46 protein-coding genes (1 of these 46 running past the window's edge) are annotated in these 57,671 nt (G+C 49.5%); 8 read left to right on the top strand and 38 right to left on the bottom strand.

Annotated features, from left to right (window positions below; translation table 11 throughout):
* A protein-coding gene (locus M0R47_RS06655) for a hypothetical protein (RefSeq protein ID WP_292552128.1) crosses the window boundary here: on the top strand, positions 1 to 1,154 show its 3' portion. Its footprint begins 112 nt before the window's first position; only the last 1,154 of its 1,266 coding nucleotides appear in the window; the start codon falls outside the window, past its left edge; its stop codon occupies positions 1,152 to 1,154.
* A gap of 216 nt (positions 1,155 to 1,370) precedes the next feature.
* On the opposite strand, the gene M0R47_RS06650 is transcribed toward M0R47_RS06655, so the two are convergent.
* From M0R47_RS06650 to M0R47_RS06630, 5 genes are all read right to left on the bottom strand, one after another.
* Positions 1,371 to 2,585: a glycosyltransferase family 4 protein gene (locus M0R47_RS06650; protein ID WP_292552125.1), complete on the bottom strand. Its 1,215-nt coding sequence runs from the start codon at positions 2,583 to 2,585 to the stop codon at positions 1,371 to 1,373.
* Positions 2,586 to 3,038: 453 nt separating this feature from the next.
* Entirely contained in the window at positions 3,039 to 3,839 is an 801-nt protein-coding gene (locus M0R47_RS06645; RefSeq protein ID WP_292552122.1) for a glycosyltransferase, read from the bottom strand.
* A gap of 313 nt (positions 3,840 to 4,152) precedes the next feature.
* Positions 4,153 to 5,079, bottom strand: a complete 927-nt coding sequence (locus tag M0R47_RS06640; RefSeq protein ID WP_292552118.1) for a glycosyltransferase — start codon at positions 5,077 to 5,079, stop codon at positions 4,153 to 4,155.
* Between the two features lie 390 nt (positions 5,080 to 5,469).
* Positions 5,470 to 7,032, bottom strand: a complete 1,563-nt coding sequence (locus M0R47_RS06635) for a glycosyltransferase (RefSeq protein ID WP_292552114.1) — start codon at positions 7,030 to 7,032, stop codon at positions 5,470 to 5,472.
* A 147-nt stretch (positions 7,033 to 7,179) separates the two neighbouring features.
* Entirely contained in the window at positions 7,180 to 8,388 is a 1,209-nt protein-coding gene (locus M0R47_RS06630; protein WP_292552111.1) for a glycosyltransferase family 4 protein, read from the bottom strand.
* 664 nt (positions 8,389 to 9,052) lie between these two features.
* Here M0R47_RS06630 and M0R47_RS06625 point away from each other — a divergent pair.
* The 3 genes from M0R47_RS06625 to M0R47_RS06615 are packed head-to-tail and all read left to right on the top strand — an operon-like array spanning position 9,053 to position 11,693.
* On the top strand, positions 9,053 to 9,496 hold the full coding sequence (locus M0R47_RS06625) for a transposase (protein WP_292552110.1): 444 nt from the start codon (positions 9,053 to 9,055) through the stop codon (positions 9,494 to 9,496).
* The gene (locus M0R47_RS06620) at positions 9,493 to 10,512 is read left to right on the top strand and encodes a WecB/TagA/CpsF family glycosyltransferase (RefSeq protein WP_292552107.1); all 1,020 of its coding nucleotides are present in this window, start codon (positions 9,493 to 9,495) and stop codon (positions 10,510 to 10,512) included. Before M0R47_RS06625 ends, M0R47_RS06620 begins: the two co-directional genes overlap by 4 nt.
* The gene (locus M0R47_RS06615; protein ID WP_292552104.1) at positions 10,509 to 11,693 is read left to right on the top strand and encodes a glycosyltransferase; all 1,185 of its coding nucleotides are present in this window, start codon (positions 10,509 to 10,511) and stop codon (positions 11,691 to 11,693) included. The genes M0R47_RS06620 and M0R47_RS06615 overlap by 4 nt, the downstream gene beginning before the upstream one ends.
* A 744-nt stretch (positions 11,694 to 12,437) precedes the next feature.
* Here M0R47_RS06615 and M0R47_RS06610 read toward each other — a convergent pair.
* From M0R47_RS06610 to M0R47_RS06535, 17 genes are all read right to left on the bottom strand, one after another.
* Positions 12,438 to 13,805, bottom strand: a complete 1,368-nt coding sequence (locus M0R47_RS06610) for an FAD-dependent oxidoreductase (RefSeq protein WP_292552101.1) — start codon at positions 13,803 to 13,805, stop codon at positions 12,438 to 12,440.
* Positions 13,806 to 13,977: 172 nt separating this feature from the next.
* A complete protein-coding gene (locus M0R47_RS06605; RefSeq protein ID WP_292552098.1) occupies positions 13,978 to 15,039 on the bottom strand; it encodes a pyridoxal-phosphate dependent enzyme in 1,062 nt (353 codons plus the stop codon).
* A gap of 13 nt (positions 15,040 to 15,052) precedes the next feature.
* Positions 15,053 to 16,420, bottom strand: coding sequence for an adenylosuccinate lyase family protein (locus M0R47_RS06600; protein ID WP_292552096.1), 1,368 nt, complete (start codon positions 16,418 to 16,420; stop codon positions 15,053 to 15,055).
* Entirely contained in the window at positions 16,417 to 17,922 is a 1,506-nt protein-coding gene (locus M0R47_RS06595) for a lyase family protein (protein ID WP_292552094.1), read from the bottom strand. The genes M0R47_RS06600 and M0R47_RS06595 overlap by 4 nt, the downstream gene beginning before the upstream one ends.
* Positions 17,922 to 18,809 carry a phosphosulfolactate synthase gene (locus M0R47_RS06590; protein ID WP_292552092.1) on the bottom strand — a complete coding sequence of 296 codons (888 nt, stop codon included), beginning with the start codon at positions 18,807 to 18,809 and terminating at the stop codon, positions 17,922 to 17,924. Before M0R47_RS06590 ends, M0R47_RS06595 begins: the two co-directional genes overlap by 1 nt.
* On the bottom strand, positions 18,802 to 19,716 hold the full coding sequence (locus M0R47_RS06585; protein ID WP_292552089.1) for a hypothetical protein: 915 nt from the start codon (positions 19,714 to 19,716) through the stop codon (positions 18,802 to 18,804). The genes M0R47_RS06590 and M0R47_RS06585 overlap by 8 nt, the downstream gene beginning before the upstream one ends.
* Positions 19,717 to 19,719: 3 nt before the next feature.
* The gene (locus tag M0R47_RS06580) at positions 19,720 to 20,583 is read right to left on the bottom strand and encodes a CoA transferase (protein WP_292552087.1); all 864 of its coding nucleotides are present in this window, start codon (positions 20,581 to 20,583) and stop codon (positions 19,720 to 19,722) included.
* Complete coding sequence (locus M0R47_RS06575; RefSeq protein WP_292552084.1) at positions 20,576 to 21,496, bottom strand: CoA-transferase; 921 nt, start codon at positions 21,494 to 21,496, stop codon at positions 20,576 to 20,578. Before M0R47_RS06575 ends, M0R47_RS06580 begins: the two co-directional genes overlap by 8 nt.
* 11 nt (positions 21,497 to 21,507) lie before the next feature.
* On the bottom strand, positions 21,508 to 22,275 hold the full coding sequence (locus tag M0R47_RS06570; protein WP_292552081.1) for an SDR family oxidoreductase: 768 nt from the start codon (positions 22,273 to 22,275) through the stop codon (positions 21,508 to 21,510).
* Between the two features lie 10 nt (positions 22,276 to 22,285).
* Entirely contained in the window at positions 22,286 to 22,930 is a 645-nt protein-coding gene (locus tag M0R47_RS06565; RefSeq protein WP_292552217.1) for an FAD-dependent oxidoreductase, read from the bottom strand.
* A complete protein-coding gene (locus M0R47_RS06560; protein ID WP_292552078.1) occupies positions 22,857 to 23,849 on the bottom strand; it encodes an FAD-dependent oxidoreductase in 993 nt (330 codons plus the stop codon). Before M0R47_RS06560 ends, M0R47_RS06565 begins: the two co-directional genes overlap by 74 nt.
* A 28-nt stretch (positions 23,850 to 23,877) precedes the next feature.
* A complete protein-coding gene (locus M0R47_RS06555; protein ID WP_292552075.1) occupies positions 23,878 to 24,645 on the bottom strand; it encodes an SDR family NAD(P)-dependent oxidoreductase in 768 nt (255 codons plus the stop codon).
* Positions 24,646 to 24,773: 128 nt separating this feature from the next.
* Complete coding sequence (locus tag M0R47_RS06550) at positions 24,774 to 25,877, bottom strand: cobalamin-independent methionine synthase II family protein (RefSeq protein ID WP_292552073.1); 1,104 nt, start codon at positions 25,875 to 25,877, stop codon at positions 24,774 to 24,776.
* 153 nt (positions 25,878 to 26,030) lie between these two features.
* Positions 26,031 to 26,252 (bottom strand): zinc ribbon domain-containing protein, encoded by a 222-nt coding sequence (locus tag M0R47_RS21890; RefSeq protein ID WP_366513173.1) that lies wholly within the window; start codon positions 26,250 to 26,252, stop codon positions 26,031 to 26,033.
* 192 nt (positions 26,253 to 26,444) lie between these two features.
* Positions 26,445 to 27,857: an aldehyde dehydrogenase family protein gene (locus tag M0R47_RS06545; protein WP_292552070.1), complete on the bottom strand. Its 1,413-nt coding sequence runs from the start codon at positions 27,855 to 27,857 to the stop codon at positions 26,445 to 26,447.
* Positions 27,858 to 27,936: 79 nt separating this feature from the next.
* The gene (locus M0R47_RS06540; protein WP_292552067.1) at positions 27,937 to 29,847 is read right to left on the bottom strand and encodes a sigma-54-dependent Fis family transcriptional regulator; all 1,911 of its coding nucleotides are present in this window, start codon (positions 29,845 to 29,847) and stop codon (positions 27,937 to 27,939) included.
* An 831-nt stretch (positions 29,848 to 30,678) separates the two neighbouring features.
* Complete coding sequence (locus M0R47_RS06535) at positions 30,679 to 31,479, bottom strand: L,D-transpeptidase family protein (protein WP_292552064.1); 801 nt, start codon at positions 31,477 to 31,479, stop codon at positions 30,679 to 30,681.
* Positions 31,480 to 31,893: 414 nt separating this feature from the next.
* Between M0R47_RS06535 and M0R47_RS06530 the strand changes: the two genes are divergently transcribed.
* Positions 31,894 to 33,207 carry an amino acid permease gene (locus M0R47_RS06530; RefSeq protein ID WP_292552060.1) on the top strand — a complete coding sequence of 438 codons (1,314 nt, stop codon included), beginning with the start codon at positions 31,894 to 31,896 and terminating at the stop codon, positions 33,205 to 33,207.
* Between the two features lie 374 nt (positions 33,208 to 33,581).
* Positions 33,582 to 34,040, top strand: a complete 459-nt coding sequence (locus tag M0R47_RS06525) for a hypothetical protein (protein ID WP_292552057.1) — start codon at positions 33,582 to 33,584, stop codon at positions 34,038 to 34,040.
* Positions 34,041 to 34,193: 153 nt separating this feature from the next.
* Here M0R47_RS06525 and M0R47_RS06520 read toward each other — a convergent pair whose 3' ends face one another.
* On the bottom strand, positions 34,194 to 34,886 hold the full coding sequence (locus M0R47_RS06520; protein WP_292552054.1) for a TSUP family transporter: 693 nt from the start codon (positions 34,884 to 34,886) through the stop codon (positions 34,194 to 34,196).
* A gap of 340 nt (positions 34,887 to 35,226) precedes the next feature.
* Here M0R47_RS06520 and M0R47_RS06515 point away from each other — a divergent pair, with 340 nt between their 5' ends.
* A complete protein-coding gene (locus M0R47_RS06515; RefSeq protein ID WP_292552051.1) occupies positions 35,227 to 35,760 on the top strand; it encodes a DUF924 family protein in 534 nt (177 codons plus the stop codon).
* Between the two features lie 771 nt (positions 35,761 to 36,531).
* Positions 36,532 to 38,778, top strand: coding sequence for a hypothetical protein (locus tag M0R47_RS06510; RefSeq protein WP_292552048.1), 2,247 nt, complete (start codon positions 36,532 to 36,534; stop codon positions 38,776 to 38,778).
* 417 nt (positions 38,779 to 39,195) lie between these two features.
* Here M0R47_RS06510 and M0R47_RS06505 read toward each other — a convergent pair whose 3' ends face one another.
* The 15 genes from M0R47_RS06505 to M0R47_RS06435 form a co-directional block, all read right to left on the bottom strand.
* On the bottom strand, positions 39,196 to 40,137 hold the full coding sequence (locus M0R47_RS06505) for a glycosyltransferase family 2 protein (RefSeq protein ID WP_292552044.1): 942 nt from the start codon (positions 40,135 to 40,137) through the stop codon (positions 39,196 to 39,198).
* Between the two features lie 140 nt (positions 40,138 to 40,277).
* On the bottom strand, positions 40,278 to 41,654 hold the full coding sequence (locus M0R47_RS06500; protein ID WP_292552042.1) for a hypothetical protein: 1,377 nt from the start codon (positions 41,652 to 41,654) through the stop codon (positions 40,278 to 40,280).
* A 9-nt stretch (positions 41,655 to 41,663) separates the two neighbouring features.
* Positions 41,664 to 43,562, bottom strand: coding sequence for an asparagine synthase (glutamine-hydrolyzing) (gene asnB, locus M0R47_RS06495; RefSeq protein WP_292552039.1), 1,899 nt, complete (start codon positions 43,560 to 43,562; stop codon positions 41,664 to 41,666).
* Positions 43,562 to 43,855 (bottom strand): hypothetical protein, encoded by a 294-nt coding sequence (locus M0R47_RS06490; RefSeq protein WP_292552035.1) that lies wholly within the window; start codon positions 43,853 to 43,855, stop codon positions 43,562 to 43,564. Before M0R47_RS06490 ends, asnB begins: the two co-directional genes overlap by 1 nt.
* Positions 43,856 to 43,857: 2 nt before the next feature.
* The gene (locus M0R47_RS06485; RefSeq protein WP_292552032.1) at positions 43,858 to 44,742 is read right to left on the bottom strand and encodes a glycosyltransferase family A protein; all 885 of its coding nucleotides are present in this window, start codon (positions 44,740 to 44,742) and stop codon (positions 43,858 to 43,860) included.
* A gap of 242 nt (positions 44,743 to 44,984) precedes the next feature.
* On the bottom strand, positions 44,985 to 45,740 hold the full coding sequence (locus M0R47_RS06480; protein WP_292552029.1) for a CpsD/CapB family tyrosine-protein kinase: 756 nt from the start codon (positions 45,738 to 45,740) through the stop codon (positions 44,985 to 44,987).
* 23 nt (positions 45,741 to 45,763) lie between these two features.
* Positions 45,764 to 47,479, bottom strand: a complete 1,716-nt coding sequence (locus M0R47_RS06475) for a lipopolysaccharide biosynthesis protein (RefSeq protein WP_292552026.1) — start codon at positions 47,477 to 47,479, stop codon at positions 45,764 to 45,766.
* A gap of 22 nt (positions 47,480 to 47,501) precedes the next feature.
* Positions 47,502 to 48,716, bottom strand: a complete 1,215-nt coding sequence (locus M0R47_RS06470; RefSeq protein ID WP_292552024.1) for a DegT/DnrJ/EryC1/StrS family aminotransferase — start codon at positions 48,714 to 48,716, stop codon at positions 47,502 to 47,504.
* Positions 48,713 to 49,714, bottom strand: a complete 1,002-nt coding sequence (locus M0R47_RS06465) for an NAD-dependent epimerase/dehydratase family protein (protein WP_292552021.1) — start codon at positions 49,712 to 49,714, stop codon at positions 48,713 to 48,715. The genes M0R47_RS06470 and M0R47_RS06465 overlap by 4 nt, the downstream gene beginning before the upstream one ends.
* Before the next feature lie 255 nt (positions 49,715 to 49,969).
* Positions 49,970 to 51,088 (bottom strand): DegT/DnrJ/EryC1/StrS family aminotransferase, encoded by a 1,119-nt coding sequence (locus M0R47_RS06460; protein WP_292552018.1) that lies wholly within the window; start codon positions 51,086 to 51,088, stop codon positions 49,970 to 49,972.
* A complete protein-coding gene (locus M0R47_RS06455) occupies positions 51,085 to 52,128 on the bottom strand; it encodes a Gfo/Idh/MocA family oxidoreductase (protein WP_292552015.1) in 1,044 nt (347 codons plus the stop codon). Before M0R47_RS06455 ends, M0R47_RS06460 begins: the two co-directional genes overlap by 4 nt.
* 174 nt (positions 52,129 to 52,302) lie before the next feature.
* A complete protein-coding gene (locus tag M0R47_RS06450; protein ID WP_292552011.1) occupies positions 52,303 to 52,809 on the bottom strand; it encodes an acyltransferase in 507 nt (168 codons plus the stop codon).
* 92 nt (positions 52,810 to 52,901) lie between these two features.
* On the bottom strand, positions 52,902 to 55,559 hold the full coding sequence (locus M0R47_RS06445) for a galactose oxidase-like domain-containing protein (RefSeq protein WP_292552008.1): 2,658 nt from the start codon (positions 55,557 to 55,559) through the stop codon (positions 52,902 to 52,904).
* Positions 55,560 to 55,693: 134 nt separating this feature from the next.
* Positions 55,694 to 56,707, bottom strand: coding sequence for a methionyl-tRNA formyltransferase (locus M0R47_RS06440; protein WP_292552005.1), 1,014 nt, complete (start codon positions 56,705 to 56,707; stop codon positions 55,694 to 55,696).
* Positions 56,708 to 56,736: 29 nt separating this feature from the next.
* Positions 56,737 to 57,671: Ig domain-containing protein (locus M0R47_RS06435; protein WP_292552003.1), on the bottom strand; the 935-nt coding region annotated here is incomplete at its 5' end.

Below are 57,671 nucleotides of genomic sequence, written 5' to 3'. Positions count from 1 at the left end.
CGGCCGTCTCAAGCGCCGCTAATGGCTCAACCATATGCCTTAATTCCGGCAATTACGGAAGCGTAAATTTTTATGACATGGCTCGAACGGGCTACGTAACGGTTACGTCAACTACCGGTACCGGCGCAATCATGTCGCCTAAAGTAGGGAATTCGGATTATATCCGGTTTGACCGCATGAGTTTATCAAGCATGCAGATCAACAACGGCTCTACAAACATCCAAATCGCCAATTCTACTTTTCTGCCAAATAAAACAGGTCTTGCTGTTATAGCTTCAAGCAAGATACTGGTTGACAACGTTGATTTTACCAGCGTCAATCAGGCAACGTGGTCAGGCAGAGTCAGTCTCAATAACGCCTCGTACACAACCATCACCAACAGTAAATTCGTTGGTGTTGGAAAAGATAGTTCGAACGTTAAAGTAGGCGCTGCTGACGGCATCATGATCATAGGTCAGGCATCGAATAACACGATAGGCCCAAACAACTTATTCGCCGATATCTTACAGTCCGTGTGCGATGTAGCTAACCCGGGTAGTCATTGTGATTCAATACAATTTTATGGAGCTGGGCCAGGCAATGTAATTACCGGAAACCACTTTGTAAACGACAATATCTTTATAATGGCTCCCGATGGAGTAGACAAAGTCACAGTAACAAACAATGTCTTCAATGGCGATGCCTTTCCTACCTATGATTGGAAAATACAATTTGGCAGTGCCAATGGTATTGTGTTTGAGCACAATACGCTAACAAACACTGGCGTTACTTTTGATAGTAAACCTGGAAATTCGGCATCTACCAACATTTCAGCTAAAAACAATATAATCAAAGATAAGTCGATCAAGACAACTGGCGGTAGTGGTTGTACGCCTAATTGTGTATTCAATTACAACACATTTGGATCCAGTGGAAGCGCCATAGGTAGCAGTAATCTTATCGGTATACCAACATTTACTGGCGGCACAAAACCCACCGCATTTTCAGGTTATAAATTAACATCAAGCTCTATTGGCTACCTTAAGGCTACGGATGGAAAGGACATGGGTACCAGTTATTACGGCTCCGGTGCCATAACGACGCCTTCCGATACTACCACGACGCCTTCAGGGACTACTACACTCGCTGCACCTACGAACTTACGATTGAACTAAGGTGCGCTGGAGTTATGGCACTTGTTCATATTGTTGTTAAATATGAATATCCTCTCGTGACCAAGAGTTGTCGAGAGGGTGTCATGATTCTCTCAGAGAATTTTCGGATACATAAGTAAAGAATCGACTAGAAGGGAATACCCATTCCGGTCTCTTGGAAGATATAAAGTGCAAACCTTTATATTGACCATGGCGGCAATGACAGGACGTTATCTTCTAGTCAACCACATCAGAACTCCGTTTTACAGGCTCATACGTGGCAATAGTTTCACGATAAGCTTCCAGCAATCTCGCTCCGGCCGCATTCCAGGTAATTTCAGGCACGCGACGGAGACTGTCCGCCCGCAACCTCTGCAAGAGTTTGCGGTCCTCTTGCAAGAGGTTAATGTGTTGGGTAAGCGTAGAGACATCGCCGACGCGATGCACCAGTGCATTTTCCATATGCTCACAAATCGCACCGGCCGCCTCCGACACCAACAAGACACATCCGCTACCTCGCGCTTCTGAAGTCACAAGAGCGCTTCCCTCTTCAAGGCTTGACAGAACTAATATGTCGCTCTGCCGCATAAGCTCGGGCACGTCAGTTCGATGCCCTAAAACATGGACACTCGGATGAGATAGCATCGAAGCAAGCTTTTCAGCATATCCCGGCACAAATCCGCCGGCGATCATGAACTTTCCCTCGTGACATGCTGTGGATTTCAACCATGCTTCCAACGCGTAGTGAACACCCTTTCTTGGCGCGCAGCCACCGACGAATAACATCGTCAAACCGGCTTTATCCTCACGCGGCTCTGGATCGGGGTAATAAACCTGCTCGTCGAAACCATACTGATGCCGCGCGAGCTTCTCACGAGCGAATCCGTTCTCCAGAAAGCTGCGGGCTACGAAGTCAGACGGACATAGCAACCGAGTCGCTAACTCGTATTCAGCCTCTTCCTTGTTGAGCACGTCCTGTTTATACGAATGCTCATGATCTGGCGGCAAGACTATTCCCAACCGTTCGCATTCCTTCTGCACGACTTCATAGGCAAGCCGGGTGTGCGCATTAGGTCTTTCAAGGACGGTGGGAATGCCAAGGCGGGCTGCTGTTTTTAATGTCCTTAATGCGCCTAACGGCCAAACGTGCACTATGTCTATTTGCCCGGCCAGCTTTTCCAGCCGTTGAGAGACGATATAGTCGTGCAGCGAAAAAGCTCGCATGCTGCCAAGAATTTTGTATGGGATACGTAATTTTCCCCAAGCAAGCGTTGGCTTAATCGTTACGCCTTCTGGCAAAGGTCTGCTTAGCGCACCGGGGCAAACTAGAACTTCCGCTCCTTCTTGCACTAGACCATTCACTTGATACCAGGCGGTCGTGCAGATTCTATCTGCTCCTAACTTATGCGGAAAACTGTATAAAACGCGTATGCTTTGAGATTGTCGACTCATTAGTTCTTCCTGTTACATTTAAAAGGAATCAAGATTTTACTAAAACGTTTTTAACTCGAAGGTTATGAACTTTACAGTAGAGAACACATCGCCAAATGCAGAGGTCTTCTGCGGTTGACAGCTAGTTAGCATTTTCCACAAATTTGTTCGCCCTTATGCCATCCTAGCTCAAAATATTTTTTAGCAATGGACAACTCTCGTTACAGCCACTCTTAAAGCGTCTTACGTCAAATAATCCATGATTGCGGATTTCATCGAGTATCAGCCCTTCGATCAAATAGCCGGATAGTGCTAAGAACAGAGAGACGCCGACAGCCCCATTGTCATGCCAGACATGGCCAGCCAATCCAACACACAGCATCATTATCAATAGGCTGGTGTGCGCCTATCACCAGCAGAATGGCGATGCCGCGAAGAACATCGAGTTGGAGGTTACGCTTCATAGCCCGCTACTCAGTTCGAACCTGGAATTTGTAGAAATGCCTTTTCTCCAAGAACCGTCCTAGGGTCATCAACCCTCAGCAAGGGCATGCCCTCTTTTCCTGCTATTTTCTTAAAAAGTTCACGAGCCCTCTTTCGGTATAGGGCTTTGTCAAGGTATGAGATCCTGAGGCAAGATGTGTATATGGGTAGGAATTTTGCCCATTTTCTTTTTACATAGCGGTAGCAGGCATAGAACTCTCCAGGCAAACTCAACAACTGGTTAGTGTTATGAATGCAAAAGCCTTGAAACGCAAAATTAGTCATTCCTTTATTTTTTGCCGACAGGCATAAATCGGTTCCATAAAGGTGGAAATGCGGGAGAAGCGGGTCGAATCTTAGCCCTGATGACTTTCTAATTATTAGAATAATTTCATCCAAGGTTTCGACCGGTTCCGGTTCATTTATTTCTGTGCCATGCAAACCCAGTCCCGTGGTGTACACTCTTCCCAATCCCCCGTCAGCATCTCTCCTCGACCCGAAACATCCCAGGACACCCCAGTTAACTTGCCTTTCCTCTAAATAGGATAGGCATCGGTTTATATCTGAAAACCAGGTTTCCGGCAGATAAACGTCTTGATGAATAAATATTACAATTTCGTTTTCCGCTTCATCGATGGCGCTGTTATAGGCTAAAGAAGCAGATAAGTAATTTTGTTTGATTATCACCTGGTGCTTGTGATCCTTTAAAAACTCAGGTGACCGATAGAGATTTTTTTGAAGAGTCTCTAGGTTATTTACTGCAACGGCAAAGGTAAAATTTTTGTCACTCACAATTTTCTCCTTTCTGATAAGTTTTTAGTTAGGGAATGAGTGCCACGACGCTACCGTGTTCACGAAATTCTTTTTCTTGTTATGTTTCATTCGCTAAATTTATATTCTGTAAGCCGCCGGATCAGCGGGCGAAGAATCAAATGTTATACGTTGTTATCTGCATATCGACTGCGAGCCAATGTAGCGGCAGTAGTTCTGTCAATTCCAACGTTTGTATCTTGCTGAGCAAACAGCAGGGTTTTACTGTCTACGACCTAAAAACAGCCGCCTAAGTGTTGCAACTTAATTTCTGTAATTAAATAGAACGAACAATTTAGGTCAGAGCCTTCAACCGTAAAGCCTTCAAAAATACAAACGGATATTTAAGTTTTTCCCAAATCCGGATTAGACCATGGGCTGCCCGGTCAACTCGCAAGATAATCGGATTAACGTTCATCATATACCCTACCCCAAGCTTACCTTCGGCCAGTTCTTTTCGAAGAAATTCATTGCGTAAGTAAGTTTTATAAAAACTGTGTTTTTCCATGTTGTTAACAGAATTACTATAAGCCTCTCCAGACTTGTCATTACTAATGCGTATGTAGTAAAAAGCAAGATGCTCTTTAAGCAAACCTATTTCATATTGCTGCATAAAACGCAAGTTAAACTCCCAATCCCCTTGTACCGGAATATCTTCACGATACAGTCCGCCAATCTTGTCATAAACTTCCCGCTTATAAAGGAATGAAATTGGCGCAAAGTAATTATCTGCGCACATGCGCCAAAGACTAATATCCTTAATCCACGAAGCAATCGACCGGCGAGCCACTTCCTTGATTTGGTCATCAGTAATTTGTTCGCTGATCTCGGTGGTATAACAAACCACACCACCCAGATTTCTGATTACATCATTGCTTTCAAGGTAGCTTGTCATTTTTCCAAGAAAATTCGGATGCCAGCTATCATCATCATCATGAATGACCACATACATGCTATCTGAGGATCTGATTCCAACATTAGATGCAGCCTCCATTCCCAACGATTTTTCGTTATGAATTAATAACAGCCGGTTTTCATAACGGTCTTTAAAACCTTCCAGCAACGAATCCACCGGCTCCCTATCCCCGCCATCATTCACAATCACATGCACAAAGTCTCTCTCCGCCTGCGAGAGAACACTTTCAATGGCCCGTTTCAGGAATATAGGTCGATTTTTAGTGCGAGTAATGACCGCGGTTTTGGCATAGATTATTGGATTCATTTACTTACCTAATTAAAAAACTATTGCGTCAATTAGCATTGACTGAAAATCGCCATATGAAAAGCAACCGGCAGGAGCATATTTCGACAATACACGAAGATAAGACTCAACAACGGTCGTTACAGATAGATTTCAACTCATCGCAAGGGCCGTATTTATTAACTAACTTCAAATTCCCTATGTACTTGAGTTTCTTTCTGCCTAAAACAAAATCTCTAGCGGAATTAATAATGCGTTTTCGACCCATTGCAAGAGGGCATAATCCGCTCGCGGAACCGGTCTAAAATCCTGCCCCATCCAAAAGCCAGACTCCTGCTATAACAAACCGGATTAATCAAAATATTCTACCCATGTTCCATGAGTGCACGCTGTTACGGCAAATTCTCCCGCCTAGGCATGACTAAGCAATTGCCGAAAAAACAGCCCCATTTTGCCCACCATTGCGACCCCGAGAAGACGCCATGATGCCCATACAAAGGTGTCACGCTGCACGGCATTCCAAGCATGCCGTCGTGCTGTTGCGTAATCACCCACTATCTTTGCTACAAACGCCGCATGGTATAACCCGGCCCTAATGACATCATCTGGGCTAACCGACGAATGCGGCCTACCGGTCATCACATGCCATTGGCTCAAATTGATATCCATGTTCGTCATCTTGCACGACGACGCAGGAATTATCCGGGGATTGTGCGTTAGGGATTCCGCTTTCTCATATAAGGCGGCCAAACGCTCCAACCAGCCTTTACCTTCATGTTCCGCCAACAGCCGCTTCCGCAGCGCGTCCCCGAGCGCCAGCCTTTGCTCGGGCTCACAAATCAACAATTCCACACGTTTTATGAACTCCTGCTCGTTTTTTGGATTCTGGAGAATATCCGTCAACGCATCATCGTTGGCTACCAACAAGGGAAACAACGGCGCGTATGCGGGTACTACCGGAAGACCACTCAACGCTGCTTCCAGCAGTGCCGTCTGCGATCCAAACGGAAAGCTCTCCAAATATATATCTGCGGCCGTACGATATATCGAAGGGTCCTCGATACTTCCCATGAAATGCAGACGGTCATGTATCTTGCAATGCAGGAAGGGAGCAATCGCAGCTGCCGATTCGCCTACCACGTAAAGATGGGTATTCGGGTGAAGATCAAGGATCTTGTTAGCGGTCGACACGAAATCATAGGAACCGTATGGACGATACTTTTCCGCCCGACCGACACTTAACAGCATAACCTGATCTTCTGCTATTCCCAGAGCTCGCCTGGCCTCAATCCGCGATATCCCGGCCTTAGGATCCAGCAGCGGAATAGGCATAACTGTGGTGCAAGAAGCAAATCTCCGCTCTGCTGCAAGTTCGGCTCCTGCCGTTCGCAAGTTGACCACTAAATCTGCCACTGAACTGCCAAGCCAGAATAAGTGGTCGCCATGGTCTATCAATACTACCGGCGGCCCTTCATGCGTCGCGAATGCGGCGACAGGAGCCACATCGGATCCAATCAGGTGCCAGACTACCAAGTCTGCGTTATTCCTTGCCATTTCTCTCAGTGAACGCGCTTTTTGGCAAAGATGCGCTTTCGGCGGCAATGTTACCAAGCTGCCGCCACTGTCTCGAACTGCGTCATTAAATCTTTGGGGCACATCCCCCACGTGGTCTAGTAGCATTAATGAGTGACACGAGGTCCGGTCATTGCATATCCAGTGGTATAAAAGCTGCCTGTGTCCACCCATCGCAAGCATTGGCGCCACATGCAAAACCCGGCGGCGGCCATCCTTGCGATCGATCGATAGCGGTTCCCCCTTTAATTCGACAGCATGCGCATCCAGATCTTTCCCAATATTAAATGCCAAGTTCTCAACTGCTCCGTCACTGAATCGTCCCGAGTGAAAATTTCCTGCGAACCACGCAGCTCTTTCTACCGCTCGAAGAACAAGATCCGCTTCTTTCTGCTGGTCCATTGCCTGAATCTTCCTCACGAACCATTCATAAGCATTATTATTGGATTGCAGGGTCACAGAAGGATCACACTGCGGTATTGCGATCGATAAAACTCTCATTAAAGACCCTCATTAAAAAATGACGTAAACAATCATGTCTCGTCTCAGTCAAGCAAGCACCATTGAGCGAAATCCTAAACCGTCTTCATACGCACGAAGCAGTTCGGGCACCGAGTATTCCCATGCCAGTGCGCCGGCTACCCGATGACGGCCAATCTCGCCCATTTTTTTGCGTTCGTCCGGATTGTCCAATAACCAGCTAACTCGTTCCGCAAACTCTGCTTCGTCATTTGGCTTTACGTAAACGGCTGCATCCTGAGCGGAAAAGCGGGTTTCGACCAAGTCGAACGCTACCGTCGGTTTTGCTAAGGCCATATATTCCATAAGCTTATTCATTGTGGATTTGTCATTCAACGGACTTAACGGGTCCGGTTGCACGCATACATCAACCGCTGAAAGGTACTTGCGTGATTCGAGCTCGGAAAGCCGGCCGGTAAACAGCACGTAATCCTCGATTTCCAACTCCTTGGCTAAGGCTTGCACGCCAGCCAAGGCATCTCCACTTCCGATGATGACGGCCAGAAAATCGCGCCGTCCCAAGGTAAATACCATCTCGCGTATAGCCCGCAGCCAGTAATCCACTCCGTCCTGCGGCCCGATAGTGCCAATATATCCAATCAGATAATTTGCGCGCCCAACCAAATCAGGAACAGGCTCCAGCGGTTGATAGGAAAGAGGCGGTCCATTCCGGACGATAAACACCTTGTCAGGATCCTTGCTCCCCCGTTTGATGGCTACTTGCTTGTAGGATTCATTGGTAACGATAACTGCGTCAGCCGCTGCGTACGAAAAGCGCTCCATAACGCATAAAATTTTATAAATGAGGTTTTCGCGCGGTTGCTCAAAGCGAGAAAGATACGTTTCTGGCGCAAGGTCGTGTTGGTCAAACACAAAGCGCTTCCCAAACAACTTGAATATTGCGCCGATGACACTAAGTGTATCAGGGGGATTCGCCGCATGGATGACGTCAACGCCTTTGCTTACCGCGACCCATGCGGTTAACAGCAACATAGCCGAGGTGGCATAGCCAAACTCAAAAGCATAGCTGAGTACGCCTACGCCTCCAGGAGGTGCTGGAAAGCGATAAACACTGATGCCTTCAATTTCTTCTGTCCACGGTTGAGCCGTGCCTCTGGGTGCAATGACCGACACCTGGTACCCGGCCTCAAGCAATGCCAGCGCCTCCCTGCGTACCCGGAAATCAAAAGGATATGAATTATTTTCGACAAGCAACAACACTCTAACTGGCGAAGACATGGCACTGCTCCTCTGCTGATTCATCCCGATTCGCATCATAGTTTTTTATATACATTTTCTTATCCCGAAATAGATTGCCAATAAGCTCTTTTTTCTTGCTATTAATACTTATCACAGCATGACCTTCCGCTTTTTAATCAGGGTTATCATTCTGCTATGCGTTCAAACTGAGTATTTCATTCGACACGTTGCGTGCCGGTAAGGTTTTGCGTTTGGCATGACCCTATTTTTCAACAATTTTTAATCATCTTAAGATTGCTTTAAAACCTTTTCAGTTAGCCACTTTACGCTGTTGTTACATTCTCCGGTGACGCATTCCTCCACGTTGTCTTTTAGCTAATTGTTCTTGTTCTTGAATTTTTGTTGACTGAAATGACGGCCATTCAAAGTCGATAAGGATTCAGCCTCAGCGTTACCACGCAACACTCTAGTTAGCAGCTTGATTACCCTGTCATGTACTTGTTTAGGGACTATTGTTCCTTATTTATACTCAACATTAAAGATGGTGCAAATACCTAAGCAATACTACCTATTGATGGTAATGCTGTATGTGTCAGGATAGTTGTCGCCTCAAATTTTCAGCATAAATAAGTGTTGGGATGAACATAAAAACCAACAGATAAAGACGACTTCAAATAGCAAGTGCCGGTAAAAGCCTCTTATCATGGCAGCCAGACAGGTTCAGGCCATCACGGACAAATTGAACATCATCATATTTAGCGTAAAGAATTGGATGGAAAAGCTTTTACCCGTAAATGAAAACCGAACGCCGCGAACAGCGAAATGTCCCCCGGATCGAGGGCATGAACAGCGCTCGGATGCGCTTCATACTCATCATGGATTGTTGGGCGAAGCGTCGCAAGCCCGGTGCCGGAAACACAGCCTGTTCTATCATCAATTGGCGCAGCGGCAGGCGGATTTTTGCCGGTCTGGCGGCGCAAGCTTAAGCCGTGAAGAGGCGCAGGCCTTACCTATCCTGAAAGCCGAAAACGAAAACCAACGCCTTGAGCATACGCTGGAACGCAAGGAAAGAGTTCTGGCCGAAGCCGCTGCACTGCCGGTATCGCAAAAAAATTACCGCGCACTTTTAAGGAGCAAGGCCGAATGACCTCATTGGCAGAGCGCCAGCACGCGAATATATTACTAAAGGAGGCGCCCCTAGCCAGCGTCCAGCAAGACCCCGCCTGCGCAGTGCCGGGACTGGGCGAGCATTCCGCGCAAACCCGGACTAAGCCCCGTGCGATCTACGCCACGGTACTGAATCAGCAATACAGCTACTCAGAATCCTGTCACGCTAATTTTCTGGATTTACGAGAGCAAGCAATAGCGACGGTTAACCGCTATGGATGGTCCGGAACGCCGGAAAAATTTCTAGAGCCTTATTGCGAACCTCTGGGAAACGATTATCGGCTGCTGCAGGGAGTCAAATTCGACACGCGTTCCGGCGCTCAGGTCATCAAGCTTTTTGACGAGACTGTAAAACAAGGGCGGTTTTTGCAAGTTGCGATTGCTAATGCCAACACCATAAACCTCGCCCGAGCCAATGATAACTACCATGTGCTGTTACGTAATGTTTTGGTCTTGAACGATGGCATAGGTATCAGCATCGCAAGCCAGTTGAAATATCGCCGGAAGTTTAGCGAAAATTTGAACGGTACAGATTTTATACCTCGCTATCTCGCCGAGTCGCGCGTCAAGCTAAGGGTATTCCTGCTTGGGGCGCCTTCTGATGTTGCCAAAGCCTGCTTTGAACAATGCCGGCAACGGTTTCCGCAGCATGAATGGCTCGGCTTCAATCATGGCTACTTCAGTTCGACACAACATCATTCAATTTGCGAGCGCATCCGTGAAACGCGTCCTGACGTTCTACTGGTAGGAATGGGAAATCCCTTGCAAGAGTTCTGGATACATCAATACGGAGCGAGTACGGGGGCAAAATTGTGTATCGGCGTCGGGGGGCTATTCGACTTTCTGGCGGGAAGAGTCAATCGGGCGCCAAGGTGGGTTCGCCGTTTGCGCTGTGAATGGGTTTATCGTTTGGCAATTGAGCCGAGGCGGATGTGGCGGCGATATCTGATCGGCAACCTGACGTTTCTCTTGGCTGCTTGGAGAGAGTCGGCATGAGCTGCGCTAACCCTGAAACGGGAAAGCCAAGAATACTCCATATCTCTGCCGATTACCCGGATGCGAACTGTGCGGAAACGACACAAGCAATACGAACTTTTGTAACCGCTAACCACGAACTGGATTATTTCGTCGTCTCGCTAAATCGCGTTGCCAATCCGCTCAGATGCAACATTATTAAAGGCGATGGCCAAGGTGATCATCGGGTTCTTTCCATGCGTTATTGGGGATTGCCCTGTGGCGTGTTATTGGCGCTGTCCATGCTGATTGTGGCTTTTCGTGTCCGCAGAGTGTTGACGCAACAACGAATCAAGGTTGATTTGATTCATGCACACAAACTTACTTTTGAAGGCTTGACGGGTCGGTGGCTAGCGCGCTGGTTAAAGATTCCCCTGATCGTGTCAGTGCGCGGTGAGGCCGAGTCAAAAATTTTGCGTTTCAAGCCGCACTACAAGAGATTGATCCAGCAAGTGATTGAGGATGCCGTGCGCGTCTTATATGTATCGGCTTGGTTCCAGCCTATCCTCAGCCGGTATTTTGATATTCCGGTTGACAAGCAGGCATTCTTGCCAAATTTTGTGAGCGAAAACGAAACGGGGTATTCAGACAAATTCGATTATGATCATCTCGTGGCTGTGCTGAATATCAACATCTTTCGGAAGAAAGGCCTGAATCGTTTACTACCCGCTTTCAGTCGTGCTTTAAAGCGCTTTCCGAATGCCAAGCTGGATATTATCGGACGTGGCAGCGTACAGGTCATTGCGGAAGTAACCACGCTAATTGCCAGCTTGGGCTTACAGGGCCATGTCAGACTCATCGGTCCGCTTGGCAACTCCGAGCTGTTACAGAGGCTGCCTCGTTACGCCGGCTTGACGCTACCAAGCCACAACGAAACTTTTGGCATGGTTTACGTGGAAGCATTGCTCTGCGCGATTCCCATTCTTTATTCCAGGGGGACAGGCATAGATGGCTTTGTAGATTGGATGCCGGCCAAGGTTGGAGTTGATCCCAGCTCGGTGGAAAGTATTACACAAGGGTTGGAAGATCTTCTTAAAAACCAACAAAACTACCGACAGTGGTTAAAAGAAAATCAGGGGACTATACGATCAAGTTTTGGTCGTGAGCCCTACCTTGCTGCATACAATCAATTTGTCCGGGAATTGCTGTCAGGTTCAAATTGATCATTTTTACTATAGCTCAAGCCTATTGGCTTTGTTCTACAAGGGCTACGGCTGCCCGGTGCAGATTACCGAAGCGTGATAATGTGGCTACACTAAACTGCATCAGACATTGACTGTCTCAGTTCGACCCAGGCCGGCGTCTCTTGATTGACTGATTAGTGCCGAATAACAGACGCTCGTTAAGATAAGAAGAAACTATATACCATCCGATACCTGGAGATATAGTTAGTATTCTGAGCGAAGTTAATGAGACCATTATTTAAAATGAGGCAATCATCGATGATATGCAGAAATCATTTAATTGCTTGGCTGGCATCGCATGGATGAGAATCTTATCAAGCAGTGGATATACTTTCTGCGGAGCATTGGCAGACGTCGACTCTCTCATGCTGGTTTGCGGATGGATCAACTCACTGCTCCTTGGTACTTGAATCTGGCCATGAATGGAGACGCTTCCAAGACTATTTACGCTCGCAGTTGAGACTGCCACGTTAAGACCGGGCGATATGGTCATCTGTGGAGCCCATAGGCGCGACGATGAAAGCCCTGCGGCCATATAGTTCTGACCTGGATCCGATTGAATAGGGTTGGGCCAAACTAAAAGCCCTGTTACACAAAACCGCAAAACGAACTTATAACCAACTCTAATAGACTATCGGCCAGAGCTTGGATCAGTTCCACCACTTATGAATGCCCGAGTTATGTAAAAACGCAGGCTATTCTTTTGAGTAAAGAGGAAAGAATCTAGCCATTCAAACGTAATTTGCTCAATTTACTGTTTAAAGCGCCGGCTGCCACGATGATCGGCGATAGCACCGGACTGAAAGGTGGCGAGTAAGCAAGATCGGCGTTTTCAAGATCAGAGCAAGTCAGATTACCCAGTAATGCGGTAGCGGCAATATCGATCATTTTATCAACACCCTCAAGACCAATCGCCTGAGCGCCCAACAGCCTGCCATTTTTCAGGTCGGCTATCAATTTTAACGAAAAACCTTGTCTGCCAGGATAGTACCTAGCCCGGTCACTGCCTTCCGTTACAATCGAAATGGGATCAAACCCCGATTCCAGTGCGGATTGCTCGGATAAGCCGGTCATTGCGACTGTCAATTTAAAGGTCTTGAATATTGCGGTTCCAAAAACGCCGGGGAAATGAGCATTTCCACCAGCCACGTTTTCCCCTGCAACACGGCCTTGTAAATTGGCGATGTCGCCCAAAGGCATCCATGCTGTTGCGCCTGTGATTCGGTTGATTGTTTCGCAACAATCGCCGGCGGCATAAACGCCCGGTATGTTGGTTGCCATTTTTGAATCAACCGCAATGGCTCCGGTGTTTCCGAGGTCAATGTTGGCCTCTTTAGCCAGTTCCACATTAGGTTTCACGCCAATGGCGATGACAACGAGGTCGGCAGGCACTGTTTTCCCGCATTCCGTCTCCACGAAAGTTATCCGGCCATTGTTGCCGTCAAGTTTGGCTAGACCGTCGCCCAGTATTATTTCAACCTGGTTTTCCAGCAAATGCTCATGTACGAGTTGAGCCATTTCCGGATCGAATTTCGGCAAAATACGGGGCGCTTTTTCGATGATGGTGGTTTTTATATTGAGCTCATGAAAAGTCTCGGCCAGTTCCAAGCCAATATAACCGGCCCCTATGATGACTGCCTTTTCCGGCAGCACTGTCGGTAACAATGCTTTGAATCGAGCCAAGTCAGTAATATTGCGCAAGGTCAACACACCTTCCAGCGTTATGCCTTCAATACTCGGTACTATCGGACGAGCGCCGGTCGCAATAATCAGTCGATCATAGCTGACGATAAAATCCGTATTATCTTGCAGATTCCTTACGCTGAGCTGTTGTTTGCCGGTATCGATGCCAAGCACGCGGTGCCGTATAAAAACCTGGATACCGTCCTTGGCAAAATCTTCAGGCTGCCTGATGATGACTTTCCGTTCATCGGCAATGACACCGCTGATGACATAAGGCAGTCCGCAAGCGGAGTAGGACACTTCGGATTCATCCTGGTAAAGGATGATTTCATTATTCGGATCGACCCGATGCGCTTTTGCGGCTGATTTTGTGCCTGCTGCGACACCGCCTATGACGATGATTCTCATATATTCCCCTGTTGTTCAATTACTGTTGAAGCTGAAAAAATTAAAGAATTCACCACGAAGACACGAACGACTGTACGGATACAGGAGGTAGAGCAATGCAGGAGCAATTGCCGAGGACACGAAGAAAACATAAAACTTCGTGCTCTTCGTGTCTTCGTGGTGAAAAATGTTTTTAGCTTAATTTCACAGTTTCAGTTGGACTGGAATTCAACCAATCACCATTCCCGGCAAAAAATGCCGGTTCGCCGCCGGTATGCACAAAAATTATTTTTTTGTGTTGTTCAAACTGTTTGTTTTGCAGCCCGTACAGGAATCCGGCCATGGCTTTACCGGTATAGACAGGATCGAGCAAAATACCTTCGCTGCGACCGATTTGTTTGATCGCTTCGGCGGCTTCCAGGCTCGGGATACCGTAACCTTGTCCAATAAACCCGCCAAAGACAGGCGCATCTTCGGCGCAAAACGTCCAATCCAGTTTCAACAAGGCTGCGGCTTGTGTAGCCAAATCGGCAACTTGCAAGCTGACCTGTTCCGGCTCTCGGCTGACGGTGTAACAGAGCATTTTCCAGGGCAGATTCAACAGCCTGATGCCCAGCAGCCAGCCCGCATAGGTTCCGCCGGACCCCACTGCCAGTATGATCGCATCGGGTTCTACACCTTGACTCAGACATTGTTGATAAAGCTCGAAGACAGCCAGCACATGTCCCAAAACGCCCATGGCGCAGGCTCCTCCGCGTGGGATTTCATAAGGCCTATGACCCTGTTCACGCAATTTAGCCGCAACCCTGTGAATATGGGTATCGACCGACGCCCTGTCATCGTCACCGGTAAAATGGAATTGGGCATTCAACATGCTGGTGAGGCGATAATTTCCGTCCATCGCCGCAGGCGGCTTCCCCCAATAAACCGCCGTACAACGCAGTCCTGCATGAGCCGCGGTTGCCGCTGTCGCCCGTACATGATTGGACTGCACGCCCGCGCCGGTTACCAGACAATCGGCGTTCAGCGCCAAGGCCTCGGCCAGCATCACTTCCAAACCGCGTATTTTATTGCCGCCCAAACCGAAGCTGATCAGGTCGTCACGCTTAAACCAGAGTTCAGTATTTCCAAGCGATTCCGTCAATCGATTCGCCCGCATCAGCGGGGTTGGATAATGAGCGAGAGTGTGCCGGGGTATTTGAGCGGCAACACGTTCGATAACGACGCTTCGGTCAAGATGTTGGTGGGTATTCATGACAATCAGCTCTTCAAGGTAAAGATATTCGTGCAATGACTTGCTCAACCATGGCCGCGCAAACGCCAGTGCTTTGTTCGGGATTGAACAGCGCCTCTACCTCGTCATGAGTCAGGATAGCGCCGATTTGCGGGTTATTGATAAGCGCCTGCTTAAGATGCAGTCCTTCGTCCTGGGCTTGCATGGTCAGATCGTAGACAAGCTGATGTGCGCTTTGCTTGCCCAGCGTCTTCGCGAGAACCAGCATCACCGCCTCGGCATGGACAAAGCCTTGGGTCGCCAGGATATTGGCGTGCATCCGCTGCGGATTAACCTGCAAATCCTTGAGCAGCTGCTTGAGCAACGACAGGGATTTGCCGGCCGCTAGCGTCGCGTCGGGAATAATAGCCCATTCGCCTTTCCATGAACGTCCGTCGCGTTCATGGCTGTGGACGAGGTTTTCAGCCATGTGCGCGGCGTGATGCCTGACCACCCGCGACAAGGTGCCGAGATGTTCGGAAATTTCCGGGTTGCGTTTATGCGGCATGGTAATACTGCCGACGGCTCCGGGAATAAAACCTTCACTTAACTCGGCTATTTCAGGGCGCTGCAAATTGAATACTTCTTGCCCTATACGATCACCGGTTGAGGTTATCATTGCCAGAACATTTAACCATTCGGCCAAGCGGTCCCGGCTACTGGTCCAGGAAATCGCCGGCGCTTCCAGCCCCAGCCGTTGCATGAATTCCGCCTGTAATTTCATAGGGTTGGAGCCTAATGACGATAAGCTACCGACTCCTCCGCATAATTGCCCAACGCCCAAGCGGCTCTTTAATTCATCCAGCCTTAACCGGTGACGGTCGAATTCATCCAGCCAACCGGCGACTTTAAATCCAAAGGTAATGGGCAATCCGGGCTGTCCGTGCGTGCGGCCGCACATGGGCGTTAAACGGTGCTCAATAGCCAGCGTTTTAAGTATTTTTTCCAATTCGGTAATTTGCTCGGCAAATAATTGCCTGACTTGCATCAGCACACGAATAAGATGAGTATCGGTAATATCCTGTACGGTCGCGCCGTAGCAAAACCATTCTCCGCCTAACGAGCCGCAACGTTTTTTTACCGAATTAATCAGTCCCAACAGTGAATGGTTGGTCTTGATAAAATCTTCCCCAACTTCGTTTAAAAAAGTCTGATCAACCGAAACATCGTTATAAAAGGTTTCAATTTCGAGGGCGGCCTGTTGCGGGATTAAACCGAAATCGGCCTGTACGCCGGCAAGTACGGTCATGACTTCCAGCCAGCCTTTGACCCGGATTTGCTCGGAAAAAAGACCGCGAAGCTCCGGTGTCGTCCAGGATACGCCGTAAATGTCGGAGTCACTGATATGGACTGAATCACTCATGTTCTTATGTAACTCTCTGCGCGCTGCAATAAACTCTGCCGTTTATATTCAAAAAAAGTTTTATTGGCCTGGGTTTTTTCCCGAAACACATTGAGCTGCTGACGGCAATCGGCCAACATAGCATCCAGGCTTGCACTCGCAGTGCCTCCGGCTTCTTTTCGCTGCTGAATCGCTTCCTCGGGCGTTAATGCCGACTTAAGTTGCGCATCCGTCAAGGTAATCGATTTACCCAGCACCTTTTCGCTCATTCGCATGACCGAGTCGGCATCCATTTTCAAATCACTATGGGCCGGATATTCCCGGACTAAACTCGCTACTAACTGATGCGCACTGCGAAAATCAAGGTCGCAATACTGCACCAAGGCCTCGGCCAAATCCGTCGCTAAAGCCCATCCTGAGCCAATCAGGGCATACGCTCTATCCGATTTGAAACTAAGCCGTTGCAGCGTTTCGGACATCAGCGCCGCCGCCTGCTCAACCAACTGCATACCTTCCGGCAATTCCCCGTAAATCATCAAGCGGTTATCCGGTTGGCCGGAAGGCGTTCTAGCCGACGCGCAAACCGAAGCCGTCAGGCCAATCATCTTATTGGCAATGGCTCGTATGTGCGTTAAAGCAAACGGATTTTTTTTCTGCGGCATGATTTTGCTGGCCCGGGCATGCTGATCGTCCAATTCGAGCAACGCAAACTCTTGGGTGCTGAAAATTTGCAGGTCTTCGGCTAAACGGCTGAGATTAACGATACAAGCCGTCAATAGGGCGCTATTTTCTATGCTTAAGTCGGCCTGCCACATCGCATCCCGCGCATGCGGAATAATATCCGCAAAGCCTAATAATTCAGCTAATTGCTCGCGCCCTTGCGGCAAACGCGAACCGTTTGTGCTGCCGCAGCCCATCGGACTGCGGTTCACTTTTTCCAGCAGGCCATCAAGCCGTGCCAAATCCCGTAATAAAGGATAGGTAAAGCCCAATAAGTAGTGCCCGAATGTCGTCGGCTGCGCGGCTTGCAAGTAAGTATAATCCGGCATCAGCGTATTTTTATCGCTCTCTGCCCGATTAATGAACGTTTCTGCCAGCATTATCAGGGTTTCCGACAGCCTCAGTAGTCTTTGCCTGACATCTAAAACGAAGGCCGAGGTAATGGCTTCACGCCGAGCGCGTCCGGCCCCTAGCCATTTTACGGCAGCGGTTCTTTCGGCCAGCCAGGCTTCACGATTGGTATAGATATCACCGCCTGCCGGTATTGCCTTGAAAGAATCGGGTTTATCTTGCAGAGCCAGTAAGAAACGCAGTAATTCAACGCCTTGTTGCCTCGGAATGGTTCCCAGTTCCATCGTACTGAGGGTATGAGCCAGATCTACTAAGCCAACAGCCTCAAACAAGTGTTGTTGATGGCTCAGCTCCCAAGCGAACGCGGATTCGATCAAACAATCCGAAGGAGCCGATGTTAATCGAGTGCCTATTTCCAGCACTTGTTGCTGAATTGAAGCGGCGTCCGACATTAGATTTTCCTTGCTAACGGGACTGCCGCGTTACCGGCAAGCTCATCATCGCGCTCAGCCTGGTTGGGGTCCCAATCCCCTCTGCGCACCAATTGCGAACTGACTCGATCCAAGGTATCAAAACGCAAGCCATTGCGCAAAGCTTCCACGGCCAACACCTGATCCGGACAAATATTGCCTAACCCGGTGTTTCCTCCAAACTTTTCTATCAGGTAAGCTTGTTGATTTTTTAGCGGCGCTTCCCAAATCAATGCATTAATTTGAGGGCCCATAATGTCAATAATACGGTCAATATAAGATTCTTCGACTTTTCCGGCTTCGTCGAAAATACCGACACCCTGTCCGCTTTCCCGGCCTTCAACGATGACCCATGCCGCGCCCCACTCCAAATCCTGCAAGGCTTCTTCGGCAATTTGTTCGGTGGTAGGCTGCCGTTTCGGGTCTTTTTTGCCCACTTCGGTAATCGGAATCAGCCCGGCATTCAAAGCGCACTCAATGACTTTTTTTCGCCTGAATGCGGGTAGCGGTATGGTGCCGTCAGAAATTTCCACCGCGGTGAAGCCTAAGGATTTCGCATGGGTCATAAAAACGCGGCAATGATGCTGCAATAAAGCCACTTCTAATAAGGTTCCTCCCGGAAAAGTCAGCACATCGTAGCTTTCCAGTAATTTCAGTTTTTCCTGTAATAGGGTTTTTTCCAGAAAAACCGAGGTGCCGAAGCCAAATTTCCACAAATCGATATAGTTTGAGGTCGTTTGCAAAATACTCAGCGTTTCGCTGATGCCTTTGCCGACATCCATAACCATCGTGGTTCCGGTTTTACGCGGTTTGACTTCCCTGGAATTGCGAATGCCGGTGATAATATTTTCCCATGCCAACTCACTCATAAACTTTATCTCTTAATAATTGCTGTAATGCCTTTTCTATCAGTGCCAAGTCGGAACCCCAAGGCACCGTCATTAAATGACCGTTTTGCTCTATATCGAATTCAAGAAGACAGCACTTTAAAAGGGTTGTCTTTCCGTCATCTTTAACGAGTTGGCGGGGACACATTTCTATGCGCGGCGGAATGTCGCCATAGTAATGCCGGTGAAATTGAAGGCTGCGTTCGCAACCGATCAGGGTCCAGTTCTCGCGTTGTTTCGGCCGTTCATCAAGAAAATAAACCGGCGCTGACAGCTTATCCAGCCCTCCTGACCTGCATGGCACCAGAAAAGCTTCAGGCGTTGCCTCCTGAGCAAGATCGCGTAAATCAATAGTGACCGATTCCACAATCACCGGCGGTAAATCAGCGTAACTGAGTACGTGTTCGACCAAATGGAACAGTTTGGGCGGAGAGGGCGGCACGACCTCAACAACACGCAAAACAAAGGGCTTAGGCCGATGGATAATGTTGATGTGGTCAAAGCTACCCTGCACAATCGCGGTTTGTTCGGAGGTCACGCCTCGATCAACCGCTAGTTTAGCCAGTGCAGAGCGATTGGCCGGATCTGTATCGGGATCTTCAATAAAAACACAGTCATCCGGCAACGCCAGCACTTCTACCTTTTCTAAAGGACAAAATAAGGTTTCGGAGCTTGTGCGCTGTACGGCGGCAACGGCATACTCCTGACGGGAATTATGCAAAATGATAATGTCGGTGCGCCGGTAAACTTCCCGGCCCAGCAGATACTGCGTTATCACGGCGGCATCCATTTCGCCTTCATAAGGTTGAAAGCTCACGCAACGGTACGGCAAAGGCACGAAGTTGTCCTGCTGTTTTAAAGCCCCGACCTGTAAAATTTGGCCATTCATTTGTTAGGCTCCGCTCAATTGAAAAAAGCGCCCGCGATCGGCGGGACTGAGTTCCCGCTGATGGATTTTTAGCGGGTCCAGGCGGCGGATAAATTCGATCATGTCGGGTTCAGGCAAAGCGGCTGTCGACAGATCAGCGGCAACAGGTAAATCGAATTCCGTGCTTTCAGCAATCATTTCGACACTGGTATCGGGGTAAAGGGCGCGTAATTGCACATGACCTTCCTGATTAAAACCGAATACCCCTAAGTCGGTCACTATGCAATCCGGCCCGCTTCCGCGATAAGGCATATCGGCACGCGGCAAGCCTTCCGCGGTGCGATGTCCTACGCTGGTGATAAAATCGCAACGATTAGCCAAGCGATAACGACGGCGACCATGTTCGTCGGCATGGGTGCGATGTGCCGCTGTCCAGATAGTTACATGATCGGCATCGGCGGATAAATTACAGCCGCCGCCTCCGCCGGGCAGTTTTAACGAAATCCGCTCATCATTTCCCAGGCGGGTCACATTCATATTGCCCCAGCGGTCAATTTGCAAACCCGACAAGAACATCCGGCCTAATCGTCCGCTCGCAGCAAGATCAAAGAGTTCTTCAATCGTTAGATGACACTCGGCATCGCGGTTCATCGCGAAATCGTTAGTGGTTGGCGTTAAAAATGCCGGGGTCGGATTGATGCCATAGGTCGCGCCTGCGACTAACACCAAATTGGGCGCATGAGTGCGTTTCGCCAAGTGCAAAGCTAACTGCACCAGCGGCGATCCGAAACCGTGAAAAGCTAAAATCCCGTCTTCTATCGACAGTGCGATCTGATAAATCATCAGTTCGCCGAGTGTACATGTCTGAATCTTATTTTGATTATTCATAAAGTTGCATCCATTTTTCCATGCTTTGATCCCACTGTTCCAAACAAGCCAGTCTGGCTTTGCCGCCGGCGGCTAAGAGATAAGCGTCATGATCTTTGCAGTCGTGAACAAAAGGCGTCAGGTAGTTTTGATTAAAACTGTCCGCGCCGTGTTTGGCGGCTTGGTAATAAGAGGCGGTATGTTCCCGGTCATAAGCATAATTCGGATAGCAGGAAGTCGGGTGAGCGCCGTAGGGAACTTCGCAAATGGCGGTGACATAAAAGTAGGGAATCGTGACGCCTTTTTTTGCCAATTCATCATGAGGGATTAAAGCTTCAACCGTAGCGATGACTTTCTTGGAGGCCTTGGCAAACAGAACGTCGGCCACCGGCGGCCCTTCAATATGCAAATTGCCATGCTCGTCGGCATAATGGGCGTGAATAAGCGCGACGTCGGGTTTCAGCGCAGGCACTAAAACCAGTTGCTCGCCGGTAAAAGGACAGGTCATCGTTTTAAATTCAGGATGCAGCTTAAGGAAATCCGTCCCTTGCACCGAGCGGATCGGCATAAAAGGCAAGCCTTGAATAGCGGCCCGAAGTTGCTGGACTAAGGAGTAGCAGCAGTTATCTTCCACTTTTACCGCACCCGTTTCGCAGGCTCGACGGTAGTTGAGCGCCATGCCGAAATCTTGCTCAAAGCCGACATAGGATTCGGCACTGACAGCTACGCTTCCGGCGCCGCACAACAAATCGACATCGATACCATGTGCCGAACCGACCAGTTTAAGGTCTTTAATATTTTGCCGGATCAGTTCCCGCAAAGCCGCCATCGGTTCGCGCCAGGATAAGCCGCCGCCGATTGCCAAACAATCGCCGTTTTGTATGTGTGCAACGAGTTCAGTTAATGAACATCGCTTATCGTTTTGTGTATACATAAGTTTTAACCTTAAATAGCTGTCATCGCGCCGTCTACAGTAAATGCGGAGCCGCAGACAAAACTGGCTTCGTCGGAAGCCAAAAACAACACCGCCGCGACAATTTCTTCGGATCTACCGAATCGCCCGATCGGATATTTACTGAGTCGTAATTTCATCATTTGTTCGGACTCGTCAGTTCCGAGAATTTGCCGCCCCATGTCGGTATCGGCAATCATGCCGGGGCAAATGCAGTTGACGCGTATGCCCAGCTTTGAATAGTCAACCGCCATTTGTTTGGTCAAACCGATGACTGCGGCTTTGGACGTGCAATAAGCGGCCATATTCGGAATACCCACCATCCCGGATATCGAGCCGAAGTTAACGATGGTTCCGCCGTGTGGTTTCATCGCCGGCAATGCGAACTTCGAACATAGATAGGTGCCGTTTAAATTGACTGCCATCACCTTATTCCAGGCGTCAACTTCAGTGCTTTCGACAGTACCGAAATCGGCAACACCGGCATTGTTAATCAAAATATCGAGCGTTCCGGAACAATCTGTAATCAGTTTGGAGAACGTTTCGGAAACTTCGCGAGGGTCAGCGATGTCAACTTGATAAACTTTGACATTGATGCCGTCAGCACGGAGCGCTTGGCTTGCATCCGATAATGCGGCCTTGTTAATGTCCAATATCGCAAGCGAAGCCCCTTCCATGCCGAGACGCTTGGCTATGCCATAGCCTATGCCGGTAGCGCCGCCGGTTATAACGGCCTGTTTGCCTTGAAATCGATTCATCATTATTGGGGCTCTACATATCATTAAAATGAATATCGCCTGCGCGTAAGCGGCACAATTGAATGAAATAACTGGGACTGATAAACAACTCGTCCATATCGGCTAAATCGTCTATCGTCAGCCCATTTTTAACCAGGTAATTGAGATATTGAAAACCGTCTTTAGCGCCATAACCGATATGGATAGCGCCTACTATTTTTCGTGTGTCGCCATCGATAATCAGCTTCTGAAAGCCCGACATACGCGGCTTAGCCATCAAGTACAGCATCACTCGGTCGCCTGCCGGTAAGCCGACATCGAGACCATTGGGACTATCGGGCGGTAATTTCATGATTTTGACATTGGCATAGCGTTGACGCGCTTGTGCTTCGCTTAGCCCCAGCCAACAGACCTCGTAATGCGTATGCATAAAATCGGGGTAATCGGCCGCTTTATATTCGCTCGCTTGGCCCATGATATTTTTAGCGGCGCACACGCCTTCCTTCCGGGCTTTAAACATTTCCATCGGCGGCCCGGTCACGTCGCCGACTGCATAGACATTAGGTATTGAGGTCTGCATGCGCCGATTCACTTTAATAAAGCTTTTATCGTCCAATTCCAGGCCCAATGTTTGGGCAACCGGCTCCGAATTGGCCTGCTCGCCAATCGCGATAAAAATAAAATCGGTATCGATAGTGATGATGCCATCGGAAGTTTTTATGGAAACCCTCTTTACCTTGTCTTGCGTCTCCCTGGATAGCCGATAATTCCGCATTCTCCAGAAACTCCATGCCCTGTTCTTCCATCATAAGGATCGCGTAAGAGCGGGATTCAGTGTCTTTTAGCAGAGACATCGCTTGATGTCTGGCAACGATAATAGTGCGTCGACCCGTGGCATTAAAAAAGCAGCCGTATTCGATGGCCGTTTTGCCGCCGCCGATGACTACAGCGGTGTTGCCCGGCTCATAGTCCAATTTTTCAACCAGACTCTGGGAATTAAATACGCCTTTTAACTGAATGCCCGGAACATCCGGCACTATCGGTTTCGCGCCCAGCGCCAGCACCAGGTTTTTTGCTCGGAATTGACTGTCATTGACTTGTATCGTGTGGGCATTGATGATCTTGGCTTCTGCATTCAATACGAATTCCAGGCCGAGCTGTTCTTTGCTTTGATAATTCATCATCGCATGGGGGCCTGTCCTGCCACTGCGAAACAGTTCAACGATGGGCTTGATAGAAACCGTTTTGTCGTTGAGTTCTTGAAACCAGAGCTTGCCGGAAAAGGTGCGCTCCAGCATCAATTGCGCCGCGCAATCCGAAAACAGATGGTGAGGCACGCAGGCTTGATGGGGACAGGAGCCGCCCAGGAATGGCCAGCGATCGATAATCAGCACACGCCCGCCAAGCGCCCGCAAATAGGCCGCACCAAAGCGCCCGGCTGCACCGCCGCCCAGATAAATGGCGTCGAATTCGCGGTCGTCGTTCGGGTTTATGTTGAAAATAGGAGGACTACTGCCGGATTCCAGCGCCCCGGCCACAAAGTCTTGCCACTTTGAGATAGTAAAATAGTCGCCCCAAATATCCATTGCCGTTGCCATTTAGTGTTATTGCTATTTGGATTGACCTTTAAATCGCCGTCATGCCGCCATCGACGTTGAAAGCCGCGCCGCTGACAAAACTGGCTTGATCGGAAGCTAAAAACAAGACGGCTTGGGCAATCTCGACCGGCTCGCCGAAACGCCCCAGAGGATATTTCGCTAAACGTTTTATCCGGGTTTCTTCAGAGGTATCGCTACCGAGCAGTTGTTGCCCGAGCGCAGTACTGGCTATAGTGCCGGGACAGACACAGTTGGTTCGGATACCTTGCCCGGAATAATCCGCGGCCATTTGTTTAGTCAAGCCGACAATCGCGGCTTTCGCTGCACAATAAGCCGCCATCCCCGGAATGCCGACCACTCCGGCAACCGAACCGAAATTGACAATCGAGCCGCCATGCTCTTTCATGCTCGGTAGCGCAGCCTTGGAACAAAAAAACGTACCGTTTAAATTGACCGCCATGATGCGGTTCCAAACATCCAAAGAGGTATTTTCTACAGTACCGAAATCCGCGATGCCTGCATTATTGACCAAAATATTCAACACGCCTGAATAATTCGCTATCGCTTTTTGGAAGGTTTTTTCAACACTTTCCGCGTTCGTCACATCCAATTGAAAGGCATAGGCTTCAATGCCTTCATCCGATAGTTTTTTTGCGGCTTCAATCGCGCTTTGTTCGTCAATATCCATAATGGTGACTTTTGCGCCTTCTTTTCCGAATAATCGCGCAGTCTCAAAACCTATCCCTCTTGCTGCCCCAGTGATAATAGCTGTTTTATTTTGTAATTTTCCTGACATAACACACCTTAATAGTTTATTTATACCCAAAGGGCATAAGTTTCGTTTGTACCCAGAGGGCATAAGTTTCGTTTGAGCAGACGAGCTGCTCAACTCAACTTTAAGCAGACAAGCTGCTCAACTCAGCTTTATTGACCTAATTCTTTACGGACGATTTTTGCGCCTTCAACCATGGCGTGAAGCTTATCCTGGGCGATATAACGTTGTAACAGTATCAATCCGCAGTCCGTAGTGACACCCAACTGATCGGCGGGAACCACGGTTAATAAACTGCGGATTTTGTCCGCAACTTGCTCTGCCGTTTCGGTGACTGTGCTTTTGACATCGATCACGCCGGCCCAGAACATCATATTTTTTGGTATTGGATGAGTCTTGAGCAATTCAAGTCCCGATTCGTTAAACGACATGCGGCCGATGCCTTCAATGTTAAAAACATCGATTTTTGCCTCATACGATTTAGGCACCACTGATGCTGTCGGATTCGGGCTTTTAGCGTCTTTAGCGCGTTTTGTCAGATCGAAAACCTCACCGCTACTTGCGGTATCATCGGGATAATAAGCCGGCGTACCGCCCCAATTACCCCAACAGATATGGCAGACAATCTTGGCATTTTTAACGCCTGCAACGGCGCGGTTGAACGCTTCGATCGCCCAATCTTCATAAAAATAAGGCCAAGTAAATTCGTCGAATTGGATATACTCGACCCCCAATTCGTCAACCGCCAAAATATCTTCGTTAATAGCGGCGGCAATGGCCATCGCGCGATCGCGGCTGTTAGCATAATGCAGGTCATTGGTGCATTGGGCTAACACCTGAATACCGGTGTACTGAACTTTGACCGGTTTATCGGTCGCACGTTTAAGGGCACGGGCTTGTTCGACCATGATTTGTCCGCGGCGTTTGATTTCCTGCGTAACCGTGGCGGAATGCAATCGGCTGTAGATCGGAAAACCGAGATGGCTGCCGCTTAGGTCATAGCCTAATCGATCAAAATAATAATAAAGTGCGGCGTCGGCATAGTTATCGCCGTGTAACCGGCCATCCGCGATAATGTCCAGGCCGGCATTGACTTGGTCGGTCACGATGGCCGCCGTAGCGTCTTCCAGCGCCTCCCGCCACATGGAATCCGGCGGCTGCCGGTCACCCTTGAAATGTCTTGCAAATTTTGCATCCCACCATCTTGGATTGGGATAATTGCCTACCATACTGGTTGGTATCAGTACATTACTCATGTTGTACCTCCTAATTTATAGTTTTTTGTTTTCGGTTTTTAAGAATGACCAGTTGGTTTAATCAATCCATAAATCAAAGCAATCAATAACACCTCCTTATAATTAATTAACTTGTGTTTTAAATACTTAACTAACCTAGCCAAAGTGATTATTTCACCGTATATCACGTATGCTTCCACTTATCCCGCTGCAACACGGGCAGCCTGCACCATGGTCGTTTTCCAGCGGATGCGGATCGTCATAGACTTGAGCCGGTTTGGCGTCATGACTGCCGCATTGGGAACACACCCATTCTTTGGGTTCTTGAGTATTAGCCAAAACCAGGCTTTTAAATTGATGATCACATTTATCGCATCGGACTAGATAAACCGGCATTTGCTCAAGACCTCTATTTAGATATTTCTATTCCAAGTCACTTAGGAATGAGCATGAAATAATTTGAACAATTCGCGCCGTAAACTTTCAGCGGGAGTGCAAGCTCTGCTTGCGCTTGCAGGCGAAGCCTGCACTCCGGCTATGGGCACATGCTCAAGTTATTTTGTGCGTGTTCCTTAAGTTTTTAACAACTTAACGACTGTGCTTTTGCCAATGCATTTCAAAAAGACTGTTTTCATCAATCGGTCTCGGCTGAATCGGCCTGGAAACCCAGGTGAGATTAATCATGTGCCGGGCATTGACGTTTTCCGTCGTTATATTCCCGCCCCAGGTGCCGCAACTTAGGCTGAGCGTATAAGGCAGGCCGTTCCGCGGGCTGCCCGCGCCTTCATTCAAACTTTGGTTGACCATCACCCTGCCGGTCTTGGTTTGCATTGCCAATGCCAGCGCATGGTCGTCGTTGACCGTATGGATGCCGCAGGTGTGGCCTTGGCCCTGATACTCCGTAATAGCGTTAACTTGGTTTATCGCATTGTTAATGTCGCCGGCGTATTTATATAGCGCCAGCACCGGCGACAGTTTTTCCCCTGAAAAAGGATGCTGAGAGCCCACGTCGTTTTCCTCGACGACTAAACAGCTGCAATCTTCCGGCACACTGAAGCCGGCCAAGTTTGCGATTAGGGCCGCCGATTTTGCGATGACACTAAGATCCGGAATATGGTTTTCAGGCGTCGGCCACATCAGCCGTTGCAATTGGTCTTTTTCATCCGCGCTGCAAAGATAAGCGCCCAGTTTTTGCAGGCGTCCGCTTAAGTCGTCATAAATCGATTCATGCGCTATCACCGAATTATCGGCCAGACAACTGGTCGCATAATCGAATTTCTTGGCAATCACAATGGTATTGGCGGCGTCATCCAGATCGGCCGTTTCATCGACCACATGAACCGAATTACCAACGCCAACGCCATAAGCGGGCGTTCCGGAACTGTAAGCCGCTTTGACCATTGCGGCACCGCCGGTTGCTACAATCAAGTCCGCTTGCTGCATCAATTTTTGGGTTTTCGGAAGCGAAGGCTTTTCAATAACCTGAACCAAATCCGCCGGAGCTCCGACCTGTTCGCAGGCTTCGCGCATGTACTTTACAGTCAGTTCGGTGGTAAGTTGCGTCCGGGGATGAGCGGCTACGATGATGGCATTGCGGCCTTTCAAGGCCAGCAGCGTTTTTAAAGGCGGCGTCGCGTCAGGGCCTGTCGTTGGAATAAGCGCAGCAATCACACCGACCGGTTTGGCTATTTTTATCAAGCCTTTTTCGGGGATTTCTTCAACAATTCCGACCGTTTTCACTGCCTGCATATCGCGCAGGGTGCCCATGCACCGGTTACGGATCTTGCTGACTTTATCGCCATAATTGCCGAAACCGCCTTCATCGACAGCCAGTTTCGCTAATTCTTCCGCGCGATCCTGACGGACAATAGCCCAGCATACGGCTGTTACCAACTCATCAACTTGTTCTTGAGTGTAATCCGCAATTTCTTTTTGGGCGTTACGCGCTTTTTGAACATAAATAGCGATTTCATCGTGTTCGGGTTTTGTATCTGTACTCATAAAATATATTTATCCACGGTAGGTATGATGAATCTCATAAGCCAACCTACATTTTTTGCAGCTGGCGGTTGTATTGGCCCTATTTCACTCTACGATATAGGGTGTTTCTACTAATGCCGAGACGCCGCGCGGCTTCGGACATGTTGCCGCGGCTTGCGGCAATGACACGTGCTACAGCGGCTTCGGACAATTCTTTCAGGTTTTCTTCTGCAATTGCCTCATCAGGAGATTCAATCATAGGCCGGTCCAGCAGCAGTTCTTCGGCGAGGTCGTCGGGAAGATGCTGCCAGCCGATGGTTTTATCTTCGTCGTCGAGCAAAGCGGTAGCGGTTCGCAGCACATTAACCAATTGGCGCAGGTTGCCGGGCCAAGCATAAGTGACGAAAGCCGCGGCGATACTGTCATCGAGCATCACATTCCGGTCCGGCGCCATTTCCTGCAACATGCGCGCTACCAACACATCGAAATCACTGCGCTCGCGCAAGGCCGGCAATTTAAGATTGAAGCCATTGATGCGGTAGTAGAGATCGTCGCGGAAGCGGCCGGCTTCCATTTCGGCCTTTAAGTCGCGGTGCGTGGCGCAGACCAAATCGAAGTCGACCGGCACAGGCTTGATGCCTCCCACCGGCACCACCTCGCGCTCCTGTAATACCCGTAGTAGCCGCGCTTGTTGAGCCAGCGGCATATCGCCAATCTCGTCGAGGAACAGGGTACCGCCGTCCGCCGAACGTATGCGGCCGGGAGAGCCTTCCTTGCGAGCGCCGGTGAAAGTGCCTGGATCGTAGCCGAACAACTCCGTTTCGATCAGGCTTTCCGGTAGCGTTGCGCAATTGACGGCAACGAACGGTTTCCCCCATCGCAGCCCGGCATTGTGGAAAGCATTGGCGAAAAGCTCCTTGCCGACTCCTGACTCTCCCCGCAGCAGCAGCGCTATGGACTTTCCGACTAGCCGGCGTGCCTTATGGATGGCGGTTTTCATCTGTAGGTCGCCGGTATCGAGCGCCGACAGCGCATCGTCCTTGGCTTCGGGTTCACGAGGAATGAAGGTCTGGAAAGTTTTACGACCCAGTTCGACACGGACAAATAAGCATTCGCCAGTGTGCCGCATGACCGGCATCGGTTCTCTGCCGCGTCGTAGTCCCCAATGGACCAGATCCTTTAGGTATACCTGTAGCACATGGGCAACCGGCGTTGTCCCAAGGTCGGAGGGACACAGCCCCAGCAGGGCTAGTGCGGCCTGGTTGGCGCCAACTATCCAGCCGTCTTCCGACAGGGCGACCTTACCCTCGGCAATAGTGCCGATACCTTCGGCAAGCGGATGGAAGCGTAAGCGCAACGTGTCGCCATGAAGCGCGTAGAACAAGCGGTTCTCGATCATCTGCGCTGCCGCGCGCACAAAACCCAAGGTATGGGGATGAGGATGACGGGTTCGGTTATCGCCGGATATGTTAAGCACACCCAGAACGCGGCCACTCGGTGACGCTACAGGCACGGCGGCACAAGAAAGAAAACCGTGCCGTTCGAGAAAGTGTTCGAAACCATGTACGACTACCGGGCTGCTCTCCATCAGAGCCGTACCAATACCATTGGTGCCCCGATGTTGTTCTTGCCACGAAGCACCTTGCCTTAGGGCGACCCGTTCGGCACGATCCAAAAAATCGGAGTTGCCCATAGTCTCGAGCAGCACCCCACAATCATCGGCAAGAATAACCATGCTGCCGGAATCATGTATCTGTGAGTACAAGTACTCCATAACTGGCCGAGCATGTGCGATCAGTAGATGCTGCCGGTCGGCGGCGCGGGCAAACTCGAAGCCTTCAAGGCAAGGCGCGTCGGATGCGCCGCCAACGGGCACAAGACCCGCATTAAGACAGCGGCTCCAAGATTGCAAAACGGTGGCTCCTACCAACTCGGGGGGTGGCAACTCCCCACGCTCAACCAATAGATGACGCGCTTTACGTAAGGTTGTGTCGATAGATTTAGTCAACATGCTGCTTCCTAATTTTTCATTTTGATCGGATAGCGTCATTTTTGCTGCACTTGCTTGCCTTTTTTGCTGGTTTAACAAGTACTTACAATGGCGTTTTTTTTGCTTTCTTAGTGCATTTATCCATCTTACGCTCAAACTTAATCAGGTGAAACATAGCATTTATAGCTATATCAGAGACGCTTCTTTAGGTAAGTCCCAAGAATTAAACACCCAACATCTGGCTTACAAGTAGAGCAATAATCTCAGCCATTAGGTTTAATCCGTCATACCTATAATGCTGCCATTGCCTCAAAGCTGATTGTCAAAGCATAATGCATGGTCTGTGCCAAATGCCTCTTCGCCGCTATAAGCCTCACTATGACGGGATCGACCATTTGATAAGGTAAGAGATTTCTGCGTTTTTTTGATGAATGCGGGATTGTCAAACTGTGCCGTTTCGTTACAGGTGTTCCATAGTGACACAGCTCAGGTTGGGCCTTGGATGATTTTTCTTCAAGTTATACCCGTAACCACATGGATGTGATCTGCTTTTCTATGCCACATTTACAATAACAATAGGTTCCTTTTACCCGAGGTATTGCGGTTGACACACAGATAGCACTTTCTTAATTGACGAAAATGATAATATGACTTGCTTTATAAGCCTAAGCAGCCATTCATTGGAAACTGGCGACTGTTTCTAAATGGCCGATAATGCTCGGTCGAAGTTGAATGAGTTCTTTGGGCTGAGGTACGAAGCCCAACCCTTTTCGGCGGCGTTCCGTTGGGCTTCCTTGCGTCGTTCCAATCTGCGCACTGTGAGGCTGGCTAACAAAATCCCGCCTTTATTAGTCATAACCTGATTTTTGCCGACTTCACCACGGGTGACAGGGCTTTGATTTCGCGGGAAATGAGCGAATAAAGCTCCGGGGTCCATGCCGGAAGTTCTTCGGAGTCAGCCTCCAGAGGGTAGATCCTGGGGTCGTGCGGGGCAATGACGACTTTCACCTTTTCGGCGCCCACGTGTGCGGTGAGGACGAAAAGTTCCTCTATCGCTTTATCGCCCATGGCGAGGCAACCGATGGAGGCGGCTCTGCCATGGATGAAGATATCCGAGCCCGGATCGGCGCGCCCCTCCTGCCAGGCATGGACGAGGTCGAATTCGTTGGGATAATTTAGCTTCATCGACAAGTGGTAATGGCTGTTGGGATTCAACGCCTCAATACGATAAATGCCTTCCGGCACCTGTTTGTCGCCTTGGCGCAATTTGGGGCCGGCCACGCCGCTGGCGGACTGGATGTCATAGTCGCGGATGAAGCGAAACTCGCCGCTGTCCCTGGCCCATAGTTCCAGTTTCTTTTCCTGTTTTAAGGCGATGAAGGTAACTTCCTTGGGAGGGTAAGACACCTTGGCCTTGGTGAAGTAGGGAGTGAGTTCGCTTATCGCGTATTTGCCGTAAACTTGCAGAGTATCCTCTACGGTCCATTGGCCAGGCAGCTTGGGAGGCGGGATATCATAGATTTTCCTCGCGGCTTGAACCTGTGGTTTGACGGCGGGAGTGCTAGTCTTGTTGACGGCGGGCTTGTGCCCGGAGCAGGCGACGAGCACTCCTGTCAAGGCCAAGCTGGCAATGATTTGGGTGGTTGATTTCATAATGCGCTGGAATTGAAGTGGATACCGATATAGTTTAGGTAAAACCGCCCAACCTCTGCAAGTTCGGGGTCTTAAGCCGAGGATGCTCTTCTGCTTGGACATCCTGAACGGAATGCCTTGGGGTGGAAAACGGCGTCGAAATTTTGCCATTCTTATAGCGAAAGAGCGTTAGAATTTTTTCAAAATAGTTTTTTATATCTTACTGATAATAAAAGAATACCTAGTTTTAATGGGTAGCAAAGACACGCTGATCAGTGGAAAAAGTTAAAAGCGGTTTTCCACTTTTGTGCTCATGCAAGTACTTCTCTTTCGTTGAGAATACTCGATTTTTGAAGTGTTCACTATTCGTGTTAGGGATCATCCTTTAAACTGTTTCAACTGGGAATTCAGGTTTACAGTAGGAACCATGAAAAAATGGCAACCCATAAAGCGAGCTTAAAAAAACATATTACTTTGTGGCCGCTCGTTCTTTACGGAGTGGGCGATATTTTGGGGGCGGGCATCTATGGATTGGTCGGGAAAGCCGCTGGTCTCATGGGCAACGCAGTCTGGGCGGCCTTTATGGTGAGTATGATCGCCGCCTCGTTTACCGGACTTTCTTATGCATCGTTAGGCTCGCGCTACCCGCGTGCGGGGGGCGCTTCTTACATTACGCATAAAGCTTTCGGGAGTCCTTTCTTGGCTTATGCCGTGGGCCTTGCGGTACTTGCGTCCGGTCTTACTTCGATGGCTACCGCGTGCCGAGTTTTTGCCGACTATTTTTCGGGACTTTTCCCGCTATTTCCAGAGCCCGTCATTATTATTGGATTAGCGCTCTTTTTAGCCATGATTGTTTTTATAGGCATTCGGGAAACGATTTGGACCAATAGTTTTCTAGCCGCCATTGAAATCGGCGGTCTCCTTTTTATTATTTTAATGGGGTTAAGTTTTGTTGGTAACGTCAATTACCTCGATGCGACTACGGCACAAAATCCAGTCGGCGATCTGACAGTTCCTGTTCTTCTAGGCGGAGCCGTTCTGACCTTTTACTCTTTTGTGGGCTTTGAGGATATGCTGAACGTGAGTGAGGAAGTTGTCGAACCTGAGCGGACATTGCCAAAGGGCCTACTTCTATCGGTGGCAATTTCCTCCCTCATCTACATGTCGATCAGCATTGTCGCGGTCTCGATCATCCCTGCAACGGAGCTGGCGGCATCGAAACAGCCGCTCGTTGACGTGATCGGCAAAGCCGTCCCTGGGTTTCCGCCGGTGATTTTTAGCCTGATTGCGCTCGTCGCAGTATCGAACACCGCACTTTTAAACTACGTGATGGGTTCGCGCCTTCTTTATGGCATGTCATCTCAAGGGCTGCTACCCAAATTTTTGGCGGATATTCATCCGAAACGGTTAACTCCGCATCGAGCCATTCTAATCTTGCTAGTGGTGCTTCTGATTTTAGCCTTGAGCGGAGACATTTCAGATTTAGCGCGGGCGACCAGTGTTTTACTCCTTATTTGTTTTTCGCTCGTGAACCTCGCCCTCATTGTCTTACAGAGAAAAGACAAAGTGAAGAGCCGCTTCGAAGTACCGGCGTTTGTTCCGGCAACTGGTTTAGGGGTGTGTATAGCGATGTTGACGCAAGCCCAATCAGAAGAACTTTTAATCGCGGGCGGAATCATGGCCTTTATCGGCTTGCTTTATTTTTTCGTTAAACCTTCGGCCGAAGCGATTGCAAAGATGGATGTTTAGCTTGTAGAGTGCGCTAAGCATTAGCCGTATGACACCGGATGACGTGTTGCGGGGCGGGGGTTAGGTAAAGAGTTAAATCCCACGGACAGCAAAAGCCGCGAAGCAGACATTAACTCACTATCTTTGTGGCCGCACTTGGCCGAACTACGTCATCATTAAAAGACTGAGTTCGAGCCGTTGCGGTCTACAGCTTCATCTGATTCAATGGCAGCAATTTAATTATTATCGTCCATGATTACTTCACCGATGATATACGGAAAAGAAAATCACATGCTGATCAAGAAATTATTGTGTAGAAGAGCATTTGCTGTTGATATAAGGTGAGCTATTTAATTATTTGTTAGACCACTTAACTTTCAACCAAGGAGCTTCAATTGAAAAAACCAATAGCAATCATTGCCTGCTTGCTGCTAGTAACCGCTGCGTTTGCAGGCGATCATGACGATCGCCAAACTCTCAAACTCTCCGAAGCTCAACGCGGTCATGTGCTTGAGGAAATGCGGGCTTTGTTATCCGGCACGCAAAATATCATGGCCGCACTTTCTAGTGATGACATGGCAGCGGTTGCCCAACACGCCCGTCCCTTGGGTATGAGCATGGCGCATAAAGCCGAGGATCACCTCAAAGGCGTGTTGCCTAAAGAATTCATGGGGTTGGGCATGTCCTTGCATCAGGATTTTGATCAAATCGCTTCGGACGCGGAATCAAAAAAAGACCCTAAACTCACATTACGTCAATTGAGCGGCTCCATGAGCAAATGTGTCGCGTGTCATGCGTCATACCAAATTCGCACAGAAACAAAACCGCTTGGCTCCGACCACAGTAAGCACTAGGTCTAACGTGGCGATCAAACCGACACGTTTCCGCTACGCTCCAGCCGACATCAAGCAGCTACGCGGCTTGTCTCGGCTGAGCTTCACGTTGAGCGACTGCTTTGGTTTTAAAGTTAAAGTCTTTGAATGTCGCGTAATGGCCGAACCCGGCATTCAAGAAAGCCCACCGGTTCTGAGATCGTTGAGACTAATTTTCGGAACTGCCAGCTCAAAGTCAATGTTTTTCATCAAAAGTCCTGAACAAATTGGCGATATAACTGCCATAATCCCAACAGACTCACAAGTCACCAAGCCGCCGCCGATCCAGCGTTTAAACAGCAAGTCATTGCGCATAATCGCGTTATGCGCTTTCAAGCCCACTATATGCCCTATCGCGGCAATCGGTAACAGCGCCAGTGCCGTTAACAAGTGCAAATCGACGGATAAGGCAATAAATGTAGTCATTTTGATGCTGACCAACGTGAACCATAAGATAAACAAAGTATCCCGTAACTTTTGTTTGCTGACGTTGCGCATATAGACTGCAACCATCAATGGCGCTCCGGTCAAAGAAATTCCGGCAACGTATCCGCCTAACATTAATAACCCTCTATCTGCCCAAACATGTCGACTCTGAATGCCTCGGTTAAGCAGCCAGGTAAAGCCGTAAAACAAGGTAACTGAATAAATAAAACTATTCAGCCATAAGATTGGCAGGTTCAGCAGTCCAAAAACACCTACGAAAGCAGCGGGAAGGATGTAAATTGCGGAAGAGCGCAAATACGGCCAATCGACATTATGCAAACGGTTAAGCAAGGTTAAGCCGGAGAAAAACAATAAATGCACACCGATCAGATGGGTAACCATAACAATGGATTGTTATGGATAAATAACATCAGCGGCAATCCCAGCGCGGCGCCGCCGAAACCCAGCCCGGTCCGAACAAAGCCGGTCCAGACGAACACCAGAGCAATAGCGAGGATTTGTTAAAATGAAAAATCGAGTAACGTCATTGAAGAATCATCTGCCTTATTTTGAGTCGCTTGGTCTGTTGATTTATGTCAACTTGTAGGTCGCAGTCCACATTTTACCTGTTTCAGTAACCTTTATAGCCACTGCTAAAATAAACTGCTTTAATTGATCAATGAGACAGTTGTTCTTACTGGACAGTTTTTATGAGCCTAACCACATGAATTCAAGGCAGCCAATGCCGGACGATATCCTGGCTTTCTGGTTTAAGGAAATCACCCCCAAGCTTTGGTGGGGGCGTTCAGGCGATGTTGATCGACAAATCAAGTCACGCTTTGGTGCCTTACATGATGCCGCCGAACGCTGTGAACTGTATGGCTGGCGTGAGTCAGCCGGCCGACTAGCTGAAATCATTGTTCTTGATCAGTTTTCGCGCAATCTCTATCGTAGCCATCCCAAAGCCTATGCCAACGACAGCCTGGCGCTGGCTCTGGCGCAAAAGGCTGTGGCCGCCAATGCCGACCGCGAACTGGACACCGCACAGCAAGCTTTCCTTTACATGCCCTACATGCACAGCGAGTCACCGATCATCCACGCGGTTGCGGTTTCTTTGTTCAGCCAGTCGGGCCTGGAGGGCAGCCGCGAATCCGAACTTCGACACAAGGACATCATCGACCGTTTCGGCCGTTATCCACACCGCAACGCCATACTGGGCCGAACCTCAACCCCGGAAGAAATGGATTTTCTGAAAATGCCGGGTTCATCGTTTTGAAAATAACCGTCAATAAAATAACGGCATTCAATGTGCGAAGTCATCGCCAAACTGACTTCTGGCGCAGTGAGTACCGTGAGGCCACTGAGGGTCGAAACTGTGTTGAAGCCTTAAAGGACATCCGCTCTTCAAGGTGCAACTGACATTGCCCTGAAAGTGGAAAACGGCTTTCACTCTGTGCCACTATTGAGTGCTGAGTTTTCCAGTCATAAATTTACATGCCTAATATCAACAGGGTAGTGGTTAGCGACTGGAAAATTTAAACACCGTCTGCCCTCAGTAATGATACTGATGGCAAAAAAACCGATAAAAACTTAGCATTTGTGAAGAAGATGTGGAGCTTAAGGTTTCTCTAGAAGAAGAAAAGGCGCTCTGTCGGCTATTTCTAAGCGACGAACTGAGTACAGATGAGTTAGCTTATATCGCTGATGCTCTGCGGCTCACGGAAAAGGCCCCTTATAGGCGAAACTACAGCTGAACTTGATGCGGAATTTAACGACCCGGAAGTCAATGGGCCGTTTACAAATGTCGGGTAGGGTGCATCGCGCCCCTTTCCGATGTTCAACGGCGCTGGAAATATTGATATTTGAAATGGATTGCTCGTTGAGATGCTTTAGAGCAGTGCTTTGTTTTTCAGCATTCGGAAAGGATGCGCGATGCGCCCCTACCCGGCTTGATCTCATTACAAAATGAGTTAAAAAACGGCAACGCCATCCGCTATTTTTAAAGCTCACTTTGGTTATGAAACCAAGCTAAAAAGAAGGAGAACACATGGCCTCTCTTTTCCGATTCGCCCTATCCAGCTGCATAGCGCTATTTTTGCTCAATGGCTGTACCGAGAAGCATCTGACTCCCTATATGCCTCATAAAAAAGAGTCTTACATGGTGCGCGGCCATAATTACACATTCGCCATTTACAACGGCGACCACCGCCTGTTGACCCATCCGATCGAGGATTTGCTGGTCGAGATGAAGTGGCGTAAAGCGCTCGATAAGCCTCCCATCAGCGATATTTATCTGATCTCTCACGGCTGGGATTATACCTTGCCGCTGGCCATCGCCAATTACCATAATTACATGGAACGGATCGACAAGTTCATGAAGGACGACAAACCGCTCGCCACCTTTCAGCCCTATTTCATCTTCGTAACGTGGACATCGGCAACTCGCCCGGTCACCAATATGGCCAAGGCCATCCTGCCGTTCGGGATGGATTCGGCCGCACAGCCTTTCACTAACCTTATCGATAAGGTCCCGTTGCACATGCTCTCTGCCTGGAAACAAAGCCTGAATGCGGCACAAACTGCATTGGGGCCGCAGTATCCGAACGATTATCTGGATAAGGATTGGAAAGACAGCCCTTATGGCTATTTTGACACCAACTTGATTCAAGACGCCGACGCGATAATGGGCGAGGATGTCCCGGTGTCGGCTCTGATTTACCGTTTAATTAAACAAAAGCAAATCCCTTCCATAAAATCCAGAACAACGTTGAAAGAGGGGAAAATGGCGGATCAGGCCAATGGCGAGGAAGCAAATAAATCGGTGTCTGACTCCAGTTGCATGAAACCCGATCCGCTGAATCCGGACGATGATGTCTGCGTTTCGTTGGCAAAGACTAAATTACATCTTATTGGACATAGTTATGGCGCTAAACTGGTTACGATGGCCGGCATGGAAGCGGTAAGACGATGGATGCTGGAATCCATTGCAGCAAGTCCCAAACAATTTAGTCATCTAGCCGGTTGCAACCAGACCAAGAAAGGTTCGAGCGAATTATTGAAAGATCTGGCCGTGTGCGACCTTACGGGGCACCGCAAGCCATTCGGAGAACTGGAGATTGCGTTTAGCGGGCTGCATAAACCGCTGTTATTAAAGGAATGGTACGATAAAACCACAGAAACACCGATTAATTCGCTGGTGTTGTTTAACCCGGCCTTCCATCCCGGTGAATTATCGTATCCTGTGGATGTTGTTAATTTCGCGCCGACACAGACGCTCAGATTCATCTCCCGTAAAGCCATCGTTTACACGACCTATGACTATGCGAATGGCGCTTTATTCAGCTTGCGCGAAAACATCCTGAATACTCAAATTACTCAAATCGGGAATCAGGCAAGCAAAAAACTGGATCAGTTAAGTTATCAAAATAATAACCGGTGGTTGAAGCTGCCGGTACATCTGTTGCAGGCAGCGATCGCCCCTGTGGATCTCGGCTATAGCCTCATTTATACCCATGTCGGACTCGTATTTTATAGCCTGGTCAACATACCGTGGGATTTCTGGCATCATGTCCAGAACGGTACGCTGGGCGGTCTTTATCAGCCCCCATCCGATTCGAGTTTCGGCTGGCAAAGCGTCGCCAAAGGAACCGCCAATGCGGTGGATTATTTCCTGCCGACCAACATGTTATATCGGAACGAATCCGAGCAAGGCTTGTTCCGCCTGAACAAGCCGGGTTTGGGCAAAACCGGCCTGAACCATTTGGCCGATGGGCGATGGATAGCAGGGAATTTATGGGGATTGGAGGATTATTACTCCTTAAGGGAACCGTTCGGTGAGGCTGAGTGTATCGATGACAAACATCCAATCGCTTGCCAAAAAACGCTGATCGATTTAAAAAGCCTAAAAAAACCGCCTTTTGCACCCAATATAGGTCCACTCACTTTCAGCCGATTCAGCGCCGAACCTTTTGTTGCGGACATGTCGACGGATTTCAGTCCTGGCGAAACCTTATGGCAAAGGGAAAAATTTTACTCCTTCGATGCCGGACACGTTTACGACTCCCATACTCCTCTAATGGGCGCGCATAGCGATTTACGAAAACCCGAACTGCCGAATCAAGAAAATTGTCGGAACGAATCTTCCGATTGCGAAGACGTGGAAAAACGCGATTACACGTTTAACTTTGTATTCAACTTTACCCAAACCAACTTTGAGCGCAAATTTTGCGAATTGAATCCCAAAGAAATAGAGGAGTTCGGGGTTATTTGCGCTGACAGGGAGAGTGGAAAATAACAAAATTCTTGTTGGCGGTTGATTTACGTTTGGTGATCCAATGGCCGCCTTTTTGACTATGCGCATCGGTGCAGTTATGGATTCGCTACGCGCTCTAACGGGTCCAGCACAAATCTGTCCGGAACAATTTGCATTCACCCGGAGGTGCTAGGCAGGATAGCTTGGCATGAGTCCTAATAAACTGTCCAAGGCTGACGCCTAAACAGCGCTCGTTAATCCAATGTTGAACGAACAATTTGTGACTTATAGCTGACATTCGAAAATACTTATCGACAGGCTGGAAATGGCCGAACTGAATCTGTCAGTGTCAGGTTCAATCCAAACGAATGTTTGAAACTGACAGATCAAGTCCAGCGTACAACTTTTAAACCAAACACCGATGCGGCTGCTCCAGGTAGCCAATCCGCAATGTGCTGGTTATGCAACACCCTTCCCGGTCATCAGCCAACGCAAACAGACAAAGTCTTTTTCCAGTTTATATTTGCTTTCAATTGAGCGCCCAATGCCTAGGCTTTGCTTTATGCCGCGAACCACTAGCCGAAATCCATGATGTGCCAGTATGAGAAAATAGCAAGCGATCTGCCCCGCAATGCCATAATGCTTCCGCCAATATTTCAAAGTGGCTCGCAGTATTTCAATGCTGTAACGAAGTGGCGCATTTGCCGTGCTGCCGCCGCCAAAATGCGTTGCGGTAGCGTCAGGGACAAACATCAGCTTCCATCCGGCATCCCAGAAACGCTTGCACCAGTCAATATCCTCCGCGTAGAAGAAAAACCGCTCATCCATGCCCCCAACCTCATCCACTGCCTTTTTTCTTGCTACGCAGAAACAACCGCTCAATACTTCAGCCTCTATATACTTATCGTAGTCACGATACGGTACCTCAAACCCTGAAAACATCTGCCAATCCGGCAAAATCCGGTCGAATGTCAGCATCCGGCACAAGGTATTCCATAGCGTCGGAAGCTTACGGCATGTGCGTTGCAAATGACCATCTCCCCCAATGATTCGTGGCCCCACCATACCGACCTCGGGATGTTGTTCAAGATACGCGGCAAGCTTTTCGAAACAGCCGGGGTGAACGATAACATCCGAATTCACCAGGGCAAGGATGGAACCCTTAGCATGCTTCATGGCCAGATTATTCGCCCGTGCAAAGCCAAGGTTTTCTTCCGATTGGATCAACGTTACCTCCGGAAAATGTTTTGCTACCATTTCCGGCGAGCCGTCCTTAGAGGCATTATCCACCACAATCACCTCCTGCACGCAGGATGCACCTGTTTCGCGAATTGAATCCAGACAATCCCGCAAATAGTCGCGGGCGTTCCAGCTAACGATAATGACGGAAATTGATTTCATGCTTGTAATGTCCGAGTAAGTTTAAAAAAAGGGGAATCATGCATAACATGCGTGACATGAAATTAGACTGTAAAAGCGCCTCCAAATGGATGGTTTTTGCACGGCTTGCTCAATAATTGGCTGTCGCTTTAAAGTGCGGTTTACTCAACGACTGATTCTCCAAAGCGAGTTTGTTTTCCGCTGCCCGAGCTTTCTTTCGAGTTATTCCCTCCAGCCGTGACATAGCGCGATTGTCTAATACCCATAGCGGGTTGTTTGGTTTCAACAGCCGCAACAAGCTTTGTAGCTTGAACGGCACTAATGCAGGCCAAAATAAGGAAGAAGAACACTACGGATTGGTCGAAAAGAGAAATAGAAAAAAAGACCCACACGTACCCAAACAAGGTCGCCCCTAATGTCCAGATGAGATAGCAATGTTCTACCGATTTATTTTCATTCTCCCGTAGCGCCTTTCCTACCATATTAAATGCGACAACCAGGACGGTGACAAAAAGGCATATCAGCAAAAGCCCGCCGCTAACACCCATCGCCAAAAAGTGATTCGTTATATCGGCATGCTGATCGTTGGCATGCTGCCCTGTTGCCATCCAATGCCGCGTGTAATCCGTACCAACTGTCCACCATTCATGCAAATGTTCAAGGGCCGAACGAATCAGCTGCGCCCGATAGTAACCTGTACTTCCTCCCGAAATGTCAATTCGTGCCATAAGAAAGTAAACAGGCGCTTTCATTATCATGTCCAAGATAATAACTGCAACCAAGGCAAGCCAGCGGAGAGTTCGCAGGTATGCGCGAGTTTTCCAGAGTAATAATCCGAATATGCTAAAAATTAGCATCATGATCGGACCGCTTGATGTGGCGGCAAAAAGCACTCCTCCTGCACCCAAAAAACCTAGCAGAGAAAGTTTGCGGTTACTTTTCCAAAAATATAAAGCCATAGGAATGCACCCGGCCCCAACTGTTCCAGCTAAAATCGCATGCGCAAACGCACCTTGAGCCCGGAAACGCCCTTCTCGAAATTCGGGAGAAAGGCTTACGCCACCAAGCTCAGCTATATAATTCTTGCCGGCAAACTTTTCCAAAATCATAAGTATCGCGACTGGAACCAAAAGAACGCATAACACTTTATACACATGCTTAATGTCTTCGTCATTCCGGATAAATGCCCGGAATAAAAAATAACTGCCCAGACTAGTCCACAAGATTCCGGCTCGAAACACCCAAGTACCGGATGTATGAAAAGCACTGCTGCCGAACATCCATAAGGCCCATAGCATAAGGAACCCATCCATGCTATTCATTCTACTTGCGAAAAACTCCCCTCTCACTAGCGCGCGAACCATGCCGACAGTTATCAAAATCTGTACTACGGTAAAATGAGCCGGCCCAACCATCAGTATTTGATCACGGGTTATATACAAGGCCCCCAGCAACAAAGGAATTGGTGCCAATCTCCTCGGCAACGCAACAATAAATACGCTGGCGATTAATGTAAATACCATTCCTATGGGATTCATTTTACGAACTCAAGCCGTTGGCGATACGCTAGCAAACTGCTGGTGCCAAAGCGCCAGCACAAGCAAGCTGAAAACCTCTTTGGAATAGCCTTTACCTTGCTGATGCGTTTGCAGCAGGTTGGTAACCGCCTCCTTACAAAAATACGAATCGCCCCCTCCATTGCTTGCCAATATTGTGTCAGATACAAAGTCCTTCATCTCCTTACGCATCCAGCCATCGTAGGGGACCGGGAAGCCGGTCTTTTTCCGGTTCAGAATTTCCTGGGGAACGGTCTCGACCAAAGCTGCCTTCAGGATGCGCTTCAGCTCCCTGCCCTTTACTTTGTAATGAAGCGGCAGCGAAGCTGCAAATTCAAGAACCCTGTAATCGAGCAGAGGAACCCGAAGCTCAACCGATGCCGCCATCGTCATTTTATCCGCTTTGACCAACAGGTCGTCCGGTAGCCAAGTCTTAGTGTCCACGTACAGCATACTGTTTAGCAGGGGTTGACCGTTCATCCGCTCGAACAATTTGCGTGTGTGCAATACCTGTGGCTGCGTACCAAGAAGTGCCGCAAATTCGCTGCTATAAAGCTCCGGCTTGAGTTGATTGAAAGGCGTGTAAGGCGTTGCTGTGCGGCTCAAATAGTATTCCGCAAGCGTAGGCTCGACCAGATTCGCATAGTTTCCGAATCGCTTAAAGCCTGCGCGTCCTAGTGCTTGAAATCCCAAGCCCAGAACCTGTTTAGCCGGACCAAAGGTTGATTTCAATTTCTCAAACATGAGCAGATTTCGGTAAGTTTGATAACCGCCAAAGGCCTCGTCGCCTCCTTCACCCGACAACAGCACTTTGACTGAAGATTGCCTTGCCAGCTGCGACACAAAATACAGCGCTATTGCAGGAGGCTCACAGACCGGCTCTTCCATGTGCCAGACATACTTGGGAAGAAAGTCGCGAAAATCAGTGGCGGACATTGAGATGTCATTATGAATGGTGCCGAATTTTTGCGAGGCCAACTTGGCGTAGGGCCGCTCATCCTGAAATCCCGCTCCGCTAAAGCCCATGGTAAATGTGTGCAGCGGCCTATCCGCGTGCTGAACCGCATAGCTCAGTATGCCTGTAGAATCCACGCCACCGCTTAACAGCACGCCCACCGGTACATCGCTAATCATGTGATCCTTTACGGTACGGCTAAGCAATTTCCGCAAACTATCGACAGCCTCATCGAAGCTAGGCGGGCATGCGGGTATTTCAAAGTGCAAATCCCAGTACTGCTCTACTGACACCCGTCCATCCTGTACGGTAAGGTAATGACCGGGATCCAGTTTAAGGATACCTTCGAACAACGTTTCATTACCCGCCAAATAATAGTAAGTAAGAAACCTGTCTATAGCTTGCGGGTTGATCCGACGGTCGATGTCAGGATCAACGAGAAGAGACTTCATTTCAGAGGAAAAAAGCAGGGACTTGCCGGTATTGGCGTAGTACAAGGGTTTTACGCCAACACGATCGCGAGCCAACAGCAGCCGCTGTTGGCGCTCATCCCAAAGGGCAAAGGCAAACATACCTCTGAGCCGAGCCACGCATTGATCGCCCAGTTCCTCATATAAATGGACAATGACTTCAGTATCCGTTGACGATTTGAATTGATGGCCTCTTCCCTCAAGCTCGGTCCGCAGCTCGTGGAAGTTATAGATTTCCCCGTTGTAAACCACCCACACCGTGCCATCTTCATTGGACATCGGTTGTCCGCCGGTATCCAAATCAATGATGCTCAGTCGGCGATGCCCCAAGCCAACAGGTCCAGACAGGAACTCTCCGCTCCCGTCCGGTCCTCGATGTTGAATCATATCCATCATCTGGCGGATAAGCCCCTGGCCAACAGGATTTTGCCGGTTAAAGTTCAGTTTTCCACAAATTCCACACATTAACTTTCCTTATCGAAGTTCAGGCCGTCGGTATTGCTTTGTCTCGGGATGAGTGGCGCGCATGAGCGCCCTATTAAGGCTGCACTGGATACAAAGGGCTTGCGAATCGCTATCCTGCAGCGCGTCACCGTGATCCTCGAAAACATCGGAATTCCAGCTTCGGCTTCATGCTCAACGCCAAGGCTAGTGAATAAAATCGACCCGATGCTCTTTCGGAGATAACCCTTGGAATTCCAGTTACCGGCAATAACGGGACGACCAGCCAATACCCTTGGTGTTGGATAAAAAGCCATTGTTAAGGCTGTCCGTATATGCCGGGCTGGCGTAACAGGAACCGAATCTGCTGCTGCCGTAGGTAGCGGATGGCCTCGACGTCCTTCACCTGCGGTATCCCTTTCAAATAGCCTGTACAAAATCCTGCCAACAATGCTATCGACTCAAGAATGAACGGTTTACGCAGGGCCCTCTTCACACATTTGGCCAACATGAAAATCGGATGATAGCCCGTAATGTAGTTAGCGCGCCCATTTTTGAAACGGTCGCGCCAAAAACCTTCCGCTCCGCCAGTGGGCTTGTGCTGGACCAGGTTGAGGTCAGCAAAAGTCCGTGTCGTCCAGCCGTGCAGGTTGGCCTTGACTTCATCTATGGTGTCCCAGCCCGAGGCTTTAACCAACGGGTTGATTTTTTCCCAACAGGCGCGGCGGTAAATTTTGGTTGCCCCTCTAACATGAAATTGCGGGTCTCCTTCGGAATCCACCTTGAGCTGACCGTTTTCTAACCGGCAGATTGTTCCTCCGCCAATTCCCAATTCCTGTTCGGCATCAAAAATTTTGAAACACTGTTCGAAATAATCCGGGGAAAACGACAGGTCACCGTCCAGCTTGACGATGAAATCCCAATCTTCATCGTTCAGTACAGAGTAGCCCGCATAGAAAGCTTCCATGACTCCGCCGCCGGCAGCCCGGAATCCCCGATTTTCTCTGTGTATCACTTTTATCCAGCCGGTCTGGGCTGCGTGAATATCCAGTATTTCACCCGTGCCATCAACTGAACCGTCATCCACAATTATCCATTGGGAAGGCAGAATAGTCTGACGAGAAACGGATTCGAGCGTTCTTTCTATATAGAGCGCCTCATCTCGTACCGGCGTTATAACTATGTATTTATGTTTAGTGTTCAATTTCTGGCACTCCTGTAAAAGTTTTTAAGAATAACTGAAACTGCCAATCTCCTGATTCTGTATGAACCTCATTGATTCGGCCGCATACGATAGTTGCAATGATTGACCCGCTTCCTAACTGATAAATACTTTGCTCTTTACGTGTCCTTATCGCTTCAAAATTCAATGTGAAAAACAATCGCAATTTTTTACTGCACACTTTCATTTGCAGCACACTCTTATCCAAAGCTTACCCGTCATGTCTAACCCGCCTCGGACACATATCCATACTGGTATGTTGGCAGTGGTTGTCTCGACTTGTTTAGAACCAATCCAAGCAGGTTGGTCTGTTCCAGCATGTACATGGAATGCTGAAGCTCTTCGGAAGTATTTTTCCCATCCTCTACAACAAGTAGCGCGGCATCGGCATAAGGCATCAATACCATCGCATCGTCCGCTGCAAAAAGCGGCGGAAGATCGAAAATAATGATTCGGGATTCATAACGGGATTTAATCTCGTTAATCAGATTGACCATCTTTCTGGATGAAATCAATTCCGAAGAATTGTTGCTGGAATGATTCCCAGGCAGTACAACCAGACGCTCAATGCCGGGGTTGATTAAAGTGTCCTCTACAGAAACATTCATTTTCAAGCAATCGACAAGACCGAACTCCCACTCAAGACCCATGCATTTGCCTACTCTTGGGCATTTGAGATCAGCGTCGACCAGCAAAACGCTTTGATTTCCCTCCATCGCTATGGCAATCGCCAAGTTTACGGATACGAAAGTTTTTCCGGCTCCTGGCGTCGCGCTCGTTATAGCGATGCTGTTCCAGCTATTCTCCCGCAGCTGCTTGAGAACGCTCGTCCTGAGCACACGAAACAAATCCGCTCGGGGGTCGTTGTTGAGTCCCATGATGACCCGGTTATTTAGCAGCACATCCTTATCAGCAATAACCTTTTGAGTTTTCGTGTACCGTATCGAGTCGAGTGGATGTTCATTAGCATTTGTGTTCATCAATTTTTCTCCAGGAAAGGCACTCACGAAAGGAAAAAGAAATATATTAAAACGGCGATAGTCCACAGGGTCAGAGCTGCGCCAGACCAGACTGCAATTTTCCTATTTCGCTTCTGCTTAGCAATGCGTTCTTCAATCTCGGCCGGGGACTCGATATAGGGAATTACAAGTAGCGGCATAAGCCCGGTGACTTGTCTGATTGCCCGGTACCCTCTAATGCCTGGCTCCATAAATTCGACAAGAAAAGCAACACCAAAACCTGCAATGATTCCCACAAACAAACCGCCGATGGCTACTTTTCTTCTGATGGCTTTTTCCGGATGTAAAGGGCGAGTCGGTTCTTCAATGATGGTAAGGGTTTGCCCCTGTTCCTGCTCTTCCATTGTTTGAACCAATTTGGCATCCAGCAGTTTCTCCTTGAGCTGAGTGTATTTCTTGATAGTGTTATCCCGCTCTCTTATCAAGTTGGTATAGCCAATTTCAACCTGCGGAGCCTGCAAGAGGATGTCATGCATTTTCTCAAGCTTTGCTTTTAGATAATCCTGTTTCTGCATCAACGCTTGAAGCTCTGCCTGGCTGCCTTTGTATTGCGTTTCTACCCCCAAATAAGCCAGATTAGTCGTATTCATGGCTGTCGCCACTTGCCCTAGCTGAGAACGCGACGGCGTATTTCTCAATTGTTGCTCTAGCCTAGCGATTTGTTTTTTGTGTTTGGCGATATCCGGGTGATTACCGGCATACGTTTCTTCCAATAATTTAAGTTCGCGCTTGGCCTCCGCCATCTGTCTGATAACATCTTCTTCAAATGGTTGTCCTTCAAAGCTCGGGTCCAAAGCCTTTATTTCCCGTTTCAGGCGAACCACCGACGGATGTGTAGAGGAATAAATGCTCGAAAATTGAAGGTATTTGGCCCGCAAGAGGCTTAAAGAATCTGCCCCGCTCTGGGACGATTTGTCATCAAGCCTAACAGGCAGCTCTTGCTGCGCTCTCGCCAACTCTACAGCTAAGAAAGCAATCCTTTCCTTTGTAGATCGGATCTGGCTATCGGTATCTCTCAGCTCGTTTTCCGCACGATCTATTGCTGCCAGATTCCCCTGCACTTGTTCCGGCAAGGTGAAATTATTTTGCTCCTTATAGGCCGCAATTTTGTGGTCAATTTCCTGGAGTTCCCGGTTTAGCTTGTTTGACTCTTCCATAAGGAAACCAGCCGCCTTAATAGCACGCTGAGTTCGGGCCTTCTCATTTTGCTCAATGAATAGCGCGGCTAACTTACCCGCTATCTCTTTTGCCTGAGTTGCATCATTATCACTAAATGAAATATCAAAGGCGATCTCAGCCATTGCTGAATTGGCCTTCGGGGTTAAAGTAGAAGTAGTCAACTTAACTTCAGTATTGCCCTTGAACAAATCCGCTAACTCATATTTCGTAACGCTCCCTTTAAAATCATTATAAAGATCACTCGAGTCAATAATCGAAAACACATTGTCGGTTGTCATGACTCTTTGATAGATTGACTGGATCAACTCATCTGCATATTGAGAGACTGTCGATTCAAAAAGCTTTGTTGAAATAATCGGCGCTTCAATTAAGAGCGTTGCCGTTGAGCGGTAAGTTTTGGGTAAATTATAAGCAACGATTACCGATATTAAACTGACAAGCAGCCACGTGACTACAATGTAATACCTGCGCCGTTTAACGAGGTCAAGGTAATCAGCTAGTGTTTTAGTGTTCTGTTCCATAATTTTAAAATGAGAATTTTACTTAGCTAACACATAACTCCAGTGCATCATGAAGCAATGCATCTTGAAGCGCCTTTACTACGTAATCTTGCTGCTCAAAGCTCATTTGAGGAAACAACGGCAAGATCATAGTGCGATCCTGGGCCTCTTGGCTGTGCCGAAGGCACTGGCATGATCCTGTCGTACAGCCACCCTCCCCAATTCTACCGGCGCATAACCAGGTATTAGCCGGATAAGAGTCTTCACGATGTGAGCACATCACACCTCTGCGCGTCGCCACCCCTATATCCAGCATGGACTGCATAACCTGGCGCTGGTCTGATCCGGCAGGCAGTCGAACGCAAAAGCTTTGCCAGGTACTGCGCGCCCACTCCGGCTCTTTCGGTAAGCCCAGCCCCGGCGTCTCTGCGAGAAGCGACTTGTAGCGGGAAGCTAACTCCCGGCGCTTGCCGACAATCTCGGGTAGACGCTTTAGCTGCTCCCGGCCAACCGCCGCCTGAATATCAGTCATGCGGAAGTTGTAGCCGACAATAGGATAAGACTCGAAAATCACCTGGCTTGAGCCATGCCGAACGGTATCGGGGACACTCATGCCATGTTGTCGCAACAACCTGAACTTCGCGTCCCATTCCTCGCTCGCTGTAGTAATCATTCCGCCATCGCCGGTGCTGATCACCTTGCGCGGGTGAAACGAAAAGCAGGCAATATCGCCTTGCGGTTTGCCGATCTTTTCCCATTGTCCCTGCCAAAGAATCTCACTGCCGATGGCACAAGCGGCATCCTCAACGACGGGCAGCGAATAACGGCGCGCTATTTCAACGATTGCCGCAAGATCGCAGGGCATCCCGATCTGATGCACACATAAAATGGCTCGGGTACGCTCCGTCACTGCGCTTTCAATCAACTTGGGATCCATATTGAACGTAACCGGATCGATGTCGACGAATACCGGCGTGGCGCCGCAATAGCGAATCACATTGGCGGTGGCAATAAAAGAGTGGCTGACGGTTATAACTTCATCGCCCGGCTGCACGCCTACCGCCAGCAGCGCCAAATGCAAGGCAGTGGTACAACTGGATACCGCGCAGGCATAGGGCGCCCCTACGTATTCTGCAAACTCCTTCTCAAACGCGGCAACTTCCGGTCCCTGGCTGGTCCAGCCGCTCAAGATAACGCGCCGTGCTGCCTCTGCCTCATTTTCGCTCATCATGGGTTTAGTGATTGGGACCATAATCATAATGCCACCTCCATCTCGCTTGTGTGTTGCACCTCCGCCGCCTTACTCGTCTGCCACCAGTCGACCAGCCGAGAAAGCCCGTCTTCCAGACTAACCTGCGCCTTGAACCCGAGCAGTTGTTCAGACTTGGTCGTATCGGCCAAGCGCCGGGATACAGGGTTCACAGATCGCTCTGGTCCATACTCCGGTTGCAGGTCGGACCCCATCACCTTAAGAAGAGCGGCTGCCAAGTCATTGAGGCTGGTCTCGGTACCGCTGGCGACATTGAAAACATCATCGGTCAGTTCCGATTGCAAGGACAAGATATTGGATCGGGCGACGTCTTCGATGTAGATGAAATCCATGGTTTGAGTTCCATCCCCCAGGATCAGTGGCGGCTGCCCCGTAGCGATGCGTTCCATCCAGCGGATTAGCACTTCGGTGTATTTGCCATGAATATCCATGCGCGGACCATAGACATTAAAATAGCGCAACGCCACGTACGGCAGGCCGTACATGTCATTCCAAGAGCGTAGCAACCCTTCCAGCATAATTTTGCTGGCGCCGTACCAGGTGCGGTTGTTGTAAGGATGATGATCCTCGCGCGTAGGAAAAGTGTCCGCCAAGCCATAGATCGATGCAGAGGATGCCGCCACTATCTTTTTTACCCCAGCGGCCTGCGCGGCTTCCACGACATTGAAGCTGCCATCGCACATGACGCCCATCGCCTCGCGCGGGTTGGCTGCACAGGCGGTGATGCGAAGGGTTGCCATGTGGATCACCGCATCCATGCCTCGCATAGCGTTATGAACGGACTCAGGGTCGCGGATATCTTCCTGAATCAGTGTCACACGAGGATCTTTCAAGGCTGCTTCAACATTGGCCAGAGTCCCTCGGCTTAAATCATCGAGAATGACGATGCTTGCTGGTGAATAGTCCCGCAGTAATAAATCTATAGTTGTGGAGCCAACCAGACCACAACCGCCAGTCACCAGTATGTTTGAATTTTTAATATCCATTGTTCAGCTTACCCTCTCTATTGAGATCTTTATTTCATTTTGAAAAAATACTGCGGCTGACCCTAACGGCAAGTCAACGCTACTCATAACATTGCTACCGAGACCCATTAAAATCCCACTCTTTCCTGCGTTGCGTCACCCACAAAACCAAAAAACCGGTGGCGCTTGCCAATGCTATCCCGTACGTCGATATTCTTGCGTTGTAGGGTAAATCAACAGTGGCAGCGCCTCTTGCATGTCATCGTCTCCGTTCAGCTACGCGAGTTCAACCGCTTCCTGATTCGCGAGCATGGTAACGGCCTCGCAGACTTCCTGGCATTGAGCCCGGCTTAACTCGGCGAACATCGGCAGGGAAAGCACTTCGTTGGCCGCCTGCTCCGAATGAGGAAAATCACCCTTGCTATAGCCCAGGTCGGCATAAGCCGGCAGGAGATGCACAGGGATTGGATAGTGGATGCCGGTCTGTATGCCTTTGTCTTGCAACGCCTGTTGCCATTCACTTCTCTGCTGGGTACGGATCGCATAGACGTGATAGACGTGCCGGGCATAGGGCATTGCCTCCGGTGTCTGTACGCCACTGTCGGACAATAGCTCGTCGTAGTGCGCGGCCGCAGTTCTCCGGGCTTCGGTCCATTTTTCCAGGTGACGCAGCTTGACCCTGAGAACCGCTCCTTGAATGCCCTCCAGCCGGAAGTTGTAGCCCTTGAGCACGTGGTGGTATTTCTGCTCTGCTCCCCAATCGCGGAGCATGCGGATGGTGCGGGTGTATTCGGCGTTACTGGTAACCACCATGCCGCCTTCACCGTAAGCGCCCAGGTTCTTGCCGGGATAAAAACTAAAGCATCCCATGTCGCCCAAACTACCGACGCGCCTGCCCTTGTACTCCGCACCATGAGCTTGAGCCGCATCTTCGATGACTATCAAGCCATGGCGCTTGGCGATGTCCAGGATGGGGTCCATGTCTGCCGGCTGGCCGTACAAATGCACCGGCAAAATGGCTTTGGTTCGTTCGGTGATTGCGCCTTCGATTGCGTCTACATCGATCGTGAAAGTACGAGGATCGATGTCGACAAATACGGGCGTAGCGCCGGTATAGTAAATTGCCGCGACGGTTGCAACAAAGGTAAAGGGAACGGTAATCACCTCATCGCCGGGGCCAATACCGGCCGCTAACAAAGCCAGATGCAAGGCGCTGGTTCCGGTGTTCACGCCGATCCCGTATTGGGCCTGGCAATAAGTGGCAAACTCCTCCTCAAACGCAGCCACTTCGCTTCCCAAGGTAAACTGGCAGGATTCCAATATGCCTTGAATGGCGACGTTCACTTCATCCTTAATTCCTGCATACTGAGCTTTTAAGTCTACAAACGGTATCATGCTACTCTCCTGCCTTGGAACATAGTCGTTCCATTGATTTCAACGGATCGACCATGTTCTTTCATCGAACGGGTCGCCGCCTCGATTAATTCCACTACCCGCAATCCCAGAGCACCGTCGGTCAGCGGCGTCTTGCCGTTTACGATACAATCGACAAAATGCTCTCCCTCGATGCGCAAGGCCTCTGAAGAGTCTATCTGCGGTGCCCACATGTCCCCTGTGCGATAGCCGACCCGCATTTCATAAATCTTCTGCGGATCATCGGTAAAACTGACGCCCTTATCATAAATCTTGATCTTTTCGCTTGGCTCCAGATCGTCGTAGATGATCATTTTCTTGCTGCCGCCAATCAGTATCTGGCGCAGTTTTACCGGAGCCAACCAACTCACATTGACATGCGCTATCATTCCTGATTCATAAAACAACGAAATGTAGGCCACATTTTCCGGTGTGTTGGGAAAGTGGTTGGTACCGACGGCGGATACCGCTATTGGCTGTTCCCCTAGTAGATAGTCCAGGATCGAAAAGTCATGCACCGCCAAGTCGGCGATGACGTTGGCATCGCGTTGAAACAAGCCGAGATTGATTCGAGTGGAATCGTAGTAATGAATATGGCCGATTTCTCCAGCCTTTACCAAATCCGCCATTCTGCGCACCGCACCTGTGTAGATGAAGGTATGATCGACGATCAGCACAAGTTTGCGCTTTTCAGCTTCATTGACCAGCTTGCGCGCCTGCTCGGAGGTTTCTGTCAACGGTTTTTCCAGCCATAAATGCTTGCCGGCCTTGAGAGCGGCCATTCCCAATTCGAAATGGCTATTGACCGGAGTCGCTATCGCGATAGCGTCGATATCTTTGTCCTCAAGCAGATCCTGGAAACGCGTTGTGGTGTTTATCCCAGGGAAGCGCTTCTGAACGATTTCGAGCTTTTTCGGATCGAGATCAGCCACACAGGCAACTGTAATTCCGGGTGTTTCGGCGAAATTCCTCACCAAATTGGGTCCCCAGTAACCATATCCAATAACACCTATTTTAATCATGTGATTCTCCTTAATTTGGAATGAAACATTTGTATTGCTTTCTGTATTGCTAAAAAACCGACCACTTTGCATAGCAACAATAAGTCGCCGAGGATTGAGAACAATTCCGGTGGCCACCGCCATAAAAGTCAGACTCAGCCAAGCTGCTGAAAACAACCCTTGGTAGCCAATGGCCTAGGCAAAACTTGCCACGGTATCGCGCGACTCTTCGCGTATGCGAGCATCTCCAACGACCCGGGCTGGGACGCCGGCGACAATTGCATAATCGGGCACATCGCGGGTGACCACAGCTCCGGCCCCGATCAAAGCCCCTTCACCAATCGTAATGCCGCAGAGAATGGTCGCGTTGCTGCCGATAGAGGCGCGGGCCTTGACCTGGGTTTTGATAACTTGCCAATCTGCCTCGGTTTGCAGCCCGCCTTCCGGGTTAACGGCTCTCGGATAAATATCGTTGGTGAACATAACACCGTGGCCTATGAAGACCCCGTCCTCGATATCAACGCCTTCGCAAATAAACGTATGACTGGATATTTTGCAGCGGGCACCTACCGAAACGCCTTTTTGTATCTCAACGAATGTGCCGATTTTGGAACCGTCTCCAATAGTGCAACCATAGAGATTGACGAGATCGAGGTGAGGAATCATGACCTCATTGCCTAATTGAACATCTTTACTGATCATTTTTATTGTCCTTTTTTACTTATTTAAACAATCGATGCCGGTTGTTTCGAACAACGCAATAGCCACAGATAGCGCATATCGAACGTCATCATTTAGGGTCCAAAAGTACCGTAGAGCGAGTAGACGGCTTTGGTCAGCTGAGAGGCTGGAAAAGTCGCCGGCCAGGTGCCGAAACTGGCCGCGCTGCTGCTGAACGCCCCTTGTCCGCTGGCGCCGTTGTTGTAGTACATGTTGTTGACGGCCGACGTCCGGCCGTTGGTGTTGTACATCAGCCAATAAGGGGTATTGGGCTGTAGCGTGGCGCTGACCGGCAAGGTATTCCATGAATTTGCGGTTAGCGTACCGGTCGCCGAACTTGCCACCAGGGTGCCCGGTTTATTGGCGTTGTCCGTGTAGATCGCCAATTGATAGCTTTGGTTGCTGCTCAGGGCATCGATGCCGCCCACGTACACCGACAGCGAGCTGATCGTGCCGCCATTGCTGGTGGTGACTTTCGAGCCGTTCAGGTGATTGCTGGCTCCGCTATCCAATAGGCTGCCTTTGGCATTCAGGCCGACTGTCGTGGACGGCGGCGGTGGCGGCAGTGCAGTTGCAGAACCGATCTTGATGATCCGGGACACTGAAGGTACACCGGCATTATTCACAATAAAAAGCATGTAGTGACCAGCGGGTACTTGGTCTCCATTTTGTGGAGCGGTAATGCTCAGCTGACCATTGCCTTTAGTGAATGAAAGTTCGGTATAGAACTGATTCATGTCGATAGAGTGCGTGACTGAAGCGAGCGCAATGAGAGATACAGACGCAATGTTGTCAGCCTCAGGACTATCGACCGTGAACGTGGCAGTTCCATACGGTACGGACTCCGGCGCACTGGTAATGGTGGGTCTAGGCCCCTTGAAAAGGTACGGGGGAGAATAGATCTCGGCAGAATACTGACTAGGCAGGTTACCAAGATGACCTCCTCCAGCCGCGAGTACCCGGCCATCCGGTAGCAATAAGGCGGTCGAATGGTACATACGGGACACGCCTAGCGGAGCTACCGTTGTCCAGGTTTCCAGGCCGGGATCCCAAATCTCCGACGGCAGCACACCTTCAACGTTCCGCTCATAGGCAATCTTCGAGCCACCGACGGCGAGCACTTCGCCGTTAGGCAGCATGACCAGATTGTGCATATACCGGCCGGAAGACATCGAAGCCGTGGTTCTCCACGTTGGCGCCGGCTCATTCATATCCAACACTGCCGTTAGGCCTGTTGATGGGCTTTGGAAAGCTTGCCCACCGCCCGACATCAGGATCTTGCCCGGACGATACTGGACTGCTGAACCGAGGTGGACCGGTGTCGTATTGACATGGGTCCAAGTGTTAGCTTCCACGTCCAGTAGTTGCACAGGGTCATGTTCAGGAGAAATGGCCAGGATTGTTCCGTTCGGTAAATGGAAGTCGAGTGGGTACTCTTCCTCCTGCATTTGGCTGGTATTGATCGACGGTACGGGGCTAGACAGACCTGTACCGGGATCGTAAATTTCCAGAACATCGGCGAAGACGCCGGTTGTGATTTGGCCGCTAATGATAGCCACCCGTCCGTCACTCAGCTTCGTCAGGGTCGGATACCAGCGGTCATAAGCCATATCGCCAGTGCGCGTCCAAGTGTTGGCATCCGCATCATAAAGATAAGTGGATTTGATACCGCTCTCGCCAGCGCGTGGCAAATGGCCGCCAGCGGAGAATACCCGGCCATCCGCCAGATTCACATGACCCGCACAGAAGAGTTCTTCACTGATAATTGGAGTGTCAATTAATCCATTAGACGCTGGATCCCAAACTTTGGGATGGACCTGACCAAAAATCCCATCATGTTCCTCATCATCCCAGACCAGCACTTTGCCGTTTTTGAGCAAGGACGCGTGAATGGCTACGAGAGGCCAATTCATCAATGGTGACCATTCTCCGATCTGGCTCCGCAGATCGGCGTTGCTAACGGTAACCGTGACGGGAGCCGAGGTGGTCTGGTTGCCGGACCCATCAGTTGCAATCGCTGTAAGGGTATGAGTGCCGTTGCTGCTCAGCTGTGTGTTCCAGGATAAGTTATAGGGTGCAGCGGCAATTGGCGCTCCGAAGTTGGCCGAATCGATCTGGAACTGCACGCTCGGAACGCTCACATCGTCGCTGGCTGTAGCACTAAGCGTTATGGTTCCTGCCAAAGTGGAGCCTGGTGACGGAGCAGTCATCGACACTGAAGGCGGGACGGAGTTAGCCACAGAGTCTAGACCTGTCGCATAAAGCGAGTAGACCGCCTTGGTCAGCTTAGCGGCCGGAAAGGTCGCTGGCCAGGTTCCGAAAGTGACCCCGCTGTTGGCGTACGCCCCCTGCCCGGCCGTACCGTTGTTGTTGTAGTACATGTTGTTGACGGCCGACGTCCGGCCGTTGGTATTGTACATCAGCCAATAGCTGGTATTGGGCTGTAGCGTGGCGCTGATCGGCAAGGTATTCCAACCATTAGGTGTCAGAGTTCCACTCGCCGATTGGGCAACGAGTGTGCCGGGAACACCATTATTATTGGTATAAACTGCCAATTGATATTGATTGTTCGGGCTCACATCGACATTTCCCACGCGTACACTTATCGATTCCAAGCCAACACCCGTAGAACCGACATTAACCTTGGAACCGTTTAAAGAATTGCTGCTTCCGGAGTCCAGCGATGTACCAACTCCGGTATTTCCTATAATCACTGCAGCGAACGTCGGCATTGCAACAACTGGAAGAGCCAGTGCCAGAATCAAGCTCAGCACGTTTATGAATCGGAATCCGCCTCCTGCGAAAAACTTGATTGTTTTTGTACTGAAGCCGCAATTAGACCTCAGATATGCTCTTTCTTTCATGTTTATGCTTCCTCTTTCTGTGATTGAACTAATTCGGAGACACACAATTGAAGCTCGCGAACTTGCTCTTGAAGTTGAAAAATATCTATTCCCAGTCGCTCTTTTACCGAAGTAATTACCTCCGCCGCCGGAAGTAATTTTCCTTGGTACTCGACCTCATGGATTCTTAACATGCCATCGCCTGTCAAAACGTCTACGAAACCGTCGACCTTTTCGACTCTAACGATTCGCCCTGGGATTCGTCCCCGATATAAAGGCGCCGCATCCAAGAGCAGAGCCTTGCGGATGACCACCCGCTCTCCCCGGAAAAACGTGAAAGCGCCTGGATACGGGTATACCAAGGCTCGGATTAAGTTGTAGATTTGACGAGTAGAGCCAGACCAATCGACCATGCCGTCAGTCGGGGTTCGGCTACAGGTAAAGCTGCCGCTGTTATAGTCCTGCTTTAACCTGGGGGCAGTGCCTTCGGCCAAACGAGGCCAGTACTCGATCACCAAATCGACCGTGTCGCGGCACACCTTGTTGTAAATTTCAGGCCCGGTATCATGAGGGCCTATGGGAATCTGTTTCTGCCCTACGATATCGCCGCCATCCATAAGTGGATTCAGGTAAAAAAGAGTAACCCCGCCTTCGGTCTCGCCGTTTATGATGGCCCAATTAAGAGGGGCAAATCCTCGGTACTCAGGAAGTAGCGAATCATGAACAGCTAGAGTCCCTAAAGGCGGCAATGTATAAATCGCTTCCGGAATTATTAACCGGCAACCGACAACTAAAGCGATGTCGGGTTTCAGCTCATCACGTATCAACGATACATAATCCCGCTCTTTCAACCACCGTGTTTCATATATTGGAATATCGTGCGTTTCAGCCAGTTGCCGTATCGGTTCCTCATAGTGATCAAGCTCGTGAGGATCTTGCAAAAGGCTGATCACTCCGCAGACTGTATGGCCCGCTTCGATAATTGCGGTGAGGGTCTGAAAGCCTCGTTTTGTACTGCCGATGAATAAAGTATTCATAAAGGCATTCCTATTAAATTAATCATCGATTAGGGTCCAAAGGTAGCGTAGAGCGAGTAGACCGCTTTAGTCAGTTGCGAAGCCGGAAAGGTCGACGGCCAGGTTCCGAAAATGACCCCGCTGCTGGCGTACGCCCCCTGTCCGGTTGTGCCATTGTTGTAGTACATGTTGTTGACGGTCGAGGTCCGGCCGTTGGTGTTGTACATCAGCCAGTAAGGGGTATTGGGCTGTAGCGTGGCAGTGATCGGCAAGGTGTTCCAGGAATTGGCCGTGAGCGTGCCGGTCGCCGAGCTGGCCACCAAGGTTCCCGGCTTATTGGCATTGTCCGTGTAGATCGCCAACTGATAGCTTTGGTTGCTGCTCAGGGCATCGATGCCGCCCACGTACACCGACAGCGAATTGATCGTGCCGCCACTGCTGGTGGTGACTTTCGAGCCGTTCAGGTGATTGCTGGCCCAACTGTCCAAGACGCTGCCTTGGATGGTCAACCCAATCGTTGATGCTTGAGTTGCGGAGACAGTAATACTGAAATTCTTGCTGCTGGTTACTGCCAGGCTGTCACTCACCTGGACAGTGAAGCTATAGGTACCGGCCGTAGTCGGTACACCATCGATCACCCCGGTGCTGGCTTGCAAAGTCAACCCGGCAGGCAGCGAGCCGCTTGTAATCGACCATGTGTAGGATGGACTACCTCCACTCGCTGCCAACGTCGCCGAATAAGCTGTGCCGACTGTCCCGCTAGCCAGCGGCGAGGAGGTCGTGATGGCCAACGCCGGCGCCGACTGGACGGTCAGCGTCGCGCTGCCGCTGACGCCGCTTAACGACGCCGTGATCGTGGCGCTGCCGCCGACGGCGCCGGTCGCCAGCCCACTGGTGTTGATCGTGGCTACGGCCGTGTTTGAAGAAGTCCACGCTACCTGGCTGGTAAGATCTTGCGTGCTGCTGTCGGAATAGGTTCCGGTGG

It is taken from the genome of Methylobacter sp. (assembly GCF_023227905.1).
Classification (GTDB): Bacteria; Pseudomonadota; Gammaproteobacteria; order Methylococcales; family Methylomonadaceae; genus Methylobacter_A.
This window is presented reverse-complemented; position numbering and strand designations above follow the sequence as displayed.

Bases quoted from the DNA above. Each gene is read 5' to 3' on its own strand.
- M0R47_RS06650 (WP_292552125.1), bottom strand. From the start codon at position 2,585: ATGAGTCGACAATCTCAAAGCATACGCGTTTTATACAGTTTTCCGCAT.
- M0R47_RS06640 (WP_292552118.1), bottom strand. From the start codon at position 5,079: ATGAATCCAATAATCTATGCCAAAACCGCGGTCATTACTCGCACTAAA.
- M0R47_RS06635 (WP_292552114.1), bottom strand. From the start codon at position 7,032: ATGGACCAGCAGAAAGAAGCGGATCTTGTTCTTCGAGCGGTAGAAAGA.
- M0R47_RS06630 (WP_292552111.1), bottom strand. From the start codon at position 8,388: ATGTCTTCGCCAGTTAGAGTGTTGTTGCTTGTCGAAAATAATTCATAT.
- M0R47_RS06625 (WP_292552110.1), top strand. From the start codon at position 9,053: ATGGCAGCCAGACAGGTTCAGGCCATCACGGACAAATTGAACATCATC.
- M0R47_RS06620 (WP_292552107.1), top strand. From the start codon at position 9,493: ATGACCTCATTGGCAGAGCGCCAGCACGCGAATATATTACTAAAGGAG.
- M0R47_RS06615 (WP_292552104.1), top strand. From the start codon at position 10,509: ATGAGCTGCGCTAACCCTGAAACGGGAAAGCCAAGAATACTCCATATC.
- M0R47_RS06610 (WP_292552101.1), bottom strand. From the start codon at position 13,805: ATGAGAATCATCGTCATAGGCGGTGTCGCAGCAGGCACAAAATCAGCC.
- M0R47_RS06605 (WP_292552098.1), bottom strand. From the start codon at position 15,039: ATGAATACCCACCAACATCTTGACCGAAGCGTCGTTATCGAACGTGTT.
- M0R47_RS06600 (WP_292552096.1), bottom strand. From the start codon at position 16,420: ATGAGTGATTCAGTCCATATCAGTGACTCCGACATTTACGGCGTATCC.
- M0R47_RS06595 (WP_292552094.1), bottom strand. From the start codon at position 17,922: ATGTCGGACGCCGCTTCAATTCAGCAACAAGTGCTGGAAATAGGCACT.
- M0R47_RS06590 (WP_292552092.1), bottom strand. From the start codon at position 18,809: ATGAGTGAGTTGGCATGGGAAAATATTATCACCGGCATTCGCAATTCC.
- M0R47_RS06585 (WP_292552089.1), bottom strand. From the start codon at position 19,716: ATGAATGGCCAAATTTTACAGGTCGGGGCTTTAAAACAGCAGGACAAC.
- M0R47_RS06580 (WP_292552087.1), bottom strand. From the start codon at position 20,583: ATGAATAATCAAAATAAGATTCAGACATGTACACTCGGCGAACTGATG.
- M0R47_RS06575 (WP_292552084.1), bottom strand. From the start codon at position 21,496: ATGTATACACAAAACGATAAGCGATGTTCATTAACTGAACTCGTTGCA.
- M0R47_RS06570 (WP_292552081.1), bottom strand. From the start codon at position 22,275: ATGATGAATCGATTTCAAGGCAAACAGGCCGTTATAACCGGCGGCGCT.
- M0R47_RS06560 (WP_292552078.1), bottom strand. From the start codon at position 23,849: ATGGCAACGGCAATGGATATTTGGGGCGACTATTTTACTATCTCAAAG.
- M0R47_RS06555 (WP_292552075.1), bottom strand. From the start codon at position 24,645: ATGTCAGGAAAATTACAAAATAAAACAGCTATTATCACTGGGGCAGCA.
- M0R47_RS06550 (WP_292552073.1), bottom strand. From the start codon at position 25,877: ATGAGTAATGTACTGATACCAACCAGTATGGTAGGCAATTATCCCAAT.
- M0R47_RS21890 (WP_366513173.1), bottom strand. From the start codon at position 26,252: ATGCCGGTTTATCTAGTCCGATGCGATAAATGTGATCATCAATTTAAA.
- M0R47_RS06545 (WP_292552070.1), bottom strand. From the start codon at position 27,857: ATGAGTACAGATACAAAACCCGAACACGATGAAATCGCTATTTATGTT.
- M0R47_RS06540 (WP_292552067.1), bottom strand. From the start codon at position 29,847: ATGTTGACTAAATCTATCGACACAACCTTACGTAAAGCGCGTCATCTA.
- M0R47_RS06535 (WP_292552064.1), bottom strand. From the start codon at position 31,479: ATGAAATCAACCACCCAAATCATTGCCAGCTTGGCCTTGACAGGAGTG.
- M0R47_RS06530 (WP_292552060.1), top strand. From the start codon at position 31,894: ATGGCAACCCATAAAGCGAGCTTAAAAAAACATATTACTTTGTGGCCG.
- M0R47_RS06520 (WP_292552054.1), bottom strand. From the start codon at position 34,886: ATGGTTACCCATCTGATCGGTGTGCATTTATTGTTTTTCTCCGGCTTA.
- M0R47_RS06515 (WP_292552051.1), top strand. From the start codon at position 35,227: ATGCCGGACGATATCCTGGCTTTCTGGTTTAAGGAAATCACCCCCAAG.
- M0R47_RS06510 (WP_292552048.1), top strand. From the start codon at position 36,532: ATGGCCTCTCTTTTCCGATTCGCCCTATCCAGCTGCATAGCGCTATTT.
- M0R47_RS06505 (WP_292552044.1), bottom strand. From the start codon at position 40,137: ATGAAATCAATTTCCGTCATTATCGTTAGCTGGAACGCCCGCGACTAT.
- M0R47_RS06500 (WP_292552042.1), bottom strand. From the start codon at position 41,654: ATGAATCCCATAGGAATGGTATTTACATTAATCGCCAGCGTATTTATT.
- asnB (WP_292552039.1), bottom strand. From the start codon at position 43,562: ATGTGTGGAATTTGTGGAAAACTGAACTTTAACCGGCAAAATCCTGTT.
- M0R47_RS06490 (WP_292552035.1), bottom strand. From the start codon at position 43,855: ATGGCTTTTTATCCAACACCAAGGGTATTGGCTGGTCGTCCCGTTATT.
- M0R47_RS06480 (WP_292552029.1), bottom strand. From the start codon at position 45,740: ATGAACACAAATGCTAATGAACATCCACTCGACTCGATACGGTACACG.
- M0R47_RS06475 (WP_292552026.1), bottom strand. From the start codon at position 47,479: ATGGAACAGAACACTAAAACACTAGCTGATTACCTTGACCTCGTTAAA.
- M0R47_RS06470 (WP_292552024.1), bottom strand. From the start codon at position 48,716: ATGATTATGGTCCCAATCACTAAACCCATGATGAGCGAAAATGAGGCA.
- M0R47_RS06465 (WP_292552021.1), bottom strand. From the start codon at position 49,714: ATGGATATTAAAAATTCAAACATACTGGTGACTGGCGGTTGTGGTCTG.
- M0R47_RS06460 (WP_292552018.1), bottom strand. From the start codon at position 51,088: ATGATACCGTTTGTAGACTTAAAAGCTCAGTATGCAGGAATTAAGGAT.
- M0R47_RS06455 (WP_292552015.1), bottom strand. From the start codon at position 52,128: ATGATTAAAATAGGTGTTATTGGATATGGTTACTGGGGACCCAATTTG.
- M0R47_RS06450 (WP_292552011.1), bottom strand. From the start codon at position 52,809: ATGATCAGTAAAGATGTTCAATTAGGCAATGAGGTCATGATTCCTCAC.
- M0R47_RS06445 (WP_292552008.1), bottom strand. From the start codon at position 55,559: ATGCCGACGTTCGCTGCAGTGATTATAGGAAATACCGGAGTTGGTACA.
- M0R47_RS06440 (WP_292552005.1), bottom strand. From the start codon at position 56,707: ATGAATACTTTATTCATCGGCAGTACAAAACGAGGCTTTCAGACCCTC.